46 protein-coding genes and 2 pseudogenes (1 of these 48 running past the window's edge) are annotated in these 57,671 nt (G+C 42.6%); 15 read left to right on the top strand and 33 right to left on the bottom strand.

The genetic code is table 11. The annotated features are described in order from the left end of the window. The 6 genes from QZZ41_RS10625 to QZZ41_RS10600 all read right to left on the bottom strand — a co-directional run. Positions 1-272: the 5' portion of a hypothetical protein gene (locus tag QZZ41_RS10625; protein ID WP_295071636.1), read on the bottom strand. 157 nt of this gene lie to the left of the window's left edge; the window shows 272 of its 429 coding nt (coding positions 1-272); its start codon is at positions 270-272; its stop codon lies off the left edge, out of view. Positions 273-286: 14 nt separating this feature from the next. Next, entirely contained in the window at positions 287-622 is a 336-nt protein-coding gene (locus QZZ41_RS10620; RefSeq protein WP_295071633.1) for a hypothetical protein, read from the bottom strand. A gap of 75 nt (positions 623-697) precedes the next feature. Beyond that, positions 698-1,909 carry a sugar ABC transporter permease gene (locus QZZ41_RS10615; RefSeq protein ID WP_295071630.1) on the bottom strand — a complete coding sequence of 404 codons (1,212 nt, stop codon included), beginning with the start codon at positions 1,907-1,909 and terminating at the stop codon, positions 698-700. Positions 1,910-1,927: 18 nt separating this feature from the next. After that, a complete protein-coding gene (mmsA, locus tag QZZ41_RS10610) occupies positions 1,928-3,463 on the bottom strand; it encodes a multiple monosaccharide ABC transporter ATP-binding protein (RefSeq protein ID WP_295071627.1) in 1,536 nt (511 codons plus the stop codon). A gap of 116 nt (positions 3,464-3,579) precedes the next feature. Next, the gene (locus tag QZZ41_RS10605; RefSeq protein WP_295071624.1) at positions 3,580-4,809 is read right to left on the bottom strand and encodes a sugar-binding protein; all 1,230 of its coding nucleotides are present in this window, start codon (positions 4,807-4,809) and stop codon (positions 3,580-3,582) included. A gap of 331 nt (positions 4,810-5,140) precedes the next feature. After that, a complete protein-coding gene (locus tag QZZ41_RS10600) occupies positions 5,141-8,170 on the bottom strand; it encodes a glycoside hydrolase family 9 protein (RefSeq protein WP_295071621.1) in 3,030 nt (1,009 codons plus the stop codon). Positions 8,171-8,365: 195 nt separating this feature from the next. Between QZZ41_RS10600 and QZZ41_RS10595 the strand changes: the two genes are divergently transcribed. The 6 genes from QZZ41_RS10595 to QZZ41_RS10570 all read left to right on the top strand — a co-directional run bounded on the left by QZZ41_RS10595 (position 8,366) and on the right by QZZ41_RS10570 (position 16,877). Further along, positions 8,366-9,025 carry a response regulator transcription factor gene (locus QZZ41_RS10595; RefSeq protein WP_295071618.1) on the top strand — a complete coding sequence of 220 codons (660 nt, stop codon included), beginning with the start codon at positions 8,366-8,368 and terminating at the stop codon, positions 9,023-9,025. Positions 9,026-9,107: 82 nt separating this feature from the next. Beyond that, positions 9,108-10,022 carry an ATP-binding cassette domain-containing protein gene (locus QZZ41_RS10590; RefSeq protein ID WP_295071615.1) on the top strand — a complete coding sequence of 305 codons (915 nt, stop codon included), beginning with the start codon at positions 9,108-9,110 and terminating at the stop codon, positions 10,020-10,022. Continuing rightward, entirely contained in the window at positions 10,015-10,725 is a 711-nt protein-coding gene (locus tag QZZ41_RS10585; RefSeq protein ID WP_295071613.1) for an ABC transporter permease, read from the top strand. Before QZZ41_RS10590 ends, QZZ41_RS10585 begins: the two co-directional genes overlap by 8 nt. A gap of 14 nt (positions 10,726-10,739) precedes the next feature. After that, complete coding sequence (locus tag QZZ41_RS10580; RefSeq protein ID WP_295071610.1) at positions 10,740-11,612, top strand: sensor histidine kinase KdpD; 873 nt, start codon at positions 10,740-10,742, stop codon at positions 11,610-11,612. Between the two features lie 177 nt (positions 11,613-11,789). Continuing rightward, complete coding sequence (locus QZZ41_RS10575) at positions 11,790-14,822, top strand: EAL domain-containing protein (RefSeq protein WP_295071607.1); 3,033 nt, start codon at positions 11,790-11,792, stop codon at positions 14,820-14,822. A 174-nt stretch (positions 14,823-14,996) separates the two neighbouring features. Beyond that, entirely contained in the window at positions 14,997-16,877 is a 1,881-nt protein-coding gene (locus tag QZZ41_RS10570; RefSeq protein ID WP_295071604.1) for an EAL domain-containing protein, read from the top strand. Positions 16,878-16,918: 41 nt separating this feature from the next. Here the strand turns inward: QZZ41_RS10570 and queF are convergent, their stop codons facing one another. The 11 genes from queF to QZZ41_RS10515 all read right to left on the bottom strand — a co-directional run bounded on the left by queF (position 16,919) and on the right by QZZ41_RS10515 (position 30,934). Continuing rightward, on the bottom strand, positions 16,919-17,416 hold the full coding sequence (queF, locus tag QZZ41_RS10565; protein WP_295071601.1) for a preQ(1) synthase: 498 nt from the start codon (positions 17,414-17,416) through the stop codon (positions 16,919-16,921). Between the two features lies 1 nt (position 17,417). Continuing rightward, positions 17,418-18,104, bottom strand: coding sequence for a 7-cyano-7-deazaguanine synthase QueC (gene queC / locus QZZ41_RS10560; RefSeq protein WP_295071597.1), 687 nt, complete (start codon positions 18,102-18,104; stop codon positions 17,418-17,420). A 10-nt stretch (positions 18,105-18,114) separates the two neighbouring features. Continuing rightward, on the bottom strand, positions 18,115-18,684 hold the full coding sequence (gene folE, locus QZZ41_RS10555) for a GTP cyclohydrolase I (RefSeq protein WP_295071594.1): 570 nt from the start codon (positions 18,682-18,684) through the stop codon (positions 18,115-18,117). Next, complete coding sequence (queE, locus tag QZZ41_RS10550; protein WP_295071731.1) at positions 18,684-19,346, bottom strand: putative 7-carboxy-7-deazaguanine synthase QueE; 663 nt, start codon at positions 19,344-19,346, stop codon at positions 18,684-18,686. Before queE ends, folE begins: the two co-directional genes overlap by 1 nt. Then, positions 19,343-19,768: a 6-carboxytetrahydropterin synthase QueD gene (gene queD, locus QZZ41_RS10545; RefSeq protein ID WP_295071591.1), complete on the bottom strand. Its 426-nt coding sequence runs from the start codon at positions 19,766-19,768 to the stop codon at positions 19,343-19,345. Before queD ends, queE begins: the two co-directional genes overlap by 4 nt. A gap of 267 nt (positions 19,769-20,035) precedes the next feature. After that, on the bottom strand, positions 20,036-25,738 hold the full coding sequence (locus QZZ41_RS10540) for a hypothetical protein (RefSeq protein ID WP_295071588.1): 5,703 nt from the start codon (positions 25,736-25,738) through the stop codon (positions 20,036-20,038). After that, positions 25,735-26,673: a hypothetical protein gene (locus QZZ41_RS10535; RefSeq protein WP_295071584.1), complete on the bottom strand. Its 939-nt coding sequence runs from the start codon at positions 26,671-26,673 to the stop codon at positions 25,735-25,737. Before QZZ41_RS10535 ends, QZZ41_RS10540 begins: the two co-directional genes overlap by 4 nt. After that, positions 26,670-27,074 (bottom strand): hypothetical protein, encoded by a 405-nt coding sequence (locus tag QZZ41_RS10530; RefSeq protein WP_295071581.1) that lies wholly within the window; start codon positions 27,072-27,074, stop codon positions 26,670-26,672. Before QZZ41_RS10530 ends, QZZ41_RS10535 begins: the two co-directional genes overlap by 4 nt. A 13-nt stretch (positions 27,075-27,087) precedes the next feature. Continuing rightward, positions 27,088-28,788 carry a serine/threonine-protein kinase gene (locus tag QZZ41_RS10525; RefSeq protein WP_295071579.1) on the bottom strand — a complete coding sequence of 567 codons (1,701 nt, stop codon included), beginning with the start codon at positions 28,786-28,788 and terminating at the stop codon, positions 27,088-27,090. A 16-nt stretch (positions 28,789-28,804) separates the two neighbouring features. After that, the gene (locus tag QZZ41_RS10520; RefSeq protein WP_295071576.1) at positions 28,805-29,584 is read right to left on the bottom strand and encodes a PP2C family serine/threonine-protein phosphatase; all 780 of its coding nucleotides are present in this window, start codon (positions 29,582-29,584) and stop codon (positions 28,805-28,807) included. 12 nt (positions 29,585-29,596) lie between these two features. Further along, a complete protein-coding gene (locus QZZ41_RS10515; protein ID WP_295071573.1) occupies positions 29,597-30,934 on the bottom strand; it encodes an FHA domain-containing protein in 1,338 nt (445 codons plus the stop codon). 233 nt (positions 30,935-31,167) lie between these two features. Here QZZ41_RS10515 and QZZ41_RS10510 point away from each other — a divergent pair, with 233 nt between their 5' ends. Both QZZ41_RS10510 and QZZ41_RS10505 read left to right on the top strand, forming a co-directional pair. Beyond that, the gene (locus QZZ41_RS10510; protein ID WP_295071571.1) at positions 31,168-31,605 is read left to right on the top strand and encodes a GNAT family N-acetyltransferase; all 438 of its coding nucleotides are present in this window, start codon (positions 31,168-31,170) and stop codon (positions 31,603-31,605) included. Further along, on the top strand, positions 31,598-32,071 hold the full coding sequence (locus QZZ41_RS10505) for an ATP-binding protein (RefSeq protein ID WP_295071568.1): 474 nt from the start codon (positions 31,598-31,600) through the stop codon (positions 32,069-32,071). The genes QZZ41_RS10510 and QZZ41_RS10505 overlap by 8 nt, the downstream gene beginning before the upstream one ends. 143 nt (positions 32,072-32,214) lie before the next feature. On the opposite strand, the gene QZZ41_RS10500 is transcribed toward QZZ41_RS10505, so the two are convergent. The 4 genes from QZZ41_RS10500 to QZZ41_RS10485 form a co-directional block, all read right to left on the bottom strand. Beyond that, positions 32,215-33,774, bottom strand: coding sequence for a PASTA domain-containing protein (locus QZZ41_RS10500; protein WP_295071565.1), 1,560 nt, complete (start codon positions 33,772-33,774; stop codon positions 32,215-32,217). 13 nt (positions 33,775-33,787) lie between these two features. Further along, the gene (locus tag QZZ41_RS10495; RefSeq protein WP_295071562.1) at positions 33,788-34,354 is read right to left on the bottom strand and encodes a sigma-70 family RNA polymerase sigma factor; all 567 of its coding nucleotides are present in this window, start codon (positions 34,352-34,354) and stop codon (positions 33,788-33,790) included. 249 nt (positions 34,355-34,603) lie between these two features. Further along, positions 34,604-36,541: a serpin family protein gene (locus tag QZZ41_RS10490; protein WP_295071559.1), complete on the bottom strand. Its 1,938-nt coding sequence runs from the start codon at positions 36,539-36,541 to the stop codon at positions 34,604-34,606. 348 nt (positions 36,542-36,889) lie between these two features. Next, positions 36,890-37,804 (bottom strand): D-alanyl-D-alanine carboxypeptidase family protein, encoded by a 915-nt coding sequence (locus QZZ41_RS10485; protein ID WP_295071556.1) that lies wholly within the window; start codon positions 37,802-37,804, stop codon positions 36,890-36,892. Between the two features lie 279 nt (positions 37,805-38,083). Between QZZ41_RS10485 and QZZ41_RS10480 the strand changes: the two genes are divergently transcribed. Genes QZZ41_RS10480 through QZZ41_RS10470 form a run of 3 tightly spaced genes read left to right on the top strand, consistent with a single transcriptional unit; the run spans position 38,084 to position 39,593 of the window. Further along, positions 38,084-38,593 (top strand): GNAT family N-acetyltransferase, encoded by a 510-nt coding sequence (locus tag QZZ41_RS10480; protein WP_295071553.1) that lies wholly within the window; start codon positions 38,084-38,086, stop codon positions 38,591-38,593. Next, positions 38,590-39,030 (top strand): YaiI/YqxD family protein, encoded by a 441-nt coding sequence (locus tag QZZ41_RS10475; RefSeq protein WP_295071549.1) that lies wholly within the window; start codon positions 38,590-38,592, stop codon positions 39,028-39,030. The genes QZZ41_RS10480 and QZZ41_RS10475 overlap by 4 nt, the downstream gene beginning before the upstream one ends. 17 nt (positions 39,031-39,047) lie before the next feature. Then, a complete protein-coding gene (locus QZZ41_RS10470) occupies positions 39,048-39,593 on the top strand; it encodes a GNAT family N-acetyltransferase (protein ID WP_295071546.1) in 546 nt (181 codons plus the stop codon). Positions 39,594-39,739: 146 nt separating this feature from the next. Here the strand turns inward: QZZ41_RS10470 and QZZ41_RS10465 are convergent, their stop codons facing one another. Beyond that, entirely contained in the window at positions 39,740-40,849 is a 1,110-nt protein-coding gene (locus tag QZZ41_RS10465) for an SGNH/GDSL hydrolase family protein (RefSeq protein ID WP_295071544.1), read from the bottom strand. Between the two features lie 325 nt (positions 40,850-41,174). Here QZZ41_RS10465 and QZZ41_RS10460 point away from each other — a divergent pair, with 325 nt between their 5' ends. Together QZZ41_RS10460 and QZZ41_RS10455 are read left to right on the top strand one after the other, a co-directional pair. Then, on the top strand, positions 41,175-41,633 hold the full coding sequence (locus QZZ41_RS10460) for a sigma-70 family RNA polymerase sigma factor (RefSeq protein ID WP_295071542.1): 459 nt from the start codon (positions 41,175-41,177) through the stop codon (positions 41,631-41,633). Between the two features lie 3 nt (positions 41,634-41,636). Beyond that, complete coding sequence (locus tag QZZ41_RS10455; protein WP_295071540.1) at positions 41,637-43,604, top strand: dockerin type I domain-containing protein; 1,968 nt, start codon at positions 41,637-41,639, stop codon at positions 43,602-43,604. A 192-nt stretch (positions 43,605-43,796) separates the two neighbouring features. Here QZZ41_RS10455 and QZZ41_RS10450 read toward each other — a convergent pair whose 3' ends face one another. From QZZ41_RS10450 to QZZ41_RS10410, 9 genes are all read right to left on the bottom strand, one after another. Further along, positions 43,797-43,997 carry a hypothetical protein gene (locus QZZ41_RS10450; protein WP_295071537.1) on the bottom strand — a complete coding sequence of 67 codons (201 nt, stop codon included), beginning with the start codon at positions 43,995-43,997 and terminating at the stop codon, positions 43,797-43,799. A 5-nt stretch (positions 43,998-44,002) separates the two neighbouring features. Further along, positions 44,003-44,893 carry a DUF4097 family beta strand repeat-containing protein gene (locus QZZ41_RS10445; protein ID WP_295071534.1) on the bottom strand — a complete coding sequence of 297 codons (891 nt, stop codon included), beginning with the start codon at positions 44,891-44,893 and terminating at the stop codon, positions 44,003-44,005. Then, positions 44,886-45,557: a DUF1700 domain-containing protein gene (locus QZZ41_RS10440; RefSeq protein WP_295071531.1), complete on the bottom strand. Its 672-nt coding sequence runs from the start codon at positions 45,555-45,557 to the stop codon at positions 44,886-44,888. The genes QZZ41_RS10445 and QZZ41_RS10440 overlap by 8 nt, the downstream gene beginning before the upstream one ends. Further along, the gene (locus tag QZZ41_RS10435; RefSeq protein ID WP_295071529.1) at positions 45,544-45,876 is read right to left on the bottom strand and encodes a PadR family transcriptional regulator; all 333 of its coding nucleotides are present in this window, start codon (positions 45,874-45,876) and stop codon (positions 45,544-45,546) included. Before QZZ41_RS10435 ends, QZZ41_RS10440 begins: the two co-directional genes overlap by 14 nt. Positions 45,877-46,118: 242 nt before the next feature. Then, entirely contained in the window at positions 46,119-47,423 is a 1,305-nt protein-coding gene (locus QZZ41_RS10430; protein WP_295066652.1) for a HAMP domain-containing sensor histidine kinase, read from the bottom strand. Then, positions 47,420-48,103: a response regulator transcription factor gene (locus QZZ41_RS10425; protein WP_295071526.1), complete on the bottom strand. Its 684-nt coding sequence runs from the start codon at positions 48,101-48,103 to the stop codon at positions 47,420-47,422. The genes QZZ41_RS10430 and QZZ41_RS10425 overlap by 4 nt, the downstream gene beginning before the upstream one ends. 11 nt (positions 48,104-48,114) lie before the next feature. Next, positions 48,115-49,509: a C45 family autoproteolytic acyltransferase/hydolase gene (locus tag QZZ41_RS10420; protein ID WP_295071523.1), complete on the bottom strand. Its 1,395-nt coding sequence runs from the start codon at positions 49,507-49,509 to the stop codon at positions 48,115-48,117. Between the two features lie 10 nt (positions 49,510-49,519). Then, the gene (locus tag QZZ41_RS10415; RefSeq protein ID WP_295071520.1) at positions 49,520-50,278 is read right to left on the bottom strand and encodes an ABC transporter ATP-binding protein; all 759 of its coding nucleotides are present in this window, start codon (positions 50,276-50,278) and stop codon (positions 49,520-49,522) included. Between the two features lie 11 nt (positions 50,279-50,289). Beyond that, positions 50,290-52,716, bottom strand: coding sequence for an ABC transporter permease (locus QZZ41_RS10410; protein WP_295071517.1), 2,427 nt, complete (start codon positions 52,714-52,716; stop codon positions 50,290-50,292). Positions 52,717-53,034: 318 nt separating this feature from the next. Here QZZ41_RS10410 and QZZ41_RS10405 point away from each other — a divergent pair, with 318 nt between their 5' ends. Next, positions 53,035-54,294, top strand: a complete 1,260-nt coding sequence (locus QZZ41_RS10405) for a hypothetical protein (protein WP_295071513.1) — start codon at positions 53,035-53,037, stop codon at positions 54,292-54,294. A gap of 256 nt (positions 54,295-54,550) precedes the next feature. Further along, positions 54,551-55,027, top strand: a complete 477-nt coding sequence (locus tag QZZ41_RS10400; RefSeq protein ID WP_295071510.1) for an N-acetyltransferase — start codon at positions 54,551-54,553, stop codon at positions 55,025-55,027. Between the two features lie 134 nt (positions 55,028-55,161). On the opposite strand, the pseudogene QZZ41_RS10395 reads toward QZZ41_RS10400, so the two are convergent. Next, positions 55,162-55,728 (bottom strand): annotated as a pseudogene (locus QZZ41_RS10395) (glycoside hydrolase family 16 protein); the annotation flags it as partial. A gap of 1,383 nt (positions 55,729-57,111) precedes the next feature. Next, a pseudogene (locus QZZ41_RS10390) lies at positions 57,112-57,585 on the bottom strand (glycoside hydrolase family 11 protein); the annotation flags it as partial. Positions 57,586-57,671: the final 86 nt, after the last annotated feature.

The raw sequence follows: 57,671 nt of genomic DNA, 5'->3' as shown, positions 1-57,671 counted from the left end.
ATCATCCAGTAAGAACTAAGTGACTCATTAAGTTCTGAGGGCACATGATAGATATATCCCAGCACTTCACGTATCTCAGCCGAAGAGGGACAGCTGCTTCCAAAGCTTTTAAGCTCTGCTTCAAGCTTTTCTGCAAAAGCGTCATGGCAAGGATCATCTGAGATCTTTTTCCCCATACCGAAAAGACCGTCACCTATTTTCTTCTTGCTTTCAAGCTCTTGTACCTGCGCGATGTATTCGCTGTAAAGCTTTTTTACCTCAGCCATGCCCATGAGACTTTCCCCTTTCAGACAGTTTCGCTCTCAGCTTCGCTGCTTTCCGAACTATCATCTTCCTCCGTTGCTTCTGCCTCGACAGTTTCATCATCAGCTGCATGATCTTCTTTGATCTTAGCTGAATCAAGATCAATAAGGAAACGTTTTCTCGAATAGATAATAAAAGCTATGGCTGCTGCCATGAAAACACCGCCGATTATCCAGCACATAGTCTTGCTCATGGAAGTGTCCTCAGCCGATGCTATCTTGAAAGCAAGATAGCAGATATAAACGGCAACTATCATTCTCAGTCCAATCGACTTATATGCTTTTGAACGCTTTTCCAAGTCATATTTTACTTCGTTCATAATTATTCCCTTTCACATTAATGCAGATTACGGCCCGGAGTCCCCATGACTGCTCCGAGCCGTATTATTAGCCTCTTAACCTGCCTTACCTGTCTTCTTATTTGAAACAACGTCAAAGATAACAGCAACGAGAAGAACGCCGCCCTTGACAACATACTGCCAGTTGTTGTCAAGACCCTTGATAGACATACCCTGGTTGATAACACCGAGGAGTATAGCACCTACCATAACTCCGCCGACTGTACCGCTTCCGCCGTATGCAGAAGCACCGCCGATGAAGCATGAACCGATAGCGTCCATTTCAAATGAGTTACCTGTATCACCGTTTACGGAACCAACACGGGCTGCAACGAGAAGACCTGAAAGACCAGCCAGTACTGACATAGATGTATATGCCATGAAGTAAACCATCTTTGTATTGATACCTGAAAGCTTTGTAGCCTTTTCGTTACCGCCGACAGCATAGAAATGACGACCGAATGCTGTCTTGGAAGTGATGAATGCATAGATACCTACAACTGCAAGTACCCAGATAGCCATTACAGGGATACCCTTGTAAAGTGAAAGCTTCCATGTATAAGCTAGTATAAGAGCATCAATTACGAGTACCTTTCCGAACTGTGATATAGCAGACTCCTGCTTATACCCTTTCTTAGCCTTCTTTACACGCTTGAGAACAGTTACTGCAATAAGAGCAACTGAAATTATTATACCTAAGATAAGTGCAGATAATCTTACCTCAACGTCTTTTCCTTCAGCGTTGATATGCCACGAATGGTCAAGTCCCGGAACATCAATATATGAAGTAAAGATATCAAGGAACTTTTTGCCTACGCTGCCCTCTGACTGAGGGATAGCGATAGTCTTTGACTCAAGTATAGCACGTCCGAAACCTCTGAACAGGAACATTCCTGCGAGAGTACAGATAAACGGCGGTATATGTACATATCCGATCCAGAAACCCTGCCACATACCGATAAGGCATGAGAATACAAGACAGAGTAAAATAACAATTATCGGATTAAGATTATGTTTTGTCAGCATCTGCGCAGCAATAGCACCAATGAGACAAACTGTCGAACCTACTGAAAGGTCGATGTTACCGCCTGTGAGGATACACATAAGCATACCGCAGGCAAGTACAAGAACATATGAATTCTGTATCAGAAGATTTGAAAGATTCTGCGAAAGCAGAAGCTTTTGTTCTGTCCATATAGCAAAGAAAATGAATACCACGACCAGGGCAATGACCATGGTGTATTTCTTTATGAATGATTTAACGTTCATATTACACTCCTTCGATCATTAATTTTTGTCGGAACTAAGGATAGCAGACATGATCTTTTCCTGCGTAGCTTCAGAAGCAGGCATCTCTGCGACCATTTTTCCTTCGTTCATAACATATATACGATCACACATACCAAGCAACTCAGGCATTTCCGAAGATATCATAACAACTGATTTGCCCTGTGCCACAAGTTCATTCATAATGCAGTATATCTCATACTTTGCACCTACGTCGATACCTCTTGTAGGTTCGTCAAGTATAAGAACTTCAGGATCTGCAAACATCCATTTTGCCAGCAGCACCTTCTGCTGGTTTCCGCCTGAAAGGTTTCCTACTGCCTGCTGTACGGAAGGAGTCTTAGTCTTGAGCCTTCCCTTGTAATCCTCTGCAACAGCATTCTCCTTGTCAACGTTAACGATACCCTTGCTGCACACCTTTTCAAGACGTGCCATAGTAGTATTTTTTGCAATACTCTCAGACAGTATCAGACCATTGCCCTTTCTGTCCTCGGTAACATATGCAAGTCCTGCTTCGATAGCAGAACGGACATTTTTAAGCTCCATGTCCTTGCCGTCTATTTTAAGCTTTCCACTGATACCGGAACCGTATGACCTTCCGAAAATAGACATAGCAAGCTCGGTACGTCCTGCACCCTGCAAGCCAGAAAAACCAACTATCTCGCCGCGGTGGACATTGAATGAGACATTATCAACTACCTTCTTTTCGGTATAAAGCGGATGATGAACTGTCCAGCCGCTTACCTCCATGCCGATCTTATCGCTGATATTATGCTCACGTGACGGATAACGGTCGCTGAGTTCACGTCCGACCATTCCGCGAATGATACGCGCCTCGTCAATATTATGATCTGCATTGTCGATAGTCTCGATAGTTGAACCGTCACGAAGAACAGTTATCTTATCCGCAACGTATGATATCTCATTGAGCTTATGGGAAATAATGATAGAAGTCATGCCCTCTTTCTTAAAGCCTAATAAAAGATCGAGAAGCATTTTTGAATCTTCTTCATTAAGTGACGAAGTAGGCTCGTCAAGTATGAGCAGCTTAACGTTCTTGCTGAGAGCCTTAGCGATCTCAACCAGCTGCTGTTTACCTGTACCGATATCCTTTATAAGGGTAGTAGCCTCTTCTTTAAGACCAACCTGACGCATATGCTCGCCTGCTTCATGGTAAGTCTTGTCCCAGTCGATACCAAAGAGTCCCTTCTGCTCGTTGCCAAGGAACATATTCTCACCAATGGAAAGCTCGGGGATAAGAGCAAGCTCCTGATGTATGATAACGATGCCTTTTTCCTCACTGTCATGCAGTGTCTTGAACTGGCAGGTCTCACCGTTATATACTATATCTCCCGAATATGTACCATAGGGATATGTTCCGCTGAGAACATTCATAAGTGTGGATTTACCCGCACCGTTCTCACCAACAAGGGCATGTATCTCGCCCGGTCTTACTTGAAGATTAACATTATCAAGTGCTTTTACACCCGGAAACTCCTTTGTTATCTTTTTCATTTCAAGTATAAATTCTGCCAAGTATATCCCTCCTTCGCCCTGCGAAAATGGCTATTTACCGTTCGCAGATGACCTGAAAATTTAGAAAAAGGGGCGGGCATAGCCCGCCCAGAAAGTATTATTACGTTATTCGTTTATCAGGTCGTGGAAGCTGTTGACTCCAGATACTTGTTAGCACTATCCCACTGATAGAGACCTGTGTCAACAAGCTTATCCAGGTTATCCTTAGTGATTACATAAGGAACGAGGAGGTATGAAGGAACAGTCTTTACGCCGTTGTCATATGATGATGTATCATATGTTGCCTCAGCAGAAAGTGAGTCAAGAAGGCTTGCATCAGGTGTCTGACCTGAAAGGATAGCCTTTGATACTTCAAGAGTAACGCCTGCTTCATCGCTTACGTTCTTATATACAGTCATTGACTGCTTGCCGTCAACGATATTCTTGAGGTTAGCGATATCGCCGTCCTGACCTGTAACGATAGGAACATTCTTACCGTTGTAGTCTGAAGAGATAGCCTGAGCTACGCCAAGAGCTGTTGAGTCATTTGAGCAGAGGGCAACGTCAAGCTGTGTGCCGTCTGAGTAATACGATGCAAGAGTATTCTGCATATTAGCAAGAGCTGTATCTGTTGACCACTGTGCAGTAGCAACCTGCTCGAACTTTTTCTTGCCTGACGGGATATTGAGCTTTCCGTCGTCGATATACTTCTTAACAGCATCGTATGCACCGTTGAAGAAGTAGCCTGCGTTATTATCAGCAGGGTCACCTGCTGTGAACTCGATATTGAAAGGACCTGCAGCATTATCAAGGTCAAGAGTCTCAACAACATACTCGCCCTGGAGCTTACCTACTGTGTAGTTATCGAATGATACATAGTAAGAAACAGCGTCTGTGTTCATGATAAGACGGTCATAAGCGATTACAGGGATACCTGCATCCTTTGCATCAGCAAGTGTCTGAGAAAGTGTGCTTCCGTCGATAGCAGCGATAAGGAGAAGGTCTACCTTATCAGCGATCATTCCCTGGATATCGTTGTTCTGCTGGTTATCATTGTTGTCTGAATACTTCAGCTCAACAGAATAGCCTGCTGCCTCGAACTGTGACTTGAGGTACTCACCGTCACGGTTCCAACGCTCAAGAGACTTTGTAGGCATTGCGATACCTACTGTCTTACCAGCTGCACTATTGTTGTTGTCAGCACCTGCGTCAGCCTCTGTAGCAGCATCGTTAGCCTTTGTTGTAGCCTCTGTGTTGTTGTTGCTGTTGTTATTAGTGCTTTCATTAGACGAACTATCTCCGCAAGCAGTGAATGCGCCTAACATTACCAGTGAGCTTACAGCAGCAAGAAATTTTTTCATTTTCATTTGAAAATTCCTCCTTTTAAAATGTTAAAATTAAATTGTTAAAAAATTGTTGCCATTCTTTATTTTATAACGATACCCGTTATAAAATATTTTACTCTCTTTTCTTTGAAGTGTCAATATGTTATACAAGCATTTTGGCGTATTGAATAACATCGCTCAACAATTTATATGCATAATGACAATCGACTCTTCATTCGGTCTTTCTTTCGTGTTACAGATATATAAAAATCGCGCGTTTTATACAAATGGTATTCCATTATGTGTACTCTGTCTTTCTATATAGTATAAACGAAGCACGGCTGCCCAAGTGGACAGCCGTTTTAAAATTTTTTTATTTACTTAAATTCTCTACCTTATGAAGAAGGAATTCCTGTATGCGGAGAGCGTCATTATTTGTAATTCCCTTTGATGATTTATCAACGTCAGCGTTGACTTTTCCCTGCTCAGTAAGAGCGTATTTGTCACTTCCGCCTACACCGTACTTATCAGGATTTGCAAGTGACTGCATTATAAGCACAACATCACCCATGTCAACTGAATCATCACAATTTGCATCGCCGCTCTTTGTAGGTTTCAGACCTTCAGATGATACAGTCGTCGTAGTTGTAACAGAAGTAACTGTAGTTGAAGTATTTGTAGTTGTTGTTACAGCCGAAGGCTCAGACTTTACGTTATCTTCAAAGAATGACATATCCCAAGCAAGTGCTGCCTGCCATTGAGGAGCCATAACATTTACGGAGTAAGCCTCTACAGAGTCGGCATATTTCTTCTGCGTACCGCCTCTTTCATTGTATTTAATAAGAGTTCCTTGTGAATAATAATCGCTTATCAGACCGTTTGCTCCGGAAACCATTACTCCGTTGGGAGCTTTTGGGAAACTGTCGTTCAGCTCATTGAGCCAGTAATAGCTTACAGGATCATTTACATGATATGAACCGTAGCCTGTAACATAGGATATGCCAAGAGCATTTCTTCCGAAGATATAATTCAGTGCATTCTCGGCATAATTCCTGAACGTCTCATCTCCCGTAGCATCATAAGCATAGGAAAGAAGTACCGCATTATCAGCCATGATCGCATTTGAACCGTATTCATAGCCTATAAAGAAATCCATGATATACGGGATATAAAAATCTCCGCAGTATGGTTTATATGGTACTTCCATATAGTTGTTTTTCGTATCCTTTGCAGCAGTATCAACGATATTTTTCGCAGCTGCCTTGATATTTCCGCTTATTTTCTGCTTATCCTCTGCACTTACATTATCGCTGAGATAAAGTGACATAGTTCCGAGATCGGCAGTATTTTTCTCATCAAAGGTATTTAATGAATACTGATAAAAGTCTGTTGCGCAAAAGCCTGATGTTATACCAAATGCATCATCAGTATCAATTTCTTCATTTTTACCCTCATAAGCACTGAGAACATCATAGTACTCTTTATCTCCTGTAGTTGCAAAAAGCTCGCAGGCTGCCCAGTAAGCCTCATCTCTTACACTGTAATCGAGAGAGCCCATACCATTATCAGGTGTAAATGCAGTATCAATTTCGGACCGCGTACTCCTATAAGCAGCAACATCCCATTTTTCTCGGTAAGCCATTATCGACTCCCACGCTGCCTTGGCATTTGCAAGACACTTCTCGGAAAATTCCTTGTCTATGCCCTTCCACAAACGTGCAGCCTGAGCAGCACAGGCTATCATATCAAATGTTGCAGCATAAGTCGGCGGAGTAACAACACGCACTTTCTCTAACTTTTCGGGATTTTTATAGGTCTCTCTGTAATCATAAAAATAAGCATTTTCTACATTATGATATACAAAATTTGCGTATTTATCGCCCCATATGCTGTCCTTTTCAGGATCTACCATCATTTTGAACATGAATTCAAGCTCATATCTTGCTTCATCAAGGACATCAGGAGCAGATTTACCTGTAGTCTCGTTTTCCGGGACGTTCATTGTCTTGCCGTCAGCCCACTTATCAGCAGTACCGTTTTTCAGTGACATTTCATACATATTCTGGAGAAGCCATACCGTATTTGCTCCTGCCACAATATCCTTCGTCATAAATTCATCGGTATACCATCCGCCCGAGACATCGATCGGTGTTTTTTTATCAGCTGACGATTGATAGTAATAACTGTAAGGCTCCTGCCATTCCTTCTGCAAATATGCCTCATCAACCTCATAGAAATCCTTATGTGCAAGCTTTGCCTTGTTCTTTTCGTCATCACATGAGGTGATATATTTCTCCTCGATATCTATGCCCGAACGTGACTGATATAAAGAATTCATTGTATCACTGAGGACACCTTTATATATGTTATTTCCTATGGTAAACTCGTGGCTGACGTATTTTTCATACTGTCTGCCTGATTTCTTATTAGTATAAGTATTTTCAGTATCGTCCACACGGATAGTGTATTTTCCCTGAGCCGTCACCTCGGAAAAATCAATTATCTGACAGTATTCTTCAGCCTCAGTATCAAATCCGAGAGGCTGTGTCTTGCCCTTGTAAACTGCGTTTCCCTTTTCATCAAGCACCTGAAAGTCCATGCTCTCCTTTTCAGTGCTTGTTGCATATGTGGCTCTTTTCACGGAATAAGGATAATATCCCAGCTGATTGAGTCTTACATCGCTTCTCGGAGTAACTACACCAAGTTCGTCCTCCTTATCCCAGCCGCAGGTTATTTTGTCACTGTCGGTACACTCACCGCAGGTCACACATTCCAGGGACATATTATCGAATTTGAGCACAGTATCAGTAGGAAAAGCTTCAAACTGCCCATACTTCCATGAATGTGCAAATTCAAATCCCCACACTGCATCATCTATAGTCCTGTTAGCTGTAAATGTTGAGTCAAATGAGTTTTTGCCCTTTTCGATCTTGACGACTGTCCATGCTTCAGGGAATGAGTCTTTATTATTCCGCCATATCAGATTACTGGAGTCATAAACAAAATCATCATCTGTCATGTCATATAGAGAATCTATATATGTATCGAGCTCGCCCTCTTCGGTAGACTCTAACTCCCAGTGTACTTTATAAGTATGCCCCTCTTCAAGATGTATTTTTTCGTGTCTGAACTGTAGATCTGAACGATCACCGTTTCCATGACTGAGTATCTTGATATTATACGAACCGTCCTTAACATCATACACAGCACTTGCCGATGAATAAGTAAGGACTTTCCACGGTTTGCCGATACCGTCCTCAAAATCGCTCGTTCCGACACACTGTACTGCCGCCGTATCAGCTGTATCCGCCGATACATTTGCAGGTATCAGTGAAAACGTCATTGCCGCCGCTGATACTGCGGCTGTAAGCTTGCTGAATAGTTTTTTTCCCTCTCTTTTCATGTTTTTTCATCCTCCTCATTGTTGAATAATAGAATAAAATATAGGTATGGTGCTTCTATTATTATAGACTATTCTGCCAATAAATTCAACATTTTTGTGTAAAATAGTATTCATCACATACAACAGCAATGCCACTTGAAAAAATCGGCAGCAGATGTTATAATAATATGAAAAAGGAAAAAGGTGGACAGCACTATGGCAGAAATAATGATAATAGATGATGATACACATATAAATGATATGCTCTGTGAAGTCCTGCAAAGTGAGGGCTACACCGTATCAAAGGCATATTCGGGCACAGAAGCACTTCTGCTCCTGTCAGGCAGAAAGCCCGACCTTATACTCCTTGACCTTATGCTCCCAGGGCTCAGCGGTGAAGAGCTCCTGCGCAATATAAACGGTATCCCTGTTATCGTAGTCAGTGCCAAAACAGCCACTTCCGATAAAGTAGGGCTGCTTCTCGGCGGTGCTGCCGACTACATCACAAAGCCCTTTGATATTGATGAGCTCCTTGCAAGGATAACCGTACAGTTCCGCAAAAGCCGCAGTTTATCGGAGGGCGTGATAAGATGCGGAGAATTGCAGCTCGATACAGACTCTCACACCGTTAAATACGGTCAGAAAGATATAAAGCTCACAAGAACGGAATACGCTATCCTAAAGCTGCTCATGCAGAATGAGGGACACGTAGTCGCCAAGCTCACCATACTTGATAAGATAAGCGATGATACCCCCGACTGCACCGAGGACTCGCTAAAAATACACGTCCATAATCTCCGCAGGAAGCTGAAAGCCGTATCCGATACCGACTACATATCAGCCGTATGGGGCATAGGCTTCATGCTGAAATGTTAACCATATCTTAACTCATTCCTTAACCGTTTTCTTAACCATTTGATGTTATAATGGTCTCAGAAAGAAAAAAGGAGGTTCTTATATGGACTATGTACTAAAAACAAATGCCATTTCAAAAAAGTACAAAGACTTCAAAGCACTTGACGGACTTACCATGAACGTGCCAAAGGGGTCTATATACGGATTTGTAGGCAGAAACGGCGCAGGAAAAACTACGCTCATACGCACGATATGCGGACTTCAGCCGCCGACTGACGGCACATTCGAGCTTTACGGAGTAAAAAACACAGACAGTGCCATATGCGACACAAGGAAGCGAATGGGAGCGGTTGTAGAGACTCCCTCTATCTACCCTTATCTCACAGCTAAACAAAATCTTGAGATACAGCATAAGATAATGGGAGTTCCAAGCCTTAAAAGTACAGACGCGCTTCTTGAGCTTGTAGGTCTTAAAGATACGGGAAAGAAAAAAGCAAAGGATTTTTCTCTCGGTATGCGTCAGCGTCTGGGAATAGCCGTTGCACTCTGCGGAAATCCCGATTTTCTTGTGCTTGACGAGCCTATAAACGGTCTTGATCCGCAGGGAATAATCGAAATGCGTGAGCTTATACTTAAACTCAACCGCGAAAAGAATATAACCATACTCATATCCAGCCATATCCTTGACGAGCTCTCAAAAATAGCAACTCACTACGGCTTCATAAACGGTGGACAGCTTATCCGCGAAATGAGCGCTGAAGAGCTTGAAAACGAATGCCGCAAGTGTGTGCGAATGAAAGTCACCGATACTTCCGTCCTCGCAAGAACTCTTGACGGAATGGGCATAGAATATAAAATAATCGACAATGAGACAGCCGATGTCTTTGCTTCACCGAATATAACCAAGCTTGCTTTCAGCCTGTGGGAGGAAAAATGCGAGATACTCTCCGTATCCGAGCACGATGAAAGCCTTGAAAGCTTCTTTATATCACTTGTAGGAGGTGGCATCAATGAATAAGCTCTTAAAAGTAAACATAAGCCTGATAAAATACAGGTTCGATATCAAATGCTGCATTGTATTGGGTGCAGTTTTGGGCGTAGTCGAAGCCGTTGCGTGTCATCTCAAAGACGACCTAACATGGTTCGGTATGTTTGAAATGGGGGTACTCATGGTAATGATGCTGTCAGCAGTAGGCGGACTATTCATAAGCCGTGATTATTCAAACAATACCATACGCAACAAGCTTACCGTAGGTCACAAAAGAAACGATATTTACCTTGCAAACCAGATAACTGAGATACTCATATTCTGTCTGCCATTGATACTTTATATAATTACTTCCGTCATTTGTAACATCTGCTTCATAGGCACAAAGGATCTTGATATATCCGCCTTTACAAAGAACGTTATGGTCTGCCTTTTAGCGAATATTGCTATATCTGCCATAACCACATTTATCGCTATGACTGTCAAAAGCAATGCAGGCGGAGTACTGCCTATAATACTTATGTACCCATTGCTCTTTTTCTCCGTTATGGCAGAGGAATTCCAGGATATAAAGTGGCTGAAAACCATTAATGACATAAGTCCTCTGAGTCAACTTACGATTCTGATGACACCTGATAAAAACCCGTGGACACACATATTCTATTCCGTATTGATCACCATAGTATTTATACTTGGCGGAATGTCAATATTCCGCAGGACCGATCTCAAATAAACAGGAGGTAAAAAATGGTATTATGTCTGTTATGCGCCGCAGTAGTAATAATACTGCTCATTGCAAAGATATATACGCTGAAAAAGTCAGCACGGGAAATATCCGAGCAGTTTGCTGACAGACTGAAAAACGATACCAATAATCCTGTCTATGTTACAAGCAGCGACAAGGACATAAAGCAGCTTGCCGACAGCATAAATACTCAGCTCTCCATACTCCGCAAGGAACAGCTATCATACATCAACGGCAACAACGAACTGAAAAACTCTATTACAAACATCTCCCACGATCTGCGCACTCCCCTTACAACTATACGCGGATACCTTGATATCGCAAAAAAGACCGATGATACAAAGAAGCTCCACAGATATATGGATATAATCTCAGAGCGCACAGAAGCCATGCAGAAGCTAACAGAGGAGCTTTTCTGCTACTCCATGATAGTATCGAAGGACGAAGCCCCTGAGCTTGAAGATGTTTATATCAATCAGCTCCTTGCAGAGTGCATAAGCAGCTTTTACCCTGTACTGACGCAAAACAATATAACACCTTCCATAGATATTACCGATGAAAAAATAATACGCCGCGTCAATAAAGAATCGATGTCCCGTGTATTCTCAAATATACTCAATAATGCGGTAAAATACAGCAAAGGCGACCTTGATATACGCCTTGACGATGCAGGCATAATAACTTTCTCAAACACTGCCGATGAAATTACGGCTGTACAGGCAGAACAGCTCTTTGACCGTTTTTACACTGTCGAAACCGCCCGCGGTTCAACAGGTCTCGGACTTCATATAGCACGTTATCTGCTCAGTGAAATGGGCGGAAGCATAACAGCCTCCTACGAAAAAGGAAAGCTTACATTCACAATAACATTATGACCTAAGCCCTCACAGCATTGCTGCGAGGGCTTTTTACTGAATATACAATTTATAAATTATTCACATATTGTCATTGACTATATATGATAAAAATGTTATAATATAGGAGATTAAATACGATATTATTGTCATCAATTGATTTTATTTAACTAAATATACATTACGGGGGGTTTTTGTATGTTCAGTAACGATAATGTATTCTATAAAATAGCTGAAGCTCTCCTTGTTGACTATTCGAGCGTTTACTATGTGAATGCTATTACCAATGAGTATCAATGGTATTCTGTCGACCCCGAGTTCCATTCTCTTCACATAGAACAAGGCGGTGAGGACTTTTTCAAGAATATAATCCGTGATGTGGACAAGGTCGTTTATGAAGAGGACAAGCATATTTTCTTGGAAGATTTCAAAAAAGAAAAGCTTCTGTCTGACGTAAAAAAAGGCTCAATGCAAAGCATAGAATACCGCCTTATGATAGACGGACAGCCTGTTTATCATACTCTCAGACTCATTCGCGGATTAAACGATGATGAGGATTTCTTTATACTTGGTGTTATCAATATTGACGACAGAGTCCGCGACCGCGAAAGATTACAGTTGGCAGAACACGAGCGAGATATATATACCCGTATATCCGAATCTCTTGCCTCATATTATGATGTATTGCTGTATATCGATGCGGAAACCGGCGACTTCTCAGAGTTTTCATTTGATAAAAAAACAGGCACAATATGCGTAATAAATGAAGGAACGAAATTCTTTGACAATATGTCTTTAATGATAAACAAGAATATTTATCGTCTTGATAAAAAAAGTGTAATGAGGTCACTGACCAAAGAAAAAATCGAAAATGAACTTAAAGATAAAAAACAGTATATCATTGAATGTCGTGTAATTTCAAACACCGAACTTGTGCATACACGTTTCACTGTTATGCTGTCAAGCAACCATACACATTTCATTATTGGCGTCGAGAATATCGAAGAAGAGTTAAAAAAAGAACATGAACGGCTGAAAGCGCTGAAAATAGCCAATGAAATGGCTCGCCGTGATGAGCTTACAGGAATAAAGAACAAAAACGCTTTCTACGAGCTTGAAAAGACAGTACAGAACAATATCGACAACGGTCTTGACTATCTGCCCTTTGCTATAGTTGTATGCGATATCAACGACCTTAAACGAATAAATGATTCTCTCGGTCACAAGGCAGGCGATGAGTATATCAAGGCTTCATGCAAGCTAATATGCGATATCTTCTCTCACAGCCCTGTTTTCAGAGTGGGCGGCGATGAATTCGTGGTATTTCTCAGAAGTTCAGACTTTGAAAACCGAGCTTCTCTTCTCGAAGAGTTACATAATCATGTGATCGAGAACCAGAATAAAAAAGAAGGACCTATCATCGCAAGCGGCATGGCTGTTTACAATCCTCAGCACGATAAAATGTTTACCGATGTTTTTGAACGTGCCGATACTATGATGTACGAAAACAAAAAATGGCTCAAAGAAGGTGCTGTCAAGCCGCATATGCACGGTCCCGACAGTCTCGATGCTCCAATACCTTTAGACAGAAAAAAGAAGCTCGATGCACTTTTTGATGCTTTTTCTGTTGTGGCTGAGGACACTTACGTCTATGTATGCGACATGAAGCATGATTATTCACGCTGGTCAAAGGCTGCTGTAAAGATCTTTGGCCTGCCTTCAGAGTATATGCTCGGCGCAGGCGGTATATGGGAAAAGCATATCCACCCTGATGACGTTGAGATATATCATTCGGGAATATCTTCTATCTTCTCGGGAAATACCTTAGGTCATGATATGCAGTACAGAGCAAGAAAGCTCAACGGCGACTATGTTCTTTGCACCTGCCGCGGCGTAGTCATCAGAGATCCCAACGAGATACCCGAGTTTTTCTGCGGCTCTATCCGCAACCACGGTGTACACGGTCATATCGACCCGCTTACAGGTCTCAAAAATCAGTACGGCTTCTTTGAGGATCTTGAGACTAATATGGTCAAGAACATACAGATGCGCATATGCATGATAGGTATAGGAAAATTCTCCGAGATCAACGAGGTATACGGATATCACTTCGGCAATTTCGTTCTCCAGAAATTCGGAAGATATATGTTTGATAACGTTAATAAATCGGAAAGCATCTATCGACTTGACGGAACAAAATTCGCAGTTATGTCCACTCTTTCAGTTGAAGAAATGAACGACAGATACGATAAACTGCGCACACATTTCAGACAGGGCTTTTTCATTGATGATAAGTACATTATCCTTGATCTGAATGCAGGTCTGCTTACGGTAGATAATTTCCTGATAGACGTTCAGACCGTATATGCCTGCCTTAACTTCGCATACGGCGAATCAAAGGTACGCAGACAGGGCGATCTTGTTGAATTCTACAATGACCTCAACGACGAGAACAAGCAGAGGATAGAAAAGCTCCATGTAATAAGAGCTTCCATTATGCAGAATTATCAGGGATTTTACCTGCTGTATCAGCCCGTTGTTGATGCTGTATCGGAAAAGATAATCGGCGCGGAAGCACTTCTCAGGTGGAAGAATGATGAATACGGCATTGTACCGCCCGATCACTTCATTCCTATCCTCGAAAAGGATCCCCTTTTCTTCAAGCTTGGTCAGTGGATACTGAAAACCGCTATACTCGGCGCAAAAGAGCTTATGAAAAAATACCCAGACTTTATAATCAACGTCAATCTTTCATATACTCAGCTTGAGAAAACAAATTTCCTTGATATGGTATTCGATACCCTTGAGGCTACCGACTTTCCTCCAGAGCATCTCTGCCTTGAAATAACGGAGCGATGCAGACTTCTCAACATGGAAATGCTTAAAAACATTATTGTAAATCTGCGCGGAAGAGGCATACTGATAGCACTTGACGACTTCGGAACAGGCTTCTCATCAATGGAGATAGTAAAAGAGCTGCCATTCGATGTCATAAAGATCGACAGAAGTTTCGTTATGAAGATAGAGGACGATCTTAAAGAACGCACCTTTATCAAGACATTTGCAGAAGTATCCTCTACATACGGAGCAAAGGTCTGCGTAGAGGGAATAGAGACAGCAGCAATGAGACATATCCTGCTGAATTATCATGTTCACAGCTTGCAGGGATATTATTATTCACGCCCGATAGAACTTGAAAAGCTGCTCGAAATGGATAACAATAAAAAATAATAATTGCAAAGCAGCATAAACGCATTTTCAGTTCGTTTATGCTGCTTTTTGTTCATTTATAAAACTTTGCAATACAACATTAACAGTATATTATAATAATTATGCAAACTTAATAGTTTTTTTGTGATATAATACATATATATAGCAAATAACATCAAGAAAAGGAGGGGTTCAATGGTTCAAAGTATGCAAATACAATTCTGTGCTTTGATAATCCTTCTGCTTATATGCTACTACTCATTCAAAAGGCAAAGCGTCATACTTGAAAGTATGTGGATATATCGTCAGCTGGTTCTGGTAACTACTTTATGTGTCATAGCTGATCTGTGTTCTATAGATGCCATAATAAATGCTCCCAAAATAGAAGCGGCGATATTCTGTAAGATATATCTTTTATTTGTAATATGGACAAGTTACCTGTCCTTCAATTATATATGCTATGATATTGTAAAACTGCGAAAGCAAAAAAGACTGCGGCGCATTTTCTTCGCCGCCACATTCATACTCAGCATCATACCATTCATGCTGCCGATATACTGCATAAATAAGGATAATGAAGTATACAGCTACGGTCCTGCTGTAATATACACATTCATCGTTGCACCTTTATATATAATCGGTTCTATCATAATGATACTTTTCTTCAATAAACAGATGAACCCCTACCGCAGTCACGCAGCTATGCTATGGATGGTACTCGAGACCGCAGGTGCTACGATACAGCTTTTCAATCGTGAACTGCTTCTTGTAAGCCTTTCAATGGCTCTCGGAATAACCATACTCTTTGCAAAAATGGAAAATCCTGACTCAGGTATAGACCGAAATCTCGGAATATACCGTATCCAGATGCTATATGAATACATAAAACAGCTTTTTGACAACAACAAGCTGGATCAATCATTCATTATCATAAACAACGAAGATATGGAAAAAACCATAGTTTCGGAAGATCTGCTGCTGGAAATATCAAATTACCTGAAAAAGCTGTCAAACGACAAGGTCTTCCGCGGAATATCAAATGATCTTATTGTCGCTTTCCCTGATGACGGTACGCTGGATAAGAAGATGATAGAAATAAAGAAGAGATTTGAAGCAGGCTGGTCTGATAATCAGTTCCCAAATCCGCATTTTATCTCTGTCCCTTCATTGAAGCTTTTCAAAAATATAGCCGAATTCGGCATGGCATACCGTTATTATTCAAATATCGTAAGCGAAAGTCATGACGACTTCTTCGTTATCGACAAGGAAGCTATCCTCAATATGGAGAATTACCGCTCCATGCAGAACGAGATAAAAGCTGCTCTCAGCGAAGAAAGGTTCGAGATATTTCTACAGCCCATATACTCGGTACAGGAGCAGAAATTTGTATCCGCAGAAGCACTCGTGCGTTTGCGCAGCAGCGACGGCAGTATCATAATGCCGAACAAATTCATTCCTATCGCCGAAATGTCGGGACAGATCGAACAGATAGGCGAAAAAGTATTCGAGCTCGTATGCAAACTTATACACGACCACGATATAACCTCTATAGGTCTGCAATACATTGAGGTCAACCTTTCGGTAGTCCAATGCGAGAATCCAGATCTCGCACCGAAGTTTTTCAGGATAATGCATAGATACGGCATTGACGCAAAAAAGATAAATCTTGAGATAACCGAGTCGGGCGCGATAAAGCAAAATGACATACTTCTTGAAAATATGGAGTATCTCCGCAAATATGGCTGCTCATTCTCTCTTGACGACTTCGGTACAGGAGAATCCAACCTGAACTACATATTAAATATGCCAGTTGATATCGTCAAATTCGACCGTACTATGGTCAACGCATATTTCAAAAGTGAAAAAGCAAGAATAATGTTTGAAGCGGTAACAGAGATGATAAAACGTCTCGGTATGCAGATAGTTGCCGAAGGAGTCGAGGAACAGCCTCAGCTTGAAAAGCTTTCCAGACTCGGTATAGACTATATACAGGGATATTATTTCTCAAAGCCTATACCTGTCAGCGAATGCCTCGATTTCGTCCGCCGTAACAATTCCTCCACCTCCAAAATATAGCAAACAGCCGTCCATTTTAGCAATGGGCGGCTGTTTGTGTATCATCTGTTATTTATGCTTTCGGGATAGAGGTCGTGATGAGAAAGTCTCTCCCATGCAAGCTCCTCCCACTTAGTACCCGGCTTGCCGTAATTGCAGTACGGATCAATGGAAATACCGCCGCGTGGCAGGAATTTTCCCCACACCTCGATATATTTCGGAGACATGAGCTTTATGAGGTCTTTCATGATTATATTAACGCAGTCCTCATGGAAGTCGCCGTGATTGCGGAAGCTGAAAAGATAGAGCTTCAGCGACTTGCTCTCCACCATTACCTTATCGGGGACGTATGATATATATATTGCCGCAAAGTCAGGCTGTCCTGTAATAGGACAAAGGCTCGTGAACTCAGGACAGTTGAACTTTACGAAATAGTCATTGTCAGGGTGCTTGTTGGGGAATGTTTCAAGTACGGACGGATCGTAATCCGAAGAATACTTTGTATTGTTATTGCCGAGAAGAGTGATGCTTCCCTTTTCGTTTTCGCTTCTGCCGCTCATATTATTCTCCTTTCATAGCAGGGTCGTGGATACCGTTTGCCTCAAATGCAGCTTTCCTGTCACGGCAGGTGCCGCAGACTCCGCAGGGCTTATCGCCGCCCTCATAGCAGCTCCATGTGAGCTCATAGGGTACACCGAGTTTCAATCCCTTAGCCACTACCTGTGCTTTGTTTATGCCGATAAACGGAGCGACAACTTTAAGCTCGCAGCCGCTTCCGAGATAGATAGCGCGGTTTATAGCGTCATTGAAATCGCTGCTACAATCGGGATAGGCATTGCCTGCCGCATCATCGCTGTGAGCACCGTAGTATATCTCGGTACAGCCGTTTGAAAGAGCGATACTTGCCGCAGATGCAAGGAAAAGTCCGTTTCTGAACGGAACATATGTTGAAACAGGCTTGCCGTCAGTCTTTTCGAGCTGCTCGGCATAGCTCTCCTTGGGGATATCTCCGCTTGAACCTTTCAGGAGCGTACAGTCACTGTCAGCAAAGATGAGCGCAAGGTCAAGCTCCTTATGCTTTACACCGTAATGAGAAGCTATCTTGCGCGCAGCTTCAAGCTCACGGCTGTGCTTCTGACCGTAATAAAGAGAAAGTGCCAGCACATTCTCAGCACCGTATTTATCAACTGCAATAGCGAGACAGGTAGTACTGTCAACTCCGCCGCTAAATAATACCAAAGCCTTCATAGTATCCTCCTCAGTCGAATTTAACAAGGTCTTTCAGTTCTGCACTGTCGCGGAATGCACCCATAAAAGTACCTGTTACTGTCTTTGCATTTGGATTGCGGATACCTCTTGCTGTCATGCAGCTGTGGCTACCGCGTATCATTACTCCCACATCGGGAGTACCTGCTGCTTCGGATATTATCTCGGCAATATCCCTGCCAAGTCTTTCCTGCAATTGCAGACGCTTTGCAGCCATATCACAGATACGTGCTATCTTGCTGAGCCCAAGTACTTTACCGTGAGGGATATACGCAACATTCACGCTCATATCATACATGAGAGCGATATGATGCTCACAGTAGCTAAAAACGGTTATATCCTTCATAACAACAGCACTGTCCATATCGGCATTGTAATCCGCTTCAAATGTCTTTCCGAACATTTCTGCTATCTGATGATTTGTATAGGCAGTTCCCTCAAGTACTTCCTCAAGCATACGGGCAACACGGGCAGGAGTTTCTTTAAGTCCCTCTCGCTCAGGATCTTCGCCTATTGCCTTGAGTATTCCGAGAACATGATATTCTATTGCTTCTCTGTCCATTATACGCCCCTCCTTGAAGGCTCCCAGATAAACTTATGCAGCTGGAGCTGAAGCCTTACACCGTTCATTTTACGCTCTTCCATAAATGTGACTATATCCGCAGGGTCTATCTCTCCGAAAACAGGACTGATATACACATGACAGCGTCCCACAAGTCCGTATTCATCTATTATTTCCGCAGCCCTTTCAAGGTCTTCCATGCTGCCCGATACGAATTTTACTGTATCATGCTCACCGAGAAGGCGGAAATTATCCCTGCACATAAATTCTTCCATACCGCTTGACGGCAGCTTGTAATCCATAGTGAATACGGGACGATACTGCGCATCAGCAAGCCTGCCAAGGTATATACTTCCGTTTGTCTCTATCTCCACACGGCAGCCCTGCTTCATAAGCAGTTCAGCAACCGCATCACATTCCTTTTGCATAAGCGGCTCTCCGCCTGTAAGAGTAACGTTTTCAACTCCTTTTTCAGCCACCCACTCTGCGATCTCCTCAGGTGTCTCGTAGTCCGCAGGAGCAGACTCGCAGTTTGCCCATACGGTATCGCAGTAAGAGCAGCAGAGATTACAGCCTCTGAAACGAATGAATGCAGCAAGCTCACCTGCATGAGCTCCCTCACCGTTAATACTTATAAATTTTTCAACTACAGGAAGCATCAGTTTTCCTCCTCATAACACGCACAATTCTCAGGTGTTTCGTATACTGCAACGCTTTCTACTGGAAGTCCCTCTGCTTTGAGTATCCCGTAGAAATGCTTTGCAAAATTCTCGGCTGTGGGACGGAAGTCCACCTCGATAAGGCGGAAATTCTCGTCATTGAGTGCCGCAAGAGTCGCAGCTTTCAGCGAACCCTTTTCGTATATAAGCACATGGTCAAAGCTTTTTGCAAGAGTACGCACTGCCTTTTTAAAATCGGCGAAATCTACGACCATTCCGCGTTTTTCTCCGCCGGCAGTAAGCTCGCTGCTTTTAACGACCACCTCTATTTTCCAGCGGTGTCCGTGAATATTTGCGCATTTTCCGTTATAGCCTGCAAGGAAATGAGCACTGTCAAATTCCGCAGAAGTTTTCAGTCTGTACATAATATCACCTCATGGATATACGTCGGACGCATCATAACGCCGCCTTATAAAATAAAAAGCGTCTGCCATGAGCAGACGCACCTGTTTCGTAAAAAGAGCGCAGTTCCCTCTGCACTCACAGATGCCCTGGTTTTGTTTAACGACAGGATGGCGCAAACGAACTGTCGGGAAAATACTCCGTTTCATATTATAACATCTGTAGGTGAATATGTCAAGCACAAAAACGAAAACGGTCCTGATATTGCATCAAGGACCGTTTTATTTCAATTAAAGAAGTCTTTTCTTGCGTTTTCTGATGAACACAACAGCTGCACCTGCCAGAAGCAGTAATACGCCTCCTGTTATCTTGAACCATGTTTTACGGAAAAGCAGCCTGAAAATATTGGTGGTAACGAGTATATTCTTATAGTGATACTCCTCCTCATTTCCTGCCATATCCGTAAGAACAACGCATACCTCGCGGGCACTGCTTGAATTCGAGATATTGAATGAACACTCATCATCGTTCAGCCTTGTATTTACAGGCACACCGTCAACATAAACGCGGATATTCTTCAAAACGATATTATCGGAAACAGAAAGACGTGCAGTATAGCTCTCGCCCTTATATGTCCTGTTATCAGCGATATTGATAGGTATACAAAGAGGCTTTGTCTTATCGACACAGAACGATACCTCTGCATTCTTTTTGTCAGAGTCGCTTACATTGACGTTTCCTGCTTCATCATATGAATGGATAGAAACAGTGTATCTTGCATCGCTGTCAAAATTACGCGAGAAGATATTATAGATATATCTTGTCCATTCATCAACGCCGCCCTTTACTTCAACTGTATAATCAAGACCTTCTCTGAGCTCCAGCATTTCCGAATCCTTTGTGATGAATACAGTGTTCTGTTTTGCATGTTTGTCTGCATTATACTCAGTAATGATAATGTCCTTCGGACTTGAGATATATCCGCCGTTAAGCTCGGCTGTATCCTTTGCGAGGGTAAATGTCGAACCAAATCTGTTGACAGAAAATCTGAATTTCTTTTCTATCTTATTTGAAGCATTATCCTCGGCAGTTGCCTTGATCGTATAGATATCATCATATTCGGGCTTGTTAGGGATATTATCAAAGACGTACTCATAGCCGCCGTTCTTCTCTGTAAGTTCACCGCGGACATTAGTGACCTTGCCTCTGTTTGCACCCTCAAGCTCTACCTTTATGGTCTCTTTTTTGATATTCGGATCATCGAAACGGATACTCGGACGTATTTCCTTGCTGTTATTTGATCTGCTGATACTGTCAAAGCTTACTGTAGGCTTTTGGGTATCTACACAGAAGCTTCCGCTATATGTATCAAATGAATTTCCTGCCTTGTCTCTGCCCGATATGCTCAGCTCGTAATCACCGTTCTGCTCAAATGTAATAGTTGAAACATAATCATTTCCGACCTTTGCCCAGCCTGAAGCCTTCGGGAAATCACCTGTCCTGTTATCATACGTACCAGATACCGTGATCCTCTTGGGATCGAAGTTTTCCTCAGATATCCTTAATGTAGCTGTAACGCTGCTGTTAAAGTAATGCTGGGCTGACGAACTCTTGTCAAAGCTGACATTAAGAACAGGTGCAGTACCGTCAATGATGAACTCTTCCGATTCATAAGTATCAGCTTTAAGGTCGCCCATGTCTCTGCAATTGACAGTAAGCTTGTATTTGCCGTCTTTTTCAACTGTCACCTCTGCACTGTACTGTGCAGAATCTGTTCCCTCAGTACCGCCTGAGAGAATCCATGTAGGCTGTAATCTCTGACCATTGAGCATTACCTCTGCAAGTGAAGGATCGAAATTGCGCTCTGTAACAGTTATGACCGCTTTTCTGCCTGACTTGAAAATATTCTTGTATTCACTGTCTGACGAGCTGTTTCCGTCAGCAAATGCTACTCTTATCACAGGCTTGACAGTATCAATGCTGAATGTCTCCCATGCTGTATCGTCATAGTTGGGATTTCCTGCTCTGTCGTTCATTCTCAGTGAGATACTGCTTCCGTTTGAATTGCCTGAAATAACGATATCTCTTGTTACCTCAGTAACAAGGTTATTTTCCGACTTGTCTCTGTTTATATTCCATGCGTCCGCATCAGTATCCTCTGGATCACCGTTCCTGTTTATGCCAAGTCTTGTTTCGGCTTCACCCGAAACGCTTGTAAATACATCAGCTATACCCGAGAACGAATCTCGTACAGTAAGCTGTGCATGGACATCGGAATTATATAGCGGCAAACCATTTTTATCCTTATGACTTGTCGGCGGAAGAACTATGGATACATGATCTTCCTCTGAATGTTTATCACTGTTTTCGGTAACGATGCCTAAAGTTTCTGCGATCAGCGAGCTCTTGCCCACATTATCCCATGCAGTGATCTTTGCAAAGCCCTTGAAGTTCACAGGCACTCTAAGTTCCCATGCATCGCCCGAACGATGTGCGCTGACAGCATCTCCGACAGGATATCCGTCCTTGTCAAAGAGATGAGCCTTTACCTCAGCAATACCCGCGCTTGGCGATCTGTCATCGACTCTTACTCTTATCACAGCTTCACCGTCCGAGAAAGCTTCAAATCTGAAAGCTCTGTCCCTGCGCAGTATATCCGTACCGTTTGTATCAGCACCTGCAACAGTGGGAGCATCAAGGTCAATGTATACTCTCTCCTCAGATACCTCACTTTCAAGGTCTGCATTATCCCTTACAAAGAACTTGACACGGATACTTCCGCTCTCAGGCGAATTATTGTATCTTCCGTCCTCTTCTCTTCCGAGCCTGTGTATGCCGCTGCATATCTGCACCTTGTATTTACTATCTGCGGCACATTTCAGGTATACGTTGAAGCTGTCCTGCTCCTCGCCTTTTCCAAAAGAAATATAGTATTTTCCTTCTTTAAGGAGCTTGATGTCGATATTGTTTTCCGAGATGAGCAGCGGATAGCTTACGCCGTTTACTTCAACAAATATCCTGTATATTCCCGAGCATTTATCAGGATTTTCATCAGCCGCATATAAATTCAGCTTGATATCCTCATAACTGCCGTACCATTTTTTGATGATAGTATTTTCTCCGTCTCTTATCTCCTGAGTATGTACCTTTGATACATCGGAAGCGTCAGTGATACTGCTTAAAGGTCTTTCGGTATCAAATATGAGATTGATCTTTTTATCCCCTGCATCTGAACTGAGAACGGCACTGTTATCCACATTATCAGTAGCTTTGATGCTGAATGAGCTCTTGAGGTTTTTGCCTTCGATATCATGCTTATCTATCATCATACCGAAGCTTTTTCCATCATCATTGCGCCACATACGCTTTGCAGAACCGCTGTCATCGCCGACATACCACTCTGCGCCCTTTACTCCCGAGCCTTCAGAATCGCCGTAAATATCATTTACAGCCGCATTGATGATAGTGCCCTCTTTTACGACGTAGTTCATTTCGCCGTCAGCACCTGCTATAGGTACAGCATTTATCACCTCTAATGACTCAGCTGAGATAACAGGAGGCGCACAGTCCATATGCACATTGATAGTATACATCTTTTCAGTATCAATGCCCGAATTGCCGCTGTTATCGACTGCATAGACATCGACTGAATCATTTATTATGGAATTTTTATATGCGTCATCAGGCTTTAAAGTTACCTTGAAAGTCTGCGACTCTGTATCAAATGTAAGTGACGGCACCGTCTTGTGCGTATTCTTTGCACCTGCCAAAGCTTTTTTATAAGCACTGACATGATTCTCCAGCTTTGCAGCCGCCATAGCGATCTCCGCAGCCTCATCGGAAGTGTTCTCGTTCTTTGAAAGTTCAGTGATCTTTGTGGAATAATAATCATTCAGCTCTTTGCAAACGCCGTTCTTTATAAGCTTTTTATAATAGTTATAGCTATCGCCCTGATCAGAATACTTTGAAGGATCGACTTCCGAAAGATCAACAGTACTTAATAATTCAACAAGCTCTTTTTCAGTCTTTCTTACCGCAGCATTTTCAATATAGACATTTATGGAAGCAGTATCGCTCCAGCCGCCCTCAGGTCTGTCAAATCTGTAATCACCCACGATAACGGAAGCTATCTCCTGCTTGTTTACAGTAGGAGCATTTATGAACTTCTCATATACATCGCGTATTTCTTTTTCCTCATAGAATACAGTATCATTCTCGGGTATCGGGCATTCCTCTCTGTCATGGATATCAAGAGTAAATACCGCACCTTCTTTTCCGTACCATTTGTTCTCATAATGTTCCTCAGTACCTGAAACAGTCGGTGCATTTTTATCGTTGTAGAAACAGATACTGTCGTCAATTCCGCTGGAAAGTCCGTCAGCGTCCTTGATAATGTTCTTAACGAGGATAAATACAGGATCTTTGATGACTTTGGAAGTGAGCTTGAATTCTCTTTCATCTGCGTCTATAGAAAACTTTGAAGAGTGCAGACCAGAAGCGTCATTTCCCTTGAAGTAATCATAACTTATAACGCTGCTGTCAAATGAAGCAGGCAAAGTCATAAGAGTCTTTATCGGCGTGTCGCTGTCAATAGAGAAGCAGCTGCCGCTTCTGAGGGATATATCCTGAGAAGGCGCGAAGGTGTAGCTTCCGAACTTGGTAAACTTTTTGTATTTCAGTTCGATATCGTTTTCCCCGGGAAAATACGGTATCTTGCAATAACCAACTGCATTTTCGCCGCTGATATCGGAGTACATCTTTCCAAGATCCACATTATGATGACCAAAGTACTCATAGCAGTCAAGGTAATAGTTTCCGAGCTCAAGGTACGGAACACGGAAGAAATACGTACCGTCAGTTCCCTTTTCGACGTGGAAGTAACGTGTTGTCTCTCTGTCACTTGCTCCGTCAAATGTACTTTTTACACATACATTCCAGTTTACGCCCGTAACAACGAACTGCGCGTCATTGCTGTATCTGAACTGTTCAAAAGTAAGAAGATCGCTCATCTTGAAGAAATCATTCTCCACCTTGAAAGCCTTGGATTTTGAACCGTCATATATGGAAAGAGCCTGTTTATCCTTGGCTTCTATCCTGAGATCATTTATTTCCTTCCACTTAAATCTTCTTTCGCCTGTCTCCTTGTCTCCTCTGAACACCTTATAATTGCCGGAGATAGTGATACTGAAAAATCTTGGCGAGATGATGTAGCTTGCCCCTCCGAAAGAGAGTCTGTATTCATCATTTCCGATACTTTCCGATTTGAAAGAGATCGGACGCTCCACAATTACTATCCTTGCCTCATCACTTTCGATGAGAGTATATTCATCATGTGGTTTTACTGTGATCTCAGAGCCGTGTTTGCAAAATCCGTCCTCAGGTATGCCCGAAATAGTGACATTTACAACATCAGCCGCCACCTCTGCCTTATAATAAGCGTCATATTCAAGCGAATTTCCCGAAGCAGACTTCCTTCTGTATTCGGTTTTTTCGATGCTTACCTTTTCAGCTGACGGAACTTCACCGCTGTTTACAGTTATAGTACCGCCGTTCGTACCGTTGTAATCGCAGGCAGGCGTACTCTTGGCAAATATTCTCTTTGCCATGACATAAAAATCTGCTTCGGGTATACCTCCGTTGACAACAACAGTATAAGTTTTCGTGTTCTGTGGAGTAGTAGTTGTAGTTGTAGACGTTGTAGACGTTGTTGTAGTAGAAGTTGTGGTAGTAGAAGTGGTAGTTGTACTGGTAGTAGTTGTTGTAGTTGTAGTTGCAGTCGAAGTTGAAGTAGTGGCAGCATCCGTTTTTTCTACCTGTGCAACTTCTTTTTTCTTTCCGTCGCTGTCGTCTGAAAGATCTACAGAATCACTTTTCAGTGTACCTATAGAAGATACAGCTGCCGAAGCAGGCAAAGTGCCGAAAGAATTTGCAACAATAACGAGAGCCGCCGTAAAAGCTATTTTCTTTTTAAAATCAAAGATACCGTTATTCACTTTGACTTCCCTCCCTTTTTAACAACAAAAACCACTGCCGCTCCGATCACGAGCAGCGAAGCTGCAAGTACAGGAGCAAACATATTTCTGTTTCTTCCTTTTTTCAGATCACTCTTCACCTCATCAGCAGAACTTGTCTCCGCAGAAGAAGTGACAGCAGCAGTTGTTTGTGTCTCAGATGATCTGTCGCTGCTTGTTGAGCTGACTGTAGATGTGGTTTTGGCAGCAGTACTTGTTGAAGAAGTTACAGTTGTTTTGCTTTCCGCAGTTGTAACAGCAGGAGCTTTTTCTCCCGTATCCTCTGCTTCTGCCGCAGGCTGCTGAGCATTGTGTTCTTCTTCATTACTGCCGCTGTCTGACTGATCTTCATGATATTTGTCCGTAACGGTTATGCTTCCGCCGTTAAGAGCAGAAAAGCATTCCCTACCGAACATAGCATCATTACTGTTATAAGTAAATATCATCACCTCAAAATCTCCTGCACTGTCAGGCATTGATATGCCGTATTCACCAGCAGGGGTATTTTCAGGTATACTGACTCTCAGAGCACCTATCTCGCCGTTGTCGGTAAACCTACTCCTGCCCGAGACTTCAAAACAGGCGGAGATAGTATTTCCCGAGTCATAGCAATTATAGATATTGACTCCCGTAAGCTTCTTTGCTTTTGCTGCTACCTCATAATCACCTGCAAAACTAAGTCTGTTGTCGAGTTCAAACAGTACATTAAGTGACACGAAACCGCAGTTATTGTTTATACTGACAGGTAACTCAACGATAGTATCTCCGCTGAGCTGAGACCTGTCTATCTCGCAGCTGCCCACGCTCACTTCTATATCAGAAGGAGCTTCATATTCTGCTTCTGCGCAGAAACACACACATGACGGCAGCACAGCCATAGCCGCGGCGAGACCTATGACAGAGTTTACAAGCTTCATTTATTTCTCCTGTTATCGTCAATAACATCGGGATCGGCGTTAATGACGATTATATTCCTTATTATTCTGAAATCGTTTTCTTTATCCTTATTATTTCCCACAACTATGGTATCGCTTATCTCTTCCTGTTTTTTCCTGCCAACAACAACAGTTATCATGCTGCTGTCGAGCTCTTCATCGGCAGGACCGAGAGCATCAGCGTTCTCGTTCAAAGTGCGTATGCTCATTGCCGCAGAATGAACCTTGTCCGAAGGTTCTGCCGGGCTTTTTCTTGATCTTATCTCGGATACCGTATTTGAGATGACCTTGAATCTCGCCGCCAGCATAAAAGCTGTAAGCAGGAGCACAATGCCGATCCCAAGAAATATCTGAGAGATGATCTGCCATTCAAAAGATGTCATATACTTCCTCCCTTTATTCAGAACCGTTTATGCTCTCGATGACTCCGTTATAGTAATTAAGTATATATTCCTTGGCTTCCGCAGCCGAGTCATCAGCGGCATTGAGTTTTTCCGTCTTATTCCTGATATCTTCAAGAAAAGCCTTTTGTTCCTTGTATGATATGCCCGACTTGGCAAAGTCGCTCATATTTGAATTTTCCAGATTGAGAAGAGTCTTATAAGTTTCGAGTATTATTATCTCAGAGCCTGCATTTGCCTCATCAACAAGCTTGTTCAGATCGTTCATGCTCTTCCACAGATCCTCCGAGTAATTCTTTTTGAGCAGCTCATTCTCCTTTTTCTGAGTCTGAGAATAGAAATCACCGATAGTGCAGTATACCTGAGCTATCTCGTATTTGTCGGGCTCACTGCACTTGAAGTCGGAGGTCTGAGCTTCTCTGAACCATTTTACGGAAGCGATCTTGCCTGATATGCTTCCGTTCTGCTCAGAGCTTTCACCTTCATTGCCGTAAAAATAATAATACCAGTAAAGTATGCCAAGCTCATAGGCGATCTCCTCGTACTTAGGTGACTGTTTGAGCTGATTGATATTCTCATTTATAAGTGCAAGTATCTGTTCCGTCTCTTTTGCATCAAATACCATGTCATTCTTATATAGCTCGATAAGCTTGAGATAAGCGTCCGCGTAAGAACCGTCGGCATTTATAACGTCCTCAAAGGCTTCCGACCTTGCGTAATACTCGCCTGTATTCTCTGCCTTTTCAACAAGCTTGTTGAAATCCTCGCTTCTGCTCTTGTTTGCCATTATATTTGCAAACAGCGATATACCGAGGCATAGCACTGCAAATCCGGCAACTATGCTTGTCGCACGAAGATATGTGTGATTATCGGTCTTTTCAAGCTCTTCATAGAGCTCATCGCAGGAGCGGTATCTCTTTGACTTATCCTCGTTCACGCACTTGCGTATTATCCTCACAAGACCTGCATTAGTGCCCTTGTCGAACACAAATCGCTCCGCAGAGCTTACGAATTCGCCGTTTGCCGAAACATTCTTGGGCTTTTTGCCTGTGAGCATATGGTACATAGTAGCACCTATATTGAAGATATCGGTCTGTTCGTCAAGTTCCTGCTCGTAGAACTGCTCAGGCGAAGCATAAGCAGGCGTATAGGCAAACGCACCGCTTCGCCTTTCAATAACAGAACCGAAATCAATAAATTTCAGCCTTCCGAACTTATCAGGTCTGCGTGAGTTCTCAAAGTCCTCCTCATTTCTCACGACCATGATATTATCGGGCTTCATATCGCTGTGTATAAGACCGCACTTGTGGATAAATGACATAACACGGCAGATATCTTTTGAGTACCTCAGCATGGTCTTATGACGGAAAGGTCCGTATGCAAGGAGCTTTTCCATAGAAACGCCGTTGATATAGTCCTGAACTATATACAGCGCGTCGGGATCGTTGTCGATGATCTCGATTATATTAGGGAAAAAGGAGTTTTTAGCGTCCTTTTCATAGAATTCCTTGATAAGCAGAGACTCCTGCCTTGCATTGTAAGCATCTGTGCCGTTAGTCTTCATGACCTCCTTAACAGCACGCTGAGCATTATTTGCCTTCAGATCGACAGCACGGTAAACGACCGATGTACCGCCTTTGCCCGCAACATTGACGATCTTATATCTGTTTTCAAGGACAAAGCCTTTATTTAGCAAATAGATCTCCTCGCTTTCAGCAGAGTTTTACCAATAGGGCGGTGATATTGTCTTTTTCTCCGCGCTGTATGACCTGATCCTTCAGCTTTTCGAGATTTGACTTCATAGTTTTCTCGTCTTTGTTTGCAGAGGGACTAAGTGCCTTGTGTATCTCCTCAGATGATATCTTTTTTCTGAACCCGTCCGAACACAGCATATACACATCACCCTTACTGTAGGGAGATATGCTGTAATCGTATGAAGTATCATCAAGACCTGCACCGATACAGTTTGTGAGCTGATTCTGTCTCGGATCTTTCTCAGCCATTTCCTGAGTGATGATACCGTCCCTTACCTCCTGAGCAACTACGGAGTGATCGGAGGTGAGAACTTCTATCTCATCGTTGGTTATCTTGTACAGACGGGTATCACCCACATGAGCAGTAAGCACGTTACCGAACTTTGGAAGTATGAGCAACCCCGTAAAGGTAGTAGCCATATCTGAGGAATGTCTGTCCGCATAATCGTTTATGCGCTCATTAAGCTCATGGAGACGATCATCAAGAGACTCCCTTATTTTAAGGATTGAGGCAGAATTTCTCATAAGCTCCGCAAAATCAGCTGCAAACCATTCGTTTATGCGCTTGCAGACGTAACCGCTTGCCTTTTCGCCTGCCGAAAGACCGCCTACACCGTCGCAGACAGCTCCGAAGAATATCTTTTCGCCGTCGTACTCAGCTTCCGAGATAAAAAGCGAATCCTGATTGACCTTTCTTACAGCACCCTCGGTAGTCACATAAGAAAAAAAGTATTCCATGCTGCCTCACCGTCAGCTTTCTTCAAAGAATGTATAGCCTATGCCGTGGTACAGGAAATTACAGCCCGAAAAGACGCTTATCCTGTCGCCTACAGCCACTTCATCGCCCTCAACGCTCAGGGACTGACAGGAAATATTTTCAATAAAAATACTGTGTCTGTTTTTGGTATTATCCCGTCCCACTATCATGCCCGACAATTCAGCACAGGTGAAAGGATAAACGAAAACAGGTATCCTCTCCTTGCTTGATGAATTGATGATATAGGCAAGTTTTTTCATATTTGCCTTCTGCTGAGAAACTTTTTTCGCATCTGTTCCCTTATCGCCCACTAATACCGTAGCCGAATCCGTATCATTGACATTGAATACGAAAGGGATATCGCATATATATATTACATCGCCGCTGCTGATCTTTTCCTTTATTATTCGCTCGCCGTTCTCGGCATAGCTGTTGAGGAAAGTACCGTTTGCGGACTCTTTATCTTCTACATAGAAAGTACCGTTTTCATAGCTTATTACAGCGTGTACCTTTGAAACAGTGCCCTTATCCGTAAGAGCAAGGTCATTGCCTGCACGGCGACCTATAGTAAACGGGAAATGGTCAATAGGTATCTCCCTGTTATTTTCATCTTTGAGGAATGCAGGACACTCCGAAACGCGCTTGCGGCTCACAAGGATAGTATGATCTCCGTCATCGTCATCAGCTGATGCTCCTGCTTTCTCAGCCGCAGCAGGCTGAGGCTTTTCCTCTTCATTTATATCAGGCAGCATAAGCACATCATGCAGCATCTTATAAAGCTGTGTAGGCGAGATGAAGCCGCTTTTGTTCTTGGGATTATTGACATATTCCTCAAGGAAGTAGTTATACTTCTGCATAACAGCACCGTTTGTAACGGTAAAGCTTGCATTCTTGTTTACCTTCATAAGAAATTTTGCGGTATTCGCACATTTATAGCCGTTATTCACAAGCGGAAGATAAGCCACGTAAAGCTTCTGCTTTTCAACATTATAGAAAACGTTCTTCGGATCACTTAGCAGTATATTGTCCACAGGCAGACCTATGTCAACGCAGTGCTCCAGTATCTTCTGGAACTGACTGATGATACCGAAATACTTATCCTGTGTCATAGTCTGCTTGACATATTCCGAAAGGGCGGTCATATTGGTAACATTGTATTTCAGTACATTTCTTGTTGCAGTTTTCTCCCATCTCACGCTGAGAAGCCCCTTATCCGAATTCTCATTTATGAGCTTGAGTTGATCTTCGTTTATCTGATCCTTCTTTTTCAGACCTGCCTGCAAAAACGTATCGCAGCTCTGATAAAGAAGCTTGGTTGTAATTCCTGCCATTTCCTCACCCCTAAGTGAAATAAAGCGCGTTTGCTCCGCACATAAAATATTTTATAAAATGCTGTCACACTAATACCTGATACCGTAAACAATCAGTGTGATACATACAAATTTATTATACCACTTCATAAAGGTTTTGTCAATATTTTGAATAACTTTATAGCAGAACTAAGCACAATATTGAAAAAAATACCGAGTTATGATATACTTTATTCTGTAAGGAGGAGAAATACATGAAATATGACATCTCACTGAACACACTCTGTGCTGACGACTTTATAAGACTTTTCAGTTCGGCTGGCTGGGGAGAGCCTGAGCGCGAGCTTGTAGAAACTTCGCTTAAAAACAGCTATGTTACATTCGCTGTAAAGAACGGCGAAAAGGTCATTGCTATGGCAAGACTTATCGGCGACGGCGGAATGGCATTTTTCCTCAAAGACCTTATTGTTGCCCCTGAGTATCAGGGAGAAGGTATAGGAAAGTCGCTTCTGAAATATATCGAGGACTATATCCGCAGTCAGCTGAAAGAGGGCTGGTGGTCTTATCTTCAGCTTATGAGTGCCAAGCATAAAGACGAATTCTATCTGAAATGCGGCTTTAAATCACACCCACACGAGCACAGCGGTCATGGATTTACAAAAATAATAAAAAAGGAAATGAATAATGGCTAAAATTATAATGACCTGCGGCAGGATATGCAGCGGCAAAAGCACATACGCTCACAAACTCAAAGACGAGCTTGGCGGAGTTATACTCTCTATCGACGAGCTTATGCTGGATATTCTCGGCGGTGAAACAGGTGACAAACATGATGGATTCGTCATGCGAACTCAGAAATACCTTTATAAAAAGTCCGCAGAGATAGTATCTGCTGGAACTGATGTTATACTTGACTGGGGCTTCTGGAAGAAGTCCGAACGAGACTTCGCCCGTGAGTTTTACCGCAAACACGGTATTATCTGCGAATTTCACTATATAACTGTCGATGATGACGAGTGGAAAAGACGTATCGAAAAACGCAACGCAGAAGTGCAGAACGGACGCAGTGACGCTTATTTTATAGACGATGGGCTTGCAGCTAAGTTTGAGGAGCTGTTTGAAGTGCCCGACCAAGCTGAAATGGATATATTGATATAAAAAGAAGCCCCTTATGCAAAGGGGCTTCTTTCGTCATAAAAGCTTCTATATCTGTTTTGCAATTACAAAGAAGTCTTTTATTTCGCCGAATTAACGGCATCTATATAAATTTTACTTTAAGGAGGAGTAAAACTGAAACTATATCAGTTGGGCTTGGGATTATTGAATTTGCCCACCTTCCATGAACCGTCAGGCTGGATAACTACTGAAAAATCATCTGTTTCTGTGTATGGCTCAAAGTCCCCTTCGAGATCAACGTGACGGAAATCGCTGTAATGTCTTTCAACTGTGAAGAATATCTCGTCGTCTGTCTGACGCTGTACTTCTGTTACCTTTGCACTTTCAAGGTAAAGGTCAACACCTGCGTTGCCTGTGAGCCAGCATAACTTACCGTCATTTATTGGATACCATTTGTTTATTGTCGCATCGTTCTCAGCATATCTGTCGCTGAATGTTTCATGATACTGAGCGCGTAATTCGTCAAGAGTTATATCGTATACATAGGAAAGAGTGCGACCGTCAGGACCTGTAAAGCAGTTCATAGTATCAATATTGAAGTACTGCGGAGCTGAACGTCCGAATTTGAAGTCGGCTTCGATAGCCTGATCGTAGAAATTCTGTGCCTTTGCGATAAGCTCTGCATTTTCTGTATTGCCTGCTGAAGCTGTGTTGCTGTCATTATTTGATACTTCGGAAGTATCATCTGTACTTACATAGATAGTAACAGTTGAACCCTTAGCAACTTCAGTATCGGCAGCAGGCTCTGTTTTTACAACTCCGCCGATTTTGGCTGTAGTGCCTGGAACTGAAACGGTTTTAACATTAAGTCCGAGTTCGCCGAGCTGCATTATTGCATCTTCACTTGTTGCGCCATCGAGAAGCGGTATCTTTACCTTTTCAGCATTTGTCTGAGCTTTCTGATCTGCCCATACCTTATGGATAAGATCGTCATATGGTTCATCAAGTGTTATTGTTTCACTATATATAACGCCATCACAGAATACAAAGCCTTCTGCTGACCATAATCCTTTATTAGCATATTCATCGACTTTGTAATACCTGCGTTCTTTACCATTATCATATACTGCAACGTCTTCATTTGAATTATAATATTCGATCTTGTACGAATTACCATTGTTATATATGAACAATGTATGGTATTCGCCGTCAAGCTCGGGTTCCTCTGTTAATTCTGTCCATTTGCCCATGTTGAAAAGTTCTGCCAGATGTTTTACCGAATCTTCATCAAATATAGCGATTTGTGGGAATATATCAGAATTTGTCAGACGAACCTTATCATTGGAGATATCTCCGAAAGGGCAGCCCTCCTCAACAATTGAAGCAGGCTTAGTTGACGGGCTTGTTGCAGGATCTGTTACTACAGGGACAGGATCGTTACTATTGAAGCTGTTCTTGTTCTTCATAAAATACATTCCGCCTGCAACAACGCCGCCTGTGAGTACCAGTGCAGCCGCAACAGCTGTGAATTTCTGCCATATAGGCTTTCTGTACTGCTCTACGCCTGATACTTCGATATTATCTGTATTATTACTTTCTTTGGTTCTTTCATTATATATCTTTCTGCTCATAGCGAACATCCTCTCCATTTCTTCATCGGAAGCAGGACAGTTTTCAGCGATTCGTTTCATTGTTTCATTGTCTGCGTTTTCAAGCATTGTAAGATCAAACTCCTTATCGTTCATAACTGTACCTCCTTTAAAGTGTTATATTCATAGCGGTGAGTTTTTCCCTGAGCTTTTTCAAAGCGCGGCTGCATCTCATTCTTACAGCTTCGGGAGTCAATGACACTTTGTCTGCTATCTCCTGTGAGCTTCGCATGAAGAAATATTTCTGCATTATAATAGTTGAATCGGGTTCGCCGAGAAGTGATATACAGTTCATAAGGCTGGTTCTTAGTTCTTTTTTCTCATAGTCTGCTTCTGTATTTTCGGGAGCTTCCTGTTCGGGTACGTCCTCGTCATCAACAGAAACAAATGTAAATCTTTTTCGTGTCAGCTTCCTGTACATATCGGCAGCCTTATTGCGGGCAACTGTTCCGATAAAACCTGAGATATTTTCGCCTTCTGCCTTGCTACTGTCATAATGAATGTAAACATCAGCAAAAACATCTCCTACACATTCTTCAATATCCTCACGGCTTGCGCAGCTGCGCAGACGGCTGAAAACTATGGTGTATACATAGTTGAAATACTCTTTGAATACTATACGCTGTGCTTCTTCCTTTGATCGGTCCGAAGCTTTTTTATACTCTTCATGTGTCATATGGATCACCTCTTATGTAAAGCTTTAAGATGCATCGTGTTGGCTTTCATAATATCTATTCTCCCTTTGGAACATAAACGTAACAGGTTTAGAATTATTTTTTTATTTTAATTAATATCTTTCATTGAACGCAGTTCACTGCAATAATCACATTATACATCATCGAGAGTTAAAAAGCAAAAAACACCGCCGAGAATATTTCCCGACGGTATTTTATATATGTTATCATGTTTTCTATATTTTTCAGTCTTAGTTTTCTTCGAGCTGTGTAACAGCACCGATGAATACAGGAACGTTGTTTTTGTCAACGATCATGTATACGAAAGGTCTGTTGAGATCAATATTAATTTTCCTCTTCATAGGCTCAAAAGCAGTTGCTTGCACCATCATTACAGCTGTTACAGCAGCAGCCTTTGTTCCCTTTTCTGTTAACTCGATCTTTGTCTTGTGAAGAACATCTCCTATATAAAGAGGCTGTGCTCCGTCAACTGTAAGGTCGTTGATCTTTGAGAAGTCAGCAAGCTTATCATTGAAAGCATCTCCCATACCCATATCAATGAGAATCTCCTTGAGGCTCTTGCTGTAGTTGTACTTAAACTTGGGCATCGTAACGTTAAGCTCAACTGTGCTCGGATCTTCACACTCCTTGAGGTCTTCCATAAGCTTTTCAGCATCGAGATCGTTTATATAGTCAACGATATTCTTTTCTCTTGGAAGAATACCTACGAAGCTGTACTCTCCATTCATATAAGGCTTTTTGAAAGCGTCAGCGTCACCAAGATTGAAATACTCTCTTTCCTCGTCTGACATTTTCTCTATTTTGTGCTCAACGCCGTTGAGATCGGTGAACTTTCCGTCATAGGCTTCACCGAAAGGTGACTGCCACTCAGCTTCAAAGTAAAGGGTATTAATGAGCATCATCATTGCTGTCTCATATTCTTTAGGGTCAAGATCTCCCTTATTAAGAAGAGTTGGTATCATGCCTCTGGTGTTTTCGCTTACCCAGCTGTTTACATCATCAACTGTAGTATCATCAAACTTTGACTTATATACCTCAGAGTTGTAATACTTCTTGTTTTGTTCAAGGAACTCGTCCAGCACCTTGAATGTCGGATCATCTTTGAACCAGATGGAATTAGCTGCCAGTAGCTTCAGCTTCTGCTCATCGGGAAGATTTGCAACGTAGTAAGCCATATACTCATTGAGTTCATCAAGAGTCATACCGTTTCCGAGAACGGCTTCCATTTGCTCCAATGTCTTTTTGTCAGCACCGTTTGCTGTCATAGCAAGGGCTGATGATATGGAGAGAGGTGAGATAAGGAGATTTTCCTCACCCTGCTTAGTAGGATCAAAGGCTTTTTGGAGAATATCTATACCGAACTTCATCTCAGCCTTGGCAAATGCTTCGTCAGTAACTTTACCCTCAGATGCCTTTATATCCACCTGATCGGTAAGACGTATGCTGCCGACCATAGGTGCTCCGTAGAACTTGTCTATCTTTCCGAGTATATAATCGGATACCAGCTGGAGATCAGCTTCGTCCACCACATCGTTCTGGTCTATATCCGCGTTGAGGAAAAGCTCTTTTGAAAGCGGATTTTTTTCGGGATCGCTGATATATTTTCTGTAGCTGATAAGGTCAAAGGAGTCAATCACTCCGTCATCGTTGATATCGCCATAATAGTTGATACCTGGTGCTTTTACCTGAGTGATATCATTTACCCAATATCTGCTGTGGTCTTTTCTTTCGTCTCTTTCGTTCAGTTCCTCATCTGTAAGGCGCAGCGCAGGATAGTCCTCACTTGATGTGAATTTGATCGTGGCAATTGTACCTGGAGCAAGCTTATCGAGCATAGCCCTGTTCGAGTCTGACAGCTCACCGAAAACAGGATCTATCCAAAATTCAAGTACATTGGAATATGACCATGTTGAATAATATCCGTCTGTTTTGAGAACGACCTTAAAGTTCGCAGGTTCATCGTATTCTACGTTATAAATATAAACATCTTTGAGTTCATATTCGTATTTATCCATTCCCTCAAGCGGATCCGGTCTGTGATCATCTTCGGCAGAAGCTGAGAATGTCGGATAAATTCCTTTCGGAGAAATACCGCCTACAGCTCCGAGAGCCAGTGCAAAGCTCAGGACACCTGCGGTAACTTTGGTGAGTTTTTTCATGTTTTCCATAGTGAATTACTCCTTTCATAATTGGATATTTTACGGAACATTTTCCATAATAACAGTATAACATCACGTATTTCCCATGTCAACGAAACATCTGCATTTTCTGCACAAAATAGGCAAAAAAGGCATATTGTGCTCAGCAGTTGAACATAATGCCGAAATAAATCAGCGGACCAATTCCGTCCCCCTCGTAATAATACACAAGAGAACTGAGTGTTATTTGTGCAGATATACAAAGCTTCGTGAATGAAAAACTATATTACATTATTAGACGTATGAAAAAGTGAAAACTCTCAGTGAAAATGAAAAAAACTCAAAAAAAGCTCCTGCTAAACAGGAGCTTTGATCTTATCAATGATAGTAAGAGTCGATACCGAAATATTCTTCAAGCGTGAGACCGCTTGCGTGGATAGGATAGGACATATCTGTTCCGACATAGCGGATATGCCATGATTCGTACTGATAGCCTGTAATTCCCTGCTTGCCCTGTGGGTAGCGGAGGATAAATCCGTACTCGTGGCAGTGATTTTCGAGCCATATAGCCTCGGGAGTGCCTGCAAAGCTGTCATCTATCTGGTTTACGTCTATTGCAAGACCTGTCTGGTGCTCGGAATAGCCTGCTCTTGCGGAATATGTATCTGCCGCAGCCTGTCCGTCACGTGCAACGTAATTGTTGTATATCTGAGCCTGATAGTCATATGAACGGAAGCCTGATGAGAGCCATATATTCAGTCCCTGCTGTGCAGCTGCGTTCTGGAGCTTGTAGAACTGATTCTGACAGGTTGCATCAAGTCCGGGATTGAAGTCGGAAGGCAGGCTGTAGCTCTTATTTGCTATGAGTACCCCCTGAATATAAGTCAGACCATCATAACTATACTGTGTAGGAGCTGGTCCGTAGTTGTAATCGTTAGGTGTTGGGGCAGTATCACTTAATACTCCGTTTGACTGCTGAGGCGCAGGCTGATTTGAAGCCTGCTCTCCGCCGCCTGCGGGAACTGCCTGCTGCTGAGCTTCAGTTGCAGTTTCAGTATATGTATTCTGAGCAGCTTCTGTTGTGCTTTCTTCTGTAGCTGCACTTGTTACTGCAACAGTAGTCGTCGCATCCTGATTTTCATCTGTAGTTGTAACAGCTGTTGTTGAAGCAGTTACAGCTGCTTGGGTCGTTGTTTTTGTATTGTTACTTGGCTGTCCTTCAACTATCTTTCCGCAAGATGCAAATGAAAGAACAGCTGCAAGAGCCATAATAGTTAATATTCTCTTTTTCATTTTTACTCTCCTCTTTCAAAACTTTTTGCTCTGTATGAGCGTTTCTGTAATAATAATCGAATCACCATTACATTTTGCTACACAAAAATACATATTTTTTTATTTTAACTTAAAATCCTTCCTAAAAAGCATTATATCACATTTGTGTCGCTTTTGCAATAAGTTATTGCAGGATATTGAAATCAGTACGGAAAATTATTCCGAAACAGGCTTGAAAAAGCTGTAGATATTGAAAAATCTGCTGAAATGTAGTATAATTCAAGAAAAAGGAGGAGCAAGATGTTTTATTTAAAAAAAGCAAATAAAGCCGACATAGAAAAAGAATACATTTTTGTTCGTGATATCCCTGCCGATGAAAACGGTTTTATAAATGATTATCCCAATATTGACCGCAAGAACTTTGATGACGCACTTGACACTCTTATAGCAAATTCTTACGGTGAGCGACTCCCCGACGGCTATGTACCTGCAACAACATATTTTCTGTGGCACGATGATGATATAGTCGGAGAATTCCAGCTGCGCCAGCACCTCTGCGACTCTCTTATCGAAGGTTCAGGACATATAGGCTACTATATCGCTCCTGAGTACCGCCGAAAAGGCTATGCCACCGAGGGACTGAAACTCATTATCGAAAAAGCAAAAAAGACTATCCCCGAGGACGAGATATATCTCCATGTGTACAAGAGCAATCCTGCATCATTAAAGGTAATGCAGAAAAACGGCGGCTATATACACCACGAAAATGACGAGTCGTACTTTGTACGCATAAAAAAGGAGCAGAAATGAAGATATTCATAGATGCAGACGGCTGTCCCGTAACGGATATAGCCGTCAGACTGGCAATAAAGTACTCTGTACCATGCACTATTATATGTGACACAGCTCACTCTATTTATCGTGAGGGTGCAGAGACCATAATAGTTGACAAAGGTGCGGACAGTGCTGATTTTCGCCTCGTAAACCTTGTGACCGAGGGAGATATCGCCGTAACTCAGGACTACGGACTTGCGGCAATGTGTCTCAGCAAAAGAGCCGTAGTCATAAATCAGGATGGCAAGCAGTATACCGAGGAAAATATTTCGGGACTTCTCTCATTCCGCGCCGTATCCGCAAAGATACGCAGGAGCGGTGGGCGCATAAAAGGACTTCCCAAACGTACTGCTGAACAGGATAAAGCCTTTGAAACTGCACTTTCAGAGCTGCTGAAAAAAGATACTATATAAAATAAGGAGAAACAAAAATGATACACTCAGGAACATTTACCATAGATACTCCACGCCTTCTGCTCCGCAGATTTGAACCTGATGACCTTGAAACTATGCACAAGAACTGGGCATCTGTGCCCTCTGTACAGATAGAATACGGTGAGCCTGTTTACAAGGAAATAGAAGAAGCAAAGGGACTTCTTGAACAATATATCAGCGGATATGAGTCCGACAGCTTTTACCGCTGGGCAGTCATCGAAAAAGCAAGCGGTGAAAACATCGGACAAATAGCGTTTTGCCGCGTATACGAGGAGCTTCGTACTGCTGAGATAGAGTACTGCATAGGAACTGCCTTTCAGGGCAGAGGTTATGCAGGAGAAGCGCTTTCCGCAGTCATCGAAAACGTATTCAAAAGAACGGATTTCCAGAAACTCGAAGCATACCACCGCGCTGAAAACACCAAGTCAGGACGGGTGCTGGAAAAATCCGCAATGCATACTACAGATAATGTTGAAAGGTTCAGACAGCAGGGGCTCTCTCCCGAAGGCGAGATCTGCTACTGTATAGAAAACTATCTATGACCGATATACCACCATAGAAGTCAAGCCAATAAGCGCAAAGTTTAGAGTTTAGAGTTGTTGAGTCGCCTACGGCGATATTATTTAAATAATGTGAGCGAAGCGAACACACTAACTCTAAACTCTCAATTCTCAACTCTCAACTTCTATTAGGATGTTTCTTTTACTAATATCTTTCTAAGAGCAGCAACATCGAATACATCTATTGTTTCGTCTTTATTGATATCATATTTTTCAAGTATCATGTCGCTGTTTGTGTCTGCCAAACCACCAAGAATGTACTTCTGGAGCTTAACAAGATCGGAGACATTATATTTGCTCTCGTCAGGCTGCTGAACTGTCGGAGCATTTTTCAGATACGAGTCAATAAGCTCAGCCCAGTACTCTCCCATAAGCTTATATCCCTTGTTATTCGGGTGAACACCGTCCATGAGCTGAGTTTTAACATCTGTGATAACGCTTGATACATCAGCATCGCGCAGCTGAGGACCTTTCAGCGAGCTTTCATCCGTGCTCTGAGCGTCTTTTTCCATATCCCAGTTACTGAGTATCTTTACACTTCTCATTTTCTGCACAACACTTGTAAGATTTACATTATAAACGAGCAGGGTCTTATGTATGTTTTCCTCTGCCGCATCATCAGGATAATTGGTCTGCCAGTCTGCTGAATGGCGGTAATTGCTGAACCAGTCGTAAACGCCGCTGCGGTTAGGATCAACATCTGGGATAGTAGTCACGAAAAGTGTGGAGCTTTCGGGAATATTCTCCATGATATACTCAATAAGCTCCTGTAACCTTTTAGACGCATTATCCATGTCATGGTTGTCGATAACGTCATTAGTACCTATCTGCAATATAACGATATCAGGCTCGCACTTCGCAAGACAGTCCGTAGATTTCAGCGTTTCAAGTATTCCGTTCCTGCCCGGATACTCCTTTATAGCATAGCCGCTGTAGCCCGTATTATCATCATCATAGGTGAAGCTCTCCCCTGTTTCGCTGTCGGTAAACTCCGACATGAAGTTATTCCCCTTTGAGCCCACCATATCAACGGAATATCCCTTTTTTGTCAGTTCGTTGTACAGGTACTTCCTGTAAGAGCCTGCAACACCGTAGCCATCTGTTATGGAGTCGCCGATAGCCATAATTTTTATTTTATCAGTCCCCTGCTCCCCCAGTGCGCAGGCTTTTTTATTTGCGAATTCAATTCCCGTAAGACAAACAGCCGCAGCCGCCAGAACAGATACGATTTTATTCATTTTCTTCACTCCTTTTGATTTTTCTAATTCTAACATATAAAAATAAACTTTTCAACCGAATAAACAACGGATTAAGTTTATTTTTCACAGGAAATATCTCTTCCTGTTATTGCTTTATTTCCGCCCATATGTTATAATGATATTAAAATAAGTATGTGTACTCAATAACGTCTTTCAGGCAGTTTCGCCGCGTAGCATATTCGGCGGACAAGCAATGCTATTTTGCAGCAGAATTTGTTCATAAAATGTTCATGGATTGTTTACAATTTTCTTTGCACATTCCTGCTGTCTGAACAGTTATACATTAATGAAGGGAGGTTTCAGCGTGTCAGTGGACATAAAAGATCAATACGATAAGATATTCCGCTACTGTTACTACAAGATTCACGACCGGGATAAAGCTGAAGATCTGACACAAGAGACCTTTCTCCGTTTTCTTGAAAGCTCTCATTACCACGATATGGGTAAGGAGCTCCACTATCTGTACACTATCGCAGGTAATCTGTGTGCAGATGCCTACCATCGGAAGAAAACTGAAGAGCTTTCGGAAGATATGAGCGACGGAAAAGATTATGAGGACTTCATTCTTACAAATGTGACACTCGGCAACGCCATCAAAAAATTAACGGCCGAGGAACAGGAGATAATCCTGCTGCGTTACGTAAATGAAGTGCCAATAGGCGTGCTGAGCGAGCTATACGGGGTATCACGGTTCAAGATGAGCCGCATGATTAAGCAGATACTCGCGCGTCTGAAAAAAGATTTTAAAGGATCGGAGGGCTGAGGCTTGAATAAAAGAATGAAAAAAGCTGTTCAGGAATCATTCAGATTCCCTGAGACCAAGCACAAAAATGAATTTCTTATGCAGGCTGAGGTCATCTCCGCTCAGGAAATGCAGCGGAAAAAGAGATATCCTGTTTTATTCAGAGTTTCTGCCGCAGCTGCGGCTTGCGGAATGGCACTGGGTGTATGGGCACATCTCGGCAACCGCTCTAAACTAAGCGAAAATGATTTTCGTGACGAGCCTGCGATCGTTACGACAACGGTCGGTAATGGTGAAAACCAGCCGATCACCACTGCTATCGGGAACGGCGAAACAGCAAGTGCAACAACTGTAAACGTCAGCACAGTCACCACGGTCAGAACAGTGACTGGAAAGACAACAACGGTAACTTCGGGTCAGGCTCTTACTGCACTGGGAGCAAGATCTCGCAGCACAACTGCAAGCCGTTCCGACCACAGCAGCGTAACAACGAATACAAGCAGCAATACAGCTGCTGAATATACTATCACAAACGAAGAAAAAACCTATTATATGAAGCACCTCGGCGCATTCGCCTCCGCATTCGTTATGGGAGGAAATGCCATTCCTATGGCATCAGCCGCCGAATATAAGCTGCCGTATACAAGAATGTATTCGGGAGAGAGCGACATATTCGCAGATATAGAAGCAAACTTTGAAATTGCCGATATCAACGACGACGGCTTTTTCAATATGAGAGACTGCTATGATCTGTTCTGCTACAGCAATTATTATCAGGTATCTGACACGGTTGCGAAAAAATGCAGAAAATATGGTGTCTCCAAGATAAACGATGAGGAGAACGATACTCCTTCATGGCTCAGTTATACAGAATTTATAAGATATTTCCTTATCAAGGAAGGTGCAAAGTCCGAATTTTTCAGTAATGAAAGTCATCCTTACCGCGAAACCGTAAACGGCACATATGCTCCTTTTGCATCTGATCTGTTCGTTTCGGCAGTATTCATTGAAAGCGACCACCTTATGGCAGGTTATCCGCTGATATCAGCTGCATACAGGAACAAGAGCATCGACCTTGATGTAAACGCTGACGGACTATTTGATATAAACGATTATATCGACTATTACGTCTGCACCACTAATTTAAGCAAATCCAAGCAGGACAGCGGAGAATTCATACCGTGGGAAAAATCTGAGGCTACAGTTCAGCGATGCAATGAGCTTCGCAGCAAAGCCGAAGCGATCACCCATGACAACTGGCTTGAAAACTACTTCGTATGGTGTCTGCTCGAATATACACCGTTCCGCACGGAATATGCCGAAGCAAGCTATTACAACAGCATTATTCCAGAGCCGTATTCAAAATACTACAGTCCCGAAAGATATTTCGAGGAATACTGTGAAACTACGGGCATAGAAGAATATCTCTTCACATTCAATACCCAGAAGTTCAACAGCTGCTTTGATGAATACTGCAAGGACGTAGCGGCTGGAAGAAGATCAGCTCCCGATATCAACCTTGACGGGGTGATCGACCGAAAGGACTATGAAGCTTCCGATATTTACTTTGGTGATATCCTTAACGGAAGAAATGCTTCACAGAGCGACCTTTCTTCCCGTGTATGGAACAATATCACATCAAACTGTGATTTCAACAATAACGGCACAAGCGGCGATGTCTATGACATCATGATAACTCAGATGTATGTGCTTATCAAGACAGGCGAAAGCAATTCAAACTCAGGCGGTTCATATAACTATGACAGTAATATGGGCATCCTGTGGGATATGAATACTTCACGCAGCGGTGACGTTAACGGTGACGGCGAGGTAGATATGGCTGATGCAGTGCTTATCATGCAGTACCTTGCTAATCCCGACAAATACCAGCTCACAGACTCAGCTATGTACAACGCTGATGTTGAAGGCGACTGCGACGGACTTAATCTAAACGATGCAAGTTCTATCCAGCGCAGACTTCTTAATCTGTGACAATAAACCAAGCTATCACATTCCTCATATAAATGATATTTGAAAAGTACTCCCACGGTCAAGGCTGTGGGAGTACTTTTTTTCAGCGTTACAACGCGTTCAAAGCTTCGGGACATCGAGAACGCCGTCCCCTACTGATCCATATACTAAAAAGCCACAGCTAAGTTAAGCTGTGGCTATATTAATACTATATCATGGCTGTTTTGGCTCATCTTTTTCTTCTGCACGTTCAAGTGCTGAGATGACAGCGCAAAGCTTTTTCCTGCTTCCGCTGTCAAACTCAATTGTGACAACAGTATCATCACCGATAGGCAGCGTATCCGTTACCGTACCGTCTCCGAAAAGCCGATGATGAACCCTGTCGCCTATTTTTATTTCAGTATGATCAAGCATAGCTTTTATCTCTCATTGTAGTAAACATCTACTGAGCCAATGCCATGATCTATATCCATTTTGTACTTTCCACCGTTCTTGGAGAAATCTGTCTCAGGGTTTGTAAGTCTGAATATCATCTCTCCAATACCGCCGTCAGCATCTATATTTCCGTTGATAGTACCCTTAAACTCAAACTGTCCAACGCCCTGATCTAAATCAAGACCGCCGAGTGTGCTTGAAAGAACGTTTATCTCGCCTGCGCCGCCGTCGATCTTAAGCTTTTCCTTGCAGTCCATAGAATTTATATTCAGCTGACCTGCTCCGCAGTCGATATCGCCGTTATCACAAGTAACATCTGTAAATGTTATCTCTCCTGCACCGCAGTCTATCTTGAATTTGCCGCATTCTATATCAGAAGCAATTGTCTCACCTGCCCCCATATTAAGAATGAAGCTTGCGTATACCTTTTCAGGGAGTGCTATATTTAAAGTAGCATTGTTATCGCCCCACAGGTGGAAGCTTGGCATAGTGATAAAACCAATTCTCTTTCTGACACATGTTGTTTTGAAAGTTGTTCCCTCAACTTTTGCATCGAATTCATCAGGGATATTTTCAGCATCAATATGTATCATCTTATCATTGCTCTTTGTGATATTAAGGTTGCCGAAAGGAACGTCCAGATCTATCTTTGTGACTGTTTCAGAGTTGAATGTCTGATGAATGTCCTTTAACTTGAAATACTTATCCCTGTCGTTCACATTATAAAGAATAACTCCAATAACAAGCAGGATAATACCAACAACGACCAATACCAGCCATACAAGTCCGCCGCCCGAGCTCTTCTTCTGAGGAGCCTGCGGTGTCTGAACATACGGTGTACCCATGTTCATGTCCATATTCATATTCTCATTCATTTACTTTTCCCCCTTTTTTGAAAAGACCGCCGATCCAGTTGCATACGCTCTTTATCCCTCTGCCCATTGCAGGTATTGCTTTGTTTAAAACAGGCTTGCAGAGAAGCAATACTAAGCCTGTTAAGATGAGACCTGCACCGAGGAGAATAAGTCCTATACTTGGCACTTCAAACACTGCTGCGATACCGCCTGCGATCAGTGCGATACCTGTTACGACAAATGCAAATACGACAGAGAATGCTGTTACGATCAGTGCAAATAATACCGAAACAACAACTATGAGCAGAGGAAGCCATATCGGGAATGTTATTACTGCAAGGAATATCCTGAGTCCCCAGTTAGCTGACTTCTGCTGTACAGGTGCGCCCTGATACGGATACTGATACTGTGGCATAGGTCCCGGCATCGGACCTGCTGCGAATGCAGGTACAGGCTGAGGATCAAAAGCCTCAGGACCGCTTATCTGTATACCGCTCTCACGGAGAATATTCACAGCCACCTCTTCTGGTGAACCCATTGATGCAGCTGTCTCCTCTTCCTTACCGAACCCTGCGTCGAGGAAAACCTCTTCGTAGTAAGTAAGGGCATCATTTATATCATCGGAATTCATACCGCCTTTTTCCAGGCAGTTTCTCAATTTTGTAAGAAATTCAAGCTTGTTCATTCTCTTCAGCTCCCTCATCCATTAAAATACTGTCGATCTTCTTTTTGTGATTGCGCCATTCTTCTCTGTATTCTTCAAGAGAAGTTTCCCCTTGCTCCGTTAGTCGGTAATATCGGCGATTTCTGCCCATATACTCCTTATCATATGTTTCAAGCATATCGCCTTTCTGCAATCGTCTGAGTACAGGATAAAGTGTGGATTCTGATATATCCACAGCCTTTCGCAGATACTGCGTTATCTCATACCCGTAGGTGTCATTGCGCTGAACTATGGAAAGTACCATAGCGTCAAGCAATCCTGCATTAATTGTAAAACCCATATACTTTCTCCTTTCCATATAGTATTTTATGGTTTGCAATATTTGCTTTCTGACAATATTATACGCCGTATAATATTGATTGTCAATACAATATTATGATTTTTATACCACTTTGTGCACCTGCACAATTTCACCCGCCATTATAGAGCTTCTCACTGTATAACTTGCACTATTGCTGCAAAAAAGAGCATATAAAAGCCCGTAAGCAGTTACCTCAACCGCTTACGGGCATAAAAACTATATCATGTATTTTCAATATAAATGACGAATTCCATTTCGGAAGTCTCTTCGAGACGTCTGACATAAACTCTGCCACCAAGAGCCTTTATAGTTTCATTGGCAACGTACATACCTATACCGCTGCCTTCTTTATCGGAAGCATTTGAACCTCTCCAGTAGCTTCTGAATATATAAGGCAGTTCCTTTTCTGGCAGAAGCTCGCCGCTGTTCCTTACAGATATGCCGAAACCCTCGTCTTGCTTTGTGAATGTCACCTTTATGCCTTTACCGTCACCATACTTCACAGCGTTTTCCAGTATCTGGCTTATAGTACGGTAAAGAGCGTATTTATCGCTTTCCATTACAGAACGGCTGCTGCACTCGACTTCAAATGGTATCCTTTTCATAGCCATTCTGTCTTTATACTCATTTCTCACAAGCTCAGCAAGCTCCATAACCGAGAAACGCCTTATCTCAAGATCGGCGACCGCAGCCGATGAAGCTGATGATCTGAGAAGTTCAGCCGCAATTGCTTCTATCTTCTCAGTATTTTTGTCAATTTTATCCGCAATATTCACTATCATATCATGGTCAGATGAATAAAGTCCTGTCCTTACTGCATCGGTATAAAGACGTATATTCGACACAGGAGTTTTTACTCCGTGTGCGATCGACGAAACAAGAGTACGCCTCTGTCCCTCAAGCTCATTTATACGCTTAGTGCTTGACGTAAGCACATCAGACAGCATATTCATACCCCATATATACCGACCGAAGTACCTGTTCCTGCTTTCGGGCAGCCTCTGTATATCACGCAGCCGAGCCAGACGCTCAGGATAGTCCGACAGCCGTCTGAACGGAACTATCACAGCAAACCACATATACAGCGCGTGAACAAGTATTATCAAAAAGCTGACTATTATAACGATATTTCCCACAAGGAGCACATGACCTATGTCATCTTCAATGTAGCAGTATTCAATAAAGCCTGTTATTTCACCCTTATCATTATATAAGGAGCAAAGTGCCCTGCTCTTGTCAACAGATGCATAAAAAACTTCTTTCCCGTCACTTTGAACAGGTATGAACCTGATATCATCAGGCAGGTCATCGCCGTACTCAATCTTCCATTTCCCCATATTCGAGGAGATCAGGCTTTCTGCGTCCTCACTGCCCTCGGCTATCATTGCCGAAATTTCGGAATTTATTCTGTTAACAGCTATGTTTCTGTCACTTATCTCAGCGGATATCAGCTTTCTGCACCCTATATTGAACCCCAGAGCTACAGCCGCAAGAGTGACCATAAGTATTATCATAATCTTCTTCATCGGCTTGCCCCAAATCTGTAGCCGACCTTCCAGACGGTCTGTATTATCTCGGGAGAATTCGGGTCTTTTTCAAGTTTTTCCCTCAGCCAGCGTATGTGTACACTTACCGTACTCTGCTCTGTAAAACAGTCGTAGCCCCAGACCGCGTTAAAAAGCTCGTCCTTGCTGACAGCTTCCCCCTCATGCTGCATGAGATACTGCAAAAGCTCAAACTCCTTTACATTAAGTTTAAGTTCTTTACCGCCTGATGTTACACGCCGCGAGACTGTATCAAGCTCCACACCGCAGCTTTTCAGTATACCTGTACTGCTGCTTTCGGCATTTCCTCTCTTCATAAGTGCCCGTATCTTCGCAGTAAGTACTCTTACCGAGAACGGTTTGTCGATATAATCATCAGCTCCCGTCTCATACCCGAGGAGCTTGCTCTCCTCATCGGTAAGTGCGCTCATCATCAATATAGGGATATCCCTTATACTGCGTATGGCTGTGCAGGTCTCATAGCCGTTCATTTTCGGCAGCATAACGTCCAGAAGCACAACTCTGCACTCTTCCCCTTCAAGCAGCACAAGGGCTGTCTCGGCATCAGCGCAAAGCTTTACCGAGAAGCCCTCATTTATCATAAAATCTCTTACCAGTTCCCCCATTTCGGGGTCGTCCTCAATGATAAGGATATCTGTCATCTTATACTCCTTTATTCCCAGCTTCCAAGGTCAATGAATTCAGGTTCTTCGGCAACGCCGTCTTTTCCCGTAAGTATCGCCTGAAGCGTATTTGTTGCATAGTCAGCGATCACCATATGCACCACACTGTCACTGCGGATATTCACCAGATCTTTATTGAGTTTTTCACAGGTCATAAGCTCCTTGAAATGATCCAGCGTAATATCCTTTTGTCCGCAGAAAAGCTGTTCATACCTCTTCCACCTTATTAAATTGCCCTCATTGTAAGTTATAAAATCGTTATTTCCCTCAGCAGCAAAGGAATTGACCGCACAAAGATAGTTCGGATCGCTCCATTTTACTGTTTCGTTGAGCTTTGTATCGCCCTCACGTAAAACAGTCTCTCCCTCGCCTTCCTCATCAGTAACCACGAGCTCTGCGATAAAAGCATCTTTTTTATCCGTAGCAAGAATATTCACACAGTAAGGATAGCTCTTTGAATTCTCCGCCAAATACTCTGCGCACTCTCTTGCGCTGCCCATATTTTCAAGTGCATATCTCATAGCATAGGTGTAGCTTGTCTTATTCTCACAGGTATAGTCTGCCCCGTCGCTTCCCACATCAAGCTCACCGAGGAACACGCCTTCTTTATTAACAGCGGTAAGTATTGGGAAAAATCCCATATAAGTAACAGCAGTAAAGCTCTTTTTACCGTTTTTATAGTGTACAAGAGTGTGTGCCTGACAGAGCTGATTTTCGCTTCCAAGCTGCCATTCAAGCACACGGCAGGTAATACGCTCACCCGAAGCTGTTGTACTGCCGTTTGCAGAGAGCGCACTGCAAGCCGTACCTCGCAGCACATCAGGGATAAGCTCCATTAAAATTACTTCACCCAGACATAGCTTGCCATTCTTTTCAAATTTTTCATCATCACTGCTCAATCTTTCTGCAAAGCCGTCAAGCTCCTGCCTGTAATCTTCATCAAGAGCCATGTAGATAGCTGTTGTGCGCTTTTCTATCTCTTCATATTCCTCATTTGAATCATTTGCAACTGCATTTATATTCTCATAAAGATACTGCTCCAGATACTCCGCATAATCAGGACGCGCAAGGAGTATAGCATCCGCGTAGGCAGCTCCTACGTCCTTATAGCTTCCCTTTTCATAGTCAAGAGTAACGTCATAATAACTGTCTTTTTGCTCTATCCTGCACAGTCCGTCAGCCGACTCATAAACCTCCTTTGTTTCCTCTTTTGTAGGAGCTATACCTTCATAGTGCTTTTCGGAAAAGACGTTTTCAACAGGCACAAGGCTGCTTTCGCCGCTTTCGGGAATATCAAAATCATCATAAGTAACTCGTCCGCAGCCGCTCAGCATCATCGCCGATAAGAGTACAGCGCAGACAGCCGTGATCTTTCTGCTTCTCATATTATCCCCCTTACCAGCCCTGCTCCATGAGCCAGTTTTTCAGCTTGCGCTCTCTTGTGGGGAGCTCCTCTTCATCTACAAGCTTGCCGAGATCCATTTCTCCCTGTATATCGCCGTCGATAAGGTAGAGCACCTTGTCGCTCATGGCTGCTACTCTTACGCTGTGAGTTACCATCATTATAGTAGTACCCTCACGGTTTGCAGCTGATATCTCCTTCATAACGTCTGCGGCAGCCTTTGAGTTCAGTGCACCTGTAGGCTCATCGGCAAATATCATCTTAGGCGAATTGATAAGTGCTCTGCACAGGCAGGCTCTCTGTAGCTGTCCGCCAGACACTTCGTTCACCTCATGCTCGGCTATCTCGATTATACCAAGTCTGCGCATGAGCTCCTCAGCTTTTTTATTAGCCTCATCGCGGGGAGTTCCTGCCTGATACGCAGGAAGCACGATATTATCGAAAACGCAGAGCTTCTTCATCATGTACATCTGCTGAAAGATAAATCCCATTTCATTAAGTCTCAGCTTTGAGAGTTCCTTTCTGCCCATTGAGCCGAGATCCTTTCCGCCGAAGTCCACAGATCCCGATGTCATTGCGTCCATGCCGCTGACTGTGTACAGCAGCGTGGATTTGCCGCTGCCGCTTGGTCCCATAATAGATACGAAATCACCTTTATTGAGGTCAAAGCTGACATTTCTAAGTACATTGTTGCTGTATTCCTTTATTATATAAGTCTTGCAAAGTTCCTTTACGGATAAAACCTTTTCCATAATGCTCTCCCTTATTCCTCTGATATTTTCCATATGCCGATATTGCGTATGCTTTTAAGTGTTAAAGCTACTGTCAGAAGTACCACACCGAGAATTATGAGCGGTATGATAATGAAGCTTACAGGTATCTCAAACAGGAAGTTGACTCCTGTCATCTCATAGCTCGCCATGAATTTTGTCATAAGCAGCTGACCGAGAGTCCTGAACAAAACCTCTGCCAGCACCACAGAGAATACGACAAGAACTGCCATTCTCAGAAGATGCCATTTTTTTATTGCACCGTCGGTAAATCCCGAGCTTTTCAGCAGAGCTATCTCGGGAGTCTCCTCCGTAACGAATACCGTAGAATAAAGATACGTTATAAGTATAAGAACAAAGATGACCGCACCGCCAAGTACATATTCAAGCAGAGCAAAGAGCCTGTCGTAATCCGCCATCATATCTTCCTTCAAGCTTTCCTGCCATGTTCTTATGGTCTCATTGCCGAAGAATTTCTTCATCTGCTTTACAATACCTGCCTTCTGGCTTTCGGGAGTATCAATAACATAACCGATCCAGTTCTTGGAGTATATTTTTTCTCCCTTTCGGTAATCCTTACCCATAATAATAGCAGGATCCCCTGCCTCACTATAGTCAAAGAAAGCAGTGATAACAAGCTGTCTTTTTACATCTTCGCTGTTGATACCGTCCTCGCTTTCTTCATGTATGCTCATATCAATAACATCGCCGAGCTTCATGCCAAGTTTCTTTGCAGTAAAATAGCTCATAGCCGCTTCATTTTCCAACTGAGGCATCTTTCCGCCATCACGGTATCTGAGCTTCTCAATCTCTCCGTCGCCCCATAATACGTCGAAATTCTCTTTTTTATTGCCTTTGCTGTCAAGAAGAGTGCCCCACGAATAATTAAGGGTATCAATATATGCAGGGAATCCGTTTTCCTTGAACATTTCGTTTAAAAGCACATCATAATTCTTGCCCTCAGCCTCGGAGCGTTTATCCATTTCTTCTCTGAACTCTCCCCTTATACGCACATCAAAGTCGATAGTATGATACATGAACAGCTTCATATATTCCCTCGAAATGATACTGTTGCGCACATTGTAGCAGAGCAGTATTATAGCCGCACCGAGAGTATAAGCGATTATCAGGAAAATGTACCTCTTGAAGCGTCCGAGTATATCCGTTAATGCAAGGAAAAACGGCACTGACATCTTCTTTCTCTTGTGCAGGAACAGCGGAAATCCCTTGCCGAAACGCTCACCGCGGTTCTCACCGTGTATCGAGTCTATTACCGATATCTTGTTTATCCTGCGCATGACCATGAGCGAGAAGCCTATCATCATGGCTATGATAGCCAGTACTGCGACAATACCGATAATAACTGTCTCATACCTCTGAGGCAGTATTACATTTGCATTGAAGAGATTGACAACATATCCCGAAAGCGGTATGCCTGCGGCTATGCCTATTGCACCGCCTATAATGGCAAAAGCTATGTATTTCGCAGCAAACAGCCACCTGAAGCTGAAGGAATCGACACCAAGAGCCTTCATCATGCCTATTTCCTTTTCCTCGCTCTTCAAGTCGGCTATCATAGTAAATCTGATAGTCATAAATATGATAGCGATAAGGAAAACACTGATTATCACTACAAATACCGATACAATTGCCTGCATGATAACATCATCGTCCGTATTATCATATTTCATATACATAGGACAGATCAGATCTTCTGCTTTCAGTGTATTATGCAAGTCATCCATTTTAACGGAATTACAATCCTTCATATACAGACCATAATCCTTAATTTTTATTACTTCATCCTTGGTAAGTATATCATAATCCTCATCTGCAACGATTATACGCCTTCTGCCCGGGAAGCCGCTTTCCTTGAAGAAACAGGCTACCTCAAGCTCATATACATCTCCCATAGATGTTGTGAACTTCACCTTATCGCCCACTCGCAGTCCTATGCTTGTGCTGAAATCCACAGGACAGGCTATAGTGCCGCTTTTAAGATAAAACGGTTCATCATATATATCGTACAGGAGATCAAATTCACGCGGCAGCTTCATAAAATATGCCCGCCACTTGAAAAAATTGTTGGTCTCGTCCTCCTCGATACGGGGAAAACCTATCCTGAGCATATCTATCTTCGTCATATCACAGGAATGATACTTCTCCACATCTTTGTATCCGTCAAGGATACTCTCGATCTGCCTGATCTTTTCATCGCTGGCAGCAGTTTTGGCAGGCACCATCATTTCCAAAGAACAGGTATTGCACATTTCCGCCATTCTCTTTTCACCTGTCAGATAAGAGAATATCTCCACAGAGCCTGCAAACACCAGCACTGATGCAACAGTTATGAAAATAAACAGTATCACATTCAGACCTTTTTTGCATTTAAGGTCTTTTTTCAGCATCTTAAAGAACATTTTCTACTATCCTCCGCTGTTGTTATTTGTTTTTTACTGTTATTATAATATCATAAAGAAGTTTAAAAAGTCTTTAAATATTAAAAAAATTTCTCACCATATGATTATACCATAATATAACTGTAAAAACAACATTTGCAGCGGTGTGTATGATATTATCATTTTTTCAGACAGTTTTCACACGTATTTCATCTTAGTCTGCCAAAATAGCAATAAGAGAGATGACAGAATAACAATTATGTGATATAATAGATGTAAACACTCATTATATTTTATCTGAACAGCTTTGACAGATAATAAAAATATGGAGGTCAAAATATGAAAAAGCTAACAGCTCTTTTATTTGCAGCTGCACTTCTTTGCGGATGCAGTTCAAAAAACGAAAAGGATAGCGGCGGCAATACAGCTTCAAATACAAATCCTACCACTGCTGCATCAAGCAGTGATACTTCCGAACCCACCACAGAATTTGACGATATGCATATAGATACTTCCTATGAGGATCCTGTTGAAGGCGAATCTATAGACGTAACAGAAATGGAAGACGTAAGTTGGGACAAGCTCTACCGTCAGGAGCTGGAGGAATTCAAGAAATCCTCTGATTATGATGATACAGCCCGCTTCACTGTTTATGACGTAAACGATGACCAGATTCCCGAGCTCATCATTTCATACGGTCCAATGGGCAACAAGACTTATCTTCTCAAATCCCTGAATGATACCGACTACACAGAATTTGAAAAGATTGAAAACTGCGCAGACCTCTGCTACGTAATGAACAGAAGTCTCCTTGTTACATACAGATACAACGACGCTGAGCATATCCAGACTGTCCAGCTATACCGTCTCAAGAATGAAAAGCTCCCTAACGTATACACATATCAGCTCACAGATAATACCGCTATGGTAAACGGCAAGGAAGTTACAGAGGACGAGTATACAGAAGAGTATAACCACTTCATCAACGGCGTTATAAAGTCTGTGGGTATGGATCACAGCTTCGATGATGATATCATCAATGCAGCTCTCGGACAGGCTAAGGACTGGAAGGAAGCCTACTGTGCTATACTCAACGACTACCTTAAATATAAGAAGGAAAACGATGATAACCACTTCTCACTTATGGATATAACAGGTGACGGTGTTCCCGAGCTTTTCGTATCAGGCGGATATCATTATGCACCATACGTTGATATCTATGCATGGAACGGCTGCCCTGTACCTGTAGGTACTTTCGGTGCTGACGGTACTGTGCTTTTCAATGACGAAAACGGCGAGGTATCCACCAAGTTTGACGGTCCGAGCTATACATCAGGAAGCGTTTACACATTCTCCAATGTTTTCAAGTTTGAAGAGGCATTTACCTACGGCAACAATGAAAACAGCAAGAAAAACGATGAAAACGTAGAGCTGGTATATTACCTCAACGGTGAAAAGACTGATAAGGATAACTACGAAAAGACCGTCAAGGAGCGTACATCAGGCAAGTACTATGTTCTCGGTCAGGATAACGACATCACAGAAGAGACCATAAAGGAACTTGCAGGGGGCAAATACAAAGAAGCCGAAAAGAAATAATACTTTAAAGGGGGATAAAATTTAAGGGATATGCAGAATAAAGCCATAGTAATGTAATATCCATGGCTTTCAAATCCATATAAAAAGAATGTCATTTTTCAAATAATACTTTCCAAATTTACACTACGATCTATTTTACATTTTTAGTAACATACATATAAAAAGCTTTCCTTTGAACTGTCATTTTTTCAACTGATATTTAAAGGATAATAAGCTTTCTATCATAAAATACATCACACCATACAAGGAGAAAACTATGAAAAACAACATTCAATTTAAGGGCAAACCATCCCCAAACGACATTTCTTTTATCCGTATCAAGGATCATAACAGGATCAAAAGAACATTACTGGAGTTCAATGACGGACTTCCGCCGCTTCAGGGCGAAGAGGAATATGTGGATTCCGTTTCCGAAAAGATAGCCGCTAACGGCATCGTATACCGCTTACAGACAAATACGAAGCATATCGGTTTCTTTTCACTTTATGCAAATGACCATACGACTCAGACAGCATTTATCTCATTTATCGCAGTCGGACCTCAGTACAGAAACGAAGGATACGGCAGCAAATTATTGAATAAGGCTATACTTACTGCAAAAGAAAATGATATGAAAACTTTGAGACTTGAAGTATTAAAGTATAACACAAATGCTCAGAGATTCTATAAAAAACATGGTTTTACTTTTGCAAGTGAAAGCGAAAACAGCTTTTATCTTGAAAGGGCAATTTAAGACCTGCTTAAATTGTCTCACTTAACAAATTACTTGACACAACAAAAACCGCGCTTCTATTAAGAAACGCGGTCTTTTTTATAGGCAAACACCTATTTGGCATTTATAAGCTATTACTGCTTGTTGTAAGTAGCCCACTGATAACGTGCTGTGAGAGGAGTCTTTCCGTCGTAGTGACCAAGCCACTCATCAACACCTATTCCCGGCCATGCATTCATCATGATCTTACCAGGCGTCTGAGGAATGTTATCATAAGCTGTGTATACTGCCTTACCGTCAACATACCATGTTATATGGTCACGCTGCCAGTCGAAGCCGAATGTATGGAAGCCCTGTGAAGAGTCGAAACCGAGGTCGTACATCTTCTCGTGATTTCCCTGTCCGTTTGTATAGTAGTTGAACTGAACCTTTGTAGTATCCTTACCGAGGATCTCGATATCGATCTCGTCCCAAGGATTACCGTCAGACTCGCCTGTGTATGTGAAGAATGATGAGTTTACACCTGTGTTCTTCATAGCCTGCATAGATGTCTCATAGTAGCCGAAGCCGTAGAAATCGTTGGTTCTGTACTCAGCACCTGCATAGTGATACTTGCCTGTGTTGTCTCTGTCGATTGTAAGCTCGAGAGCACCGTTTCTGAAAGCAGTCTGTGACTTGTACCAGCCGCAGTCGAAAGGATCGCCGTTTGTCCAGCCGTCAGAAGCTATAAAGTAACGTGATGAACCTGTTCTGAAGTCATCTGCCATTGTAGCATTGCTGTTGAAGCTGCCTGTAGATGCACTGTTGTTATTGCCCTGATTCTGGTTATTGTTCTGCTGTCCCCAGTTGTTCCAGTCGTTGTTCTGGTTCCAGTCATTGTTTACAACACCATTCCACTGGTTGTTGTTCTGGTTATTCCAGTCCCAGGTCTGCTGTCCCTGGTTGTTCCAGTTATTCCAGTCATTGTTCTGGTTCCACTGGTTATTGTTGTTCCAGTCATTATTCTGATTCCACTGGTTATTGTTGTTCCAGTCATTGTTCTGGTTCCACTGGCTGTTATTATTCCAGTCGTTATTCTGATTCCACTGGTTATTGTTGTTCCAGTCATTGTTCTGGTTCCACTGGTTGTTATTGTTCCAGTCATTATTCTGGTTCCACTGGTTATTGTTGTTCCAGTCGTTATTCTGGTTCCACTGGTTATTGTTGTTCCAGTCATTGTTCTGGTTCCACTGGTTGTTATTGTTCCAGTCATTATTCTGGTTCCACTGGTTATTGTTGTTCCAGTCGTTATTCTGGTTCCAGTTGTTCTGGTTATTCCAGTCCCAGTTATTATTGTTCCAATCGTTATTTACAACACCGTTCCACTGGTTATTGTTCTGGTTGTTCCAATCCCATGTGTTGTTCTGGTTCTGATTGTTCCAGTTATTCCAGTCGTTATTCTGACCCCAGTTGTTCCAGTCATTGTTCTGGTTCCACTGATTGTTATTGTTCCAATCATTGTTCTGATTCCAGTTATTCTGGTTATTCCAGTCGTTATTCTGGTTCTGATTATTCCAGTCCCAGTTATTCTGGTTCTGATTATTCCAGTCCCAGTTATTCTGATTCTGGTTGTTCCAGTCATTGTTTACAACGCCGTTCCACTGATTGTTGTTCTGGTTGTTCCAGTCCCATGTGTTGTTCTGGTTCTGATTGTTCCAGTTATTCCAGTCATTATTCTGACCCCAGTTGTTCCAGTCATTATTCTGGTTCTGCTGTCCCCAGTTGTTCCAGTCGTTGTTCTGGTTCTGCTGTCCCCAGTTGTTCCAGTCATTGTTCTGGTTCTGCTGTCCCCAGTTGTTCCAGTCGTTGTTCTGGTTCTGCTGTCCCCAGTTGTTCCAGTCGTTATTCTGGTTCTGCTGTCCCCAGTTGTTCCAGTCGTTATTCTGGTTCTGCTGTCCCCAGTTATTCCAATCGTTATTCTGCTGTTGGTTGTTGTTCTGGTTCCAGTCATTGCTCTGCTGCTGATTGTTTCCGCCGCCTGCGCCTTCTGTAACAGTTACGCTCTTTACGTTAGCAGAACCGTTTGATCTGTAACCTTCGATGTTAAGTGATACTTCGTAAAGTGTACCTGACATATCGAGACCTGCTTTTTCCCAAGCCTCGAAGTGCTTTGATACGTCGATTGTACCCTTCATGTAGTTTGTCTGATTATTAGCTGAACCGCTTGTAGTACGAACGCTCCAGTACTGTGGGAATGTTGCTGTACCGTCAAGTGATGGCTGATTATAACGCATTGACTTGCGGATATCGTATGTATTGCCGTTAAGAGTTACTGTACCCTTATTCTCTCCATCATTTCCGGGTGGTCTCCAGTCGCCCCAGCCTTCAACGATGTAATATTCCATGAGAGGATTTCTTGTCCATCCGTAAACGCACATATAAGAATTTCCTCTTGGTGTGTATTCTACATCATATGTGAGAACTATGTTGCCGAAAGCCTTATAATTCTTCTTCTGGCTGTCGTAATTCTTACCCATACGAGCAAGGAAGTTTTCGATATTGCTCCATGAGCAGGTGAAAGAACCTGCACCGGGATTCATTGATGCCTGTCCCTGACCGTTCTGGTTCCACATCTCGTAGTCGTATCCGCCGATATTACCTCTTGTCTGCTGGTCAGCAGCTGAAG

The sequence above is a fragment of the Ruminococcus sp. genome, assembly GCF_016283395.1.
This window is presented reverse-complemented; position numbering and strand designations above follow the sequence as displayed.

Bases quoted from the DNA above. Each gene is read 5' to 3' on its own strand.
- QZZ41_RS10620 (WP_295071633.1), bottom strand. From the start codon at position 622: ATGAACGAAGTAAAATATGACTTGGAAAAGCGTTCAAAAGCATATAAG.
- QZZ41_RS10615 (WP_295071630.1), bottom strand. From the start codon at position 1,909: ATGAACGTTAAATCATTCATAAAGAAATACACCATGGTCATTGCCCTG.
- QZZ41_RS10605 (WP_295071624.1), bottom strand. From the start codon at position 4,809: ATGAAAATGAAAAAATTTCTTGCTGCTGTAAGCTCACTGGTAATGTTA.
- QZZ41_RS10600 (WP_295071621.1), bottom strand. From the start codon at position 8,170: ATGAAAAGAGAGGGAAAAAAACTATTCAGCAAGCTTACAGCCGCAGTA.
- QZZ41_RS10595 (WP_295071618.1), top strand. From the start codon at position 8,366: ATGGCAGAAATAATGATAATAGATGATGATACACATATAAATGATATG.
- QZZ41_RS10590 (WP_295071615.1), top strand. From the start codon at position 9,108: ATGGACTATGTACTAAAAACAAATGCCATTTCAAAAAAGTACAAAGAC.
- QZZ41_RS10585 (WP_295071613.1), top strand. From the start codon at position 10,015: ATGAATAAGCTCTTAAAAGTAAACATAAGCCTGATAAAATACAGGTTC.
- QZZ41_RS10580 (WP_295071610.1), top strand. From the start codon at position 10,740: ATGGTATTATGTCTGTTATGCGCCGCAGTAGTAATAATACTGCTCATT.
- QZZ41_RS10575 (WP_295071607.1), top strand. From the start codon at position 11,790: ATGTTCAGTAACGATAATGTATTCTATAAAATAGCTGAAGCTCTCCTT.
- QZZ41_RS10570 (WP_295071604.1), top strand. From the start codon at position 14,997: ATGGTTCAAAGTATGCAAATACAATTCTGTGCTTTGATAATCCTTCTG.
- queF (WP_295071601.1), bottom strand. From the start codon at position 17,416: ATGAGCGGCAGAAGCGAAAACGAAAAGGGAAGCATCACTCTTCTCGGC.
- queC (WP_295071597.1), bottom strand. From the start codon at position 18,104: ATGAAGGCTTTGGTATTATTTAGCGGCGGAGTTGACAGTACTACCTGT.
- folE (WP_295071594.1), bottom strand. From the start codon at position 18,684: ATGGACAGAGAAGCAATAGAATATCATGTTCTCGGAATACTCAAGGCA.
- queD (WP_295071591.1), bottom strand. From the start codon at position 19,768: ATGTACAGACTGAAAACTTCTGCGGAATTTGACAGTGCTCATTTCCTT.
- QZZ41_RS10535 (WP_295071584.1), bottom strand. From the start codon at position 26,673: ATGAAGCTTGTAAACTCTGTCATAGGTCTCGCCGCGGCTATGGCTGTG.
- QZZ41_RS10530 (WP_295071581.1), bottom strand. From the start codon at position 27,074: ATGACATCTTTTGAATGGCAGATCATCTCTCAGATATTTCTTGGGATC.
- QZZ41_RS10520 (WP_295071576.1), bottom strand. From the start codon at position 29,584: ATGGAATACTTTTTTTCTTATGTGACTACCGAGGGTGCTGTAAGAAAG.
- QZZ41_RS10515 (WP_295071573.1), bottom strand. From the start codon at position 30,934: ATGGCAGGAATTACAACCAAGCTTCTTTATCAGAGCTGCGATACGTTT.
- QZZ41_RS10510 (WP_295071571.1), top strand. From the start codon at position 31,168: ATGAAATATGACATCTCACTGAACACACTCTGTGCTGACGACTTTATA.
- QZZ41_RS10505 (WP_295071568.1), top strand. From the start codon at position 31,598: ATGGCTAAAATTATAATGACCTGCGGCAGGATATGCAGCGGCAAAAGC.
- QZZ41_RS10500 (WP_295071565.1), bottom strand. From the start codon at position 33,774: ATGAACGATAAGGAGTTTGATCTTACAATGCTTGAAAACGCAGACAAT.
- QZZ41_RS10495 (WP_295071562.1), bottom strand. From the start codon at position 34,354: ATGACACATGAAGAGTATAAAAAAGCTTCGGACCGATCAAAGGAAGAA.
- QZZ41_RS10490 (WP_295071559.1), bottom strand. From the start codon at position 36,541: ATGGAAAACATGAAAAAACTCACCAAAGTTACCGCAGGTGTCCTGAGC.
- QZZ41_RS10485 (WP_295071556.1), bottom strand. From the start codon at position 37,804: ATGAAAAAGAGAATATTAACTATTATGGCTCTTGCAGCTGTTCTTTCA.
- QZZ41_RS10480 (WP_295071553.1), top strand. From the start codon at position 38,084: ATGTTTTATTTAAAAAAAGCAAATAAAGCCGACATAGAAAAAGAATAC.
- QZZ41_RS10475 (WP_295071549.1), top strand. From the start codon at position 38,590: ATGAAGATATTCATAGATGCAGACGGCTGTCCCGTAACGGATATAGCC.
- QZZ41_RS10470 (WP_295071546.1), top strand. From the start codon at position 39,048: ATGATACACTCAGGAACATTTACCATAGATACTCCACGCCTTCTGCTC.
- QZZ41_RS10465 (WP_295071544.1), bottom strand. From the start codon at position 40,849: ATGAATAAAATCGTATCTGTTCTGGCGGCTGCGGCTGTTTGTCTTACG.
- QZZ41_RS10450 (WP_295071537.1), bottom strand. From the start codon at position 43,997: ATGCTTGATCATACTGAAATAAAAATAGGCGACAGGGTTCATCATCGG.
- QZZ41_RS10445 (WP_295071534.1), bottom strand. From the start codon at position 44,893: ATGAATGAGAATATGAATATGGACATGAACATGGGTACACCGTATGTT.
- QZZ41_RS10440 (WP_295071531.1), bottom strand. From the start codon at position 45,557: ATGAACAAGCTTGAATTTCTTACAAAATTGAGAAACTGCCTGGAAAAA.
- QZZ41_RS10435 (WP_295071529.1), bottom strand. From the start codon at position 45,876: ATGGGTTTTACAATTAATGCAGGATTGCTTGACGCTATGGTACTTTCC.
- QZZ41_RS10430 (WP_295066652.1), bottom strand. From the start codon at position 47,423: ATGAAGAAGATTATGATAATACTTATGGTCACTCTTGCGGCTGTAGCT.
- QZZ41_RS10425 (WP_295071526.1), bottom strand. From the start codon at position 48,103: ATGACAGATATCCTTATCATTGAGGACGACCCCGAAATGGGGGAACTG.
- QZZ41_RS10420 (WP_295071523.1), bottom strand. From the start codon at position 49,509: ATGAGAAGCAGAAAGATCACGGCTGTCTGCGCTGTACTCTTATCGGCG.
- QZZ41_RS10415 (WP_295071520.1), bottom strand. From the start codon at position 50,278: ATGGAAAAGGTTTTATCCGTAAAGGAACTTTGCAAGACTTATATAATA.
- QZZ41_RS10410 (WP_295071517.1), bottom strand. From the start codon at position 52,716: ATGTTCTTTAAGATGCTGAAAAAAGACCTTAAATGCAAAAAAGGTCTG.
- QZZ41_RS10405 (WP_295071513.1), top strand. From the start codon at position 53,035: ATGAAAAAGCTAACAGCTCTTTTATTTGCAGCTGCACTTCTTTGCGGA.
- QZZ41_RS10400 (WP_295071510.1), top strand. From the start codon at position 54,551: ATGAAAAACAACATTCAATTTAAGGGCAAACCATCCCCAAACGACATT.